The sequence below is a fragment of the Actinomadura napierensis genome (assembly GCF_039529375.1).
In the GTDB taxonomy this organism is placed as follows: Bacteria; Actinomycetota; Actinomycetes; order Streptosporangiales; family Streptosporangiaceae; genus Spirillospora; species Spirillospora napierensis.
The window spans coordinates 1-49,759 of record NZ_BAAAMR010000076.1 but is presented as its reverse complement, the minus strand read 5'-3'; the positions used below and the strand labels follow the sequence as shown (position 1 = coordinate 49,759).

Annotated in this window: 45 protein-coding genes and 1 pseudogene; 30 read left to right on the top strand and 16 right to left on the bottom strand. The window is 73.7% G+C overall.

Annotated features, from left to right (window positions below; translation table 11 throughout):
- On the bottom strand, window positions 1–1,300 hold a 1,300-nt coding region (locus ABD296_RS33805), incomplete at its 3' end, for an RtcB family protein (RefSeq protein ID WP_344276734.1).
- Between the two features lie 134 nt (window positions 1,301–1,434).
- Window positions 1,435–2,043 carry a TetR family transcriptional regulator gene (locus ABD296_RS33800; RefSeq protein ID WP_344276731.1) on the bottom strand — a complete coding sequence of 203 codons (609 nt, stop codon included), beginning with the start codon at window positions 2,041–2,043 and terminating at the stop codon, window positions 1,435–1,437.
- A 55-nt stretch (window positions 2,044–2,098) separates the two neighbouring features.
- Between ABD296_RS33800 and ABD296_RS33795 the strand changes: the two genes are divergently transcribed.
- Window positions 2,099–2,899: a class I SAM-dependent methyltransferase gene (locus ABD296_RS33795; protein ID WP_344276746.1), complete on the top strand. Its 801-nt coding sequence runs from the start codon at window positions 2,099–2,101 to the stop codon at window positions 2,897–2,899.
- Here the strand turns inward: ABD296_RS33795 and ABD296_RS33790 are convergent.
- Entirely contained in the window at window positions 2,824–4,137 is a 1,314-nt protein-coding gene (locus ABD296_RS33790; protein ID WP_344276728.1) for an ROK family transcriptional regulator, read from the bottom strand. The two genes, ABD296_RS33795 and ABD296_RS33790, sit on opposite strands and share 76 nt — an antisense overlap.
- A 119-nt stretch (window positions 4,138–4,256) precedes the next feature.
- Between ABD296_RS33790 and ABD296_RS33785 the strand changes: the two genes are divergently transcribed.
- The 5 genes from ABD296_RS33785 (at window position 4,257) to ABD296_RS33765 (ending at window position 12,449) form a co-directional block, all read left to right on the top strand.
- Window positions 4,257–5,708 (top strand): ABC transporter substrate-binding protein, encoded by a 1,452-nt coding sequence (locus ABD296_RS33785; protein ID WP_344276725.1) that lies wholly within the window; start codon window positions 4,257–4,259, stop codon window positions 5,706–5,708.
- Between the two features lie 7 nt (window positions 5,709–5,715).
- Window positions 5,716–6,753 (top strand): carbohydrate ABC transporter permease, encoded by a 1,038-nt coding sequence (locus tag ABD296_RS33780; RefSeq protein WP_344276722.1) that lies wholly within the window; start codon window positions 5,716–5,718, stop codon window positions 6,751–6,753.
- A complete protein-coding gene (locus ABD296_RS33775; protein WP_344276720.1) occupies window positions 6,746–7,645 on the top strand; it encodes a carbohydrate ABC transporter permease in 900 nt (299 codons plus the stop codon). Before ABD296_RS33780 ends, ABD296_RS33775 begins: the two co-directional genes overlap by 8 nt.
- Window positions 7,646–7,742: 97 nt before the next feature.
- Complete coding sequence (locus ABD296_RS33770) at window positions 7,743–9,116, top strand: GH1 family beta-glucosidase (protein WP_344276717.1); 1,374 nt, start codon at window positions 7,743–7,745, stop codon at window positions 9,114–9,116.
- 120 nt (window positions 9,117–9,236) lie between these two features.
- Window positions 9,237–12,449 (top strand): acetyl-CoA carboxylase family protein, encoded by a 3,213-nt coding sequence (locus ABD296_RS33765; protein WP_344276714.1) that lies wholly within the window; start codon window positions 9,237–9,239, stop codon window positions 12,447–12,449.
- On the opposite strand, the gene ABD296_RS33760 is transcribed toward ABD296_RS33765, so the two are convergent.
- The 4 genes from ABD296_RS33760 to ABD296_RS33745 all read right to left on the bottom strand — a co-directional run bounded on the left by ABD296_RS33760 (window position 12,382) and on the right by ABD296_RS33745 (window position 16,283).
- Window positions 12,382–13,230 (bottom strand): ABC transporter ATP-binding protein, encoded by an 849-nt coding sequence (locus ABD296_RS33760; RefSeq protein WP_344276711.1) that lies wholly within the window; start codon window positions 13,228–13,230, stop codon window positions 12,382–12,384. The two genes, ABD296_RS33765 and ABD296_RS33760, sit on opposite strands and share 68 nt — an antisense overlap.
- 143 nt (window positions 13,231–13,373) lie before the next feature.
- Window positions 13,374–14,183 (bottom strand): SDR family NAD(P)-dependent oxidoreductase, encoded by an 810-nt coding sequence (locus tag ABD296_RS33755; protein WP_344276708.1) that lies wholly within the window; start codon window positions 14,181–14,183, stop codon window positions 13,374–13,376.
- 99 nt (window positions 14,184–14,282) lie between these two features.
- Window positions 14,283–14,978, bottom strand: coding sequence for an alpha/beta fold hydrolase (locus ABD296_RS33750; protein ID WP_344276705.1), 696 nt, complete (start codon window positions 14,976–14,978; stop codon window positions 14,283–14,285).
- A gap of 24 nt (window positions 14,979–15,002) precedes the next feature.
- Window positions 15,003–16,283, bottom strand: a complete 1,281-nt coding sequence (locus ABD296_RS33745; protein WP_344276702.1) for an MFS transporter — start codon at window positions 16,281–16,283, stop codon at window positions 15,003–15,005.
- A 153-nt stretch (window positions 16,284–16,436) separates the two neighbouring features.
- Between ABD296_RS33745 and ABD296_RS33740 the strand changes: the two genes are divergently transcribed.
- The 3 genes from ABD296_RS33740 to ABD296_RS33730 all read left to right on the top strand — a co-directional run bounded on the left by ABD296_RS33740 (window position 16,437) and on the right by ABD296_RS33730 (window position 20,447).
- The gene (locus tag ABD296_RS33740) at window positions 16,437–17,471 is read left to right on the top strand and encodes a LacI family DNA-binding transcriptional regulator (RefSeq protein WP_344276699.1); all 1,035 of its coding nucleotides are present in this window, start codon (window positions 16,437–16,439) and stop codon (window positions 17,469–17,471) included.
- Between the two features lie 64 nt (window positions 17,472–17,535).
- Entirely contained in the window at window positions 17,536–19,539 is a 2,004-nt protein-coding gene (locus ABD296_RS33735; RefSeq protein WP_344276696.1) for a HelD family protein, read from the top strand.
- 29 nt (window positions 19,540–19,568) lie between these two features.
- Complete coding sequence (locus tag ABD296_RS33730) at window positions 19,569–20,447, top strand: DNA-3-methyladenine glycosylase family protein (RefSeq protein ID WP_344276693.1); 879 nt, start codon at window positions 19,569–19,571, stop codon at window positions 20,445–20,447.
- On the opposite strand, the gene ABD296_RS33725 is transcribed toward ABD296_RS33730, so the two are convergent.
- Entirely contained in the window at window positions 20,426–21,022 is a 597-nt protein-coding gene (locus tag ABD296_RS33725) for a TetR/AcrR family transcriptional regulator (protein WP_344276690.1), read from the bottom strand. The two genes, ABD296_RS33730 and ABD296_RS33725, sit on opposite strands and share 22 nt — an antisense overlap.
- 82 nt (window positions 21,023–21,104) lie before the next feature.
- Between ABD296_RS33725 and ABD296_RS33720 the strand changes: the two genes are divergently transcribed.
- The 4 genes from ABD296_RS33720 to ABD296_RS33705 all read left to right on the top strand — a co-directional run bounded on the left by ABD296_RS33720 (window position 21,105) and on the right by ABD296_RS33705 (window position 24,298).
- Entirely contained in the window at window positions 21,105–21,503 is a 399-nt protein-coding gene (locus ABD296_RS33720) for a nuclear transport factor 2 family protein (RefSeq protein ID WP_344276687.1), read from the top strand.
- On the top strand, window positions 21,500–21,910 hold the full coding sequence (locus ABD296_RS33715; protein ID WP_344276684.1) for a nuclear transport factor 2 family protein: 411 nt from the start codon (window positions 21,500–21,502) through the stop codon (window positions 21,908–21,910). The genes ABD296_RS33720 and ABD296_RS33715 overlap by 4 nt, the downstream gene beginning before the upstream one ends.
- 124 nt (window positions 21,911–22,034) lie before the next feature.
- A complete protein-coding gene (locus tag ABD296_RS33710; protein ID WP_344276681.1) occupies window positions 22,035–23,228 on the top strand; it encodes an acyl-CoA dehydrogenase family protein in 1,194 nt (397 codons plus the stop codon).
- Window positions 23,225–24,298, top strand: a complete 1,074-nt coding sequence (locus ABD296_RS33705) for an acyl-CoA dehydrogenase family protein (RefSeq protein WP_344276678.1) — start codon at window positions 23,225–23,227, stop codon at window positions 24,296–24,298. Before ABD296_RS33710 ends, ABD296_RS33705 begins: the two co-directional genes overlap by 4 nt.
- Before the next feature lie 56 nt (window positions 24,299–24,354).
- Here the strand turns inward: ABD296_RS33705 and ABD296_RS33700 are convergent, their stop codons facing one another.
- The 5 genes from ABD296_RS33700 to ABD296_RS33680 all read right to left on the bottom strand — a co-directional run bounded on the left by ABD296_RS33700 (window position 24,355) and on the right by ABD296_RS33680 (window position 28,538).
- Window positions 24,355–25,209 carry a 1-aminocyclopropane-1-carboxylate deaminase/D-cysteine desulfhydrase gene (locus tag ABD296_RS33700; protein ID WP_344276674.1) on the bottom strand — a complete coding sequence of 285 codons (855 nt, stop codon included), beginning with the start codon at window positions 25,207–25,209 and terminating at the stop codon, window positions 24,355–24,357.
- The gene (locus tag ABD296_RS33695) at window positions 25,206–25,850 is read right to left on the bottom strand and encodes an adenylate kinase family protein (RefSeq protein ID WP_344276671.1); all 645 of its coding nucleotides are present in this window, start codon (window positions 25,848–25,850) and stop codon (window positions 25,206–25,208) included. The genes ABD296_RS33700 and ABD296_RS33695 overlap by 4 nt, the downstream gene beginning before the upstream one ends.
- Before the next feature lie 43 nt (window positions 25,851–25,893).
- Window positions 25,894–26,448, bottom strand: coding sequence for a universal stress protein (locus ABD296_RS33690; RefSeq protein ID WP_344276668.1), 555 nt, complete (start codon window positions 26,446–26,448; stop codon window positions 25,894–25,896).
- A 76-nt stretch (window positions 26,449–26,524) separates the two neighbouring features.
- Entirely contained in the window at window positions 26,525–27,958 is a 1,434-nt protein-coding gene (locus tag ABD296_RS33685) for a B12-binding domain-containing radical SAM protein (RefSeq protein WP_344276665.1), read from the bottom strand.
- Between the two features lie 73 nt (window positions 27,959–28,031).
- On the bottom strand, window positions 28,032–28,538 hold the full coding sequence (locus tag ABD296_RS33680; RefSeq protein WP_344276662.1) for a hypothetical protein: 507 nt from the start codon (window positions 28,536–28,538) through the stop codon (window positions 28,032–28,034).
- A 793-nt stretch (window positions 28,539–29,331) separates the two neighbouring features.
- On the opposite strand from ABD296_RS33680, the gene ABD296_RS33675 reads away from it, so the two are divergent.
- The 13 genes from ABD296_RS33675 to ABD296_RS33615 all read left to right on the top strand — a co-directional run bounded on the left by ABD296_RS33675 (window position 29,332) and on the right by ABD296_RS33615 (window position 41,744).
- Window positions 29,332–30,213, top strand: coding sequence for a helix-turn-helix domain-containing protein (locus tag ABD296_RS33675; RefSeq protein WP_344276659.1), 882 nt, complete (start codon window positions 29,332–29,334; stop codon window positions 30,211–30,213).
- A 345-nt stretch (window positions 30,214–30,558) separates the two neighbouring features.
- Complete coding sequence (locus ABD296_RS33670) at window positions 30,559–30,804, top strand: DUF397 domain-containing protein (RefSeq protein ID WP_344276743.1); 246 nt, start codon at window positions 30,559–30,561, stop codon at window positions 30,802–30,804.
- A 145-nt stretch (window positions 30,805–30,949) separates the two neighbouring features.
- Window positions 30,950–31,939, top strand: coding sequence for a sigma-70 family RNA polymerase sigma factor (locus tag ABD296_RS33665; RefSeq protein WP_344276656.1), 990 nt, complete (start codon window positions 30,950–30,952; stop codon window positions 31,937–31,939).
- 145 nt (window positions 31,940–32,084) lie between these two features.
- Window positions 32,085–32,750: a protocatechuate 3,4-dioxygenase subunit beta gene (pcaH, locus tag ABD296_RS33660; protein ID WP_344276653.1), complete on the top strand. Its 666-nt coding sequence runs from the start codon at window positions 32,085–32,087 to the stop codon at window positions 32,748–32,750.
- Entirely contained in the window at window positions 32,750–33,301 is a 552-nt protein-coding gene (gene pcaG / locus ABD296_RS33655; RefSeq protein ID WP_344276650.1) for a protocatechuate 3,4-dioxygenase subunit alpha, read from the top strand. Before pcaH ends, pcaG begins: the two co-directional genes overlap by 1 nt.
- The gene (pcaB, locus tag ABD296_RS33650) at window positions 33,291–34,484 is read left to right on the top strand and encodes a 3-carboxy-cis,cis-muconate cycloisomerase (RefSeq protein ID WP_344276647.1); all 1,194 of its coding nucleotides are present in this window, start codon (window positions 33,291–33,293) and stop codon (window positions 34,482–34,484) included. Before pcaG ends, pcaB begins: the two co-directional genes overlap by 11 nt.
- Window positions 34,481–35,260, top strand: coding sequence for a 3-oxoadipate enol-lactonase (gene pcaD / locus ABD296_RS33645; protein WP_344276644.1), 780 nt, complete (start codon window positions 34,481–34,483; stop codon window positions 35,258–35,260). The genes pcaB and pcaD overlap by 4 nt, the downstream gene beginning before the upstream one ends.
- Window positions 35,257–35,646 carry a 4-carboxymuconolactone decarboxylase gene (gene pcaC / locus ABD296_RS33640; protein WP_344276641.1) on the top strand — a complete coding sequence of 130 codons (390 nt, stop codon included), beginning with the start codon at window positions 35,257–35,259 and terminating at the stop codon, window positions 35,644–35,646. Before pcaD ends, pcaC begins: the two co-directional genes overlap by 4 nt.
- 14 nt (window positions 35,647–35,660) lie before the next feature.
- Complete coding sequence (locus tag ABD296_RS33635) at window positions 35,661–36,461, top strand: IclR family transcriptional regulator (protein ID WP_344276637.1); 801 nt, start codon at window positions 35,661–35,663, stop codon at window positions 36,459–36,461.
- A gap of 65 nt (window positions 36,462–36,526) precedes the next feature.
- Window positions 36,527–37,684 (top strand): 4-hydroxybenzoate 3-monooxygenase, encoded by a 1,158-nt coding sequence (locus tag ABD296_RS33630; protein ID WP_344276634.1) that lies wholly within the window; start codon window positions 36,527–36,529, stop codon window positions 37,682–37,684.
- Between the two features lie 138 nt (window positions 37,685–37,822).
- Window positions 37,823–38,416, top strand: a complete 594-nt coding sequence (locus ABD296_RS33625; RefSeq protein WP_344276631.1) for an acyl-CoA-like ligand-binding transcription factor — start codon at window positions 37,823–37,825, stop codon at window positions 38,414–38,416.
- Between the two features lie 159 nt (window positions 38,417–38,575).
- Window positions 38,576–40,816: an MMPL family transporter gene (locus ABD296_RS33620; RefSeq protein ID WP_344276628.1), complete on the top strand. Its 2,241-nt coding sequence runs from the start codon at window positions 38,576–38,578 to the stop codon at window positions 40,814–40,816.
- Window positions 40,817–40,916: 100 nt separating this feature from the next.
- Entirely contained in the window at window positions 40,917–41,744 is an 828-nt protein-coding gene (locus ABD296_RS33615; protein WP_344276625.1) for a phosphatase PAP2 family protein, read from the top strand.
- Here ABD296_RS33615 and cphA read toward each other — a convergent pair whose 3' ends face one another.
- Window positions 41,745–44,396 (bottom strand): cyanophycin synthetase, encoded by a 2,652-nt coding sequence (cphA, locus tag ABD296_RS33610; protein WP_344276622.1) that lies wholly within the window; start codon window positions 44,394–44,396, stop codon window positions 41,745–41,747.
- Window positions 44,397–44,398: 2 nt separating this feature from the next.
- On the bottom strand, window positions 44,399–45,232 hold the full coding sequence (locus tag ABD296_RS33605; protein ID WP_344276619.1) for a cyanophycinase: 834 nt from the start codon (window positions 45,230–45,232) through the stop codon (window positions 44,399–44,401).
- A 122-nt stretch (window positions 45,233–45,354) separates the two neighbouring features.
- Here ABD296_RS33605 and ABD296_RS33600 point away from each other — a divergent pair, with 122 nt between their 5' ends.
- Window positions 45,355–46,038 carry a QsdR family transcriptional regulator gene (locus tag ABD296_RS33600; protein WP_344276616.1) on the top strand — a complete coding sequence of 228 codons (684 nt, stop codon included), beginning with the start codon at window positions 45,355–45,357 and terminating at the stop codon, window positions 46,036–46,038.
- Window positions 46,039–46,138: 100 nt separating this feature from the next.
- Window positions 46,139–47,497 carry an ABC1 kinase family protein gene (locus tag ABD296_RS33595; RefSeq protein WP_344276613.1) on the top strand — a complete coding sequence of 453 codons (1,359 nt, stop codon included), beginning with the start codon at window positions 46,139–46,141 and terminating at the stop codon, window positions 47,495–47,497.
- An 82-nt stretch (window positions 47,498–47,579) separates the two neighbouring features.
- Here ABD296_RS33595 and ABD296_RS33590 read toward each other — a convergent pair whose 3' ends face one another.
- Complete coding sequence (locus ABD296_RS33590; RefSeq protein WP_344276610.1) at window positions 47,580–48,425, bottom strand: siderophore-interacting protein; 846 nt, start codon at window positions 48,423–48,425, stop codon at window positions 47,580–47,582.
- Between the two features lie 200 nt (window positions 48,426–48,625).
- Here ABD296_RS33590 and ABD296_RS33585 point away from each other — a divergent pair, with 200 nt between their 5' ends.
- Together ABD296_RS33585 and ABD296_RS33580 are read left to right on the top strand one after the other, a co-directional pair.
- Window positions 48,626–49,066 carry a nuclear transport factor 2 family protein gene (locus ABD296_RS33585; protein ID WP_344276607.1) on the top strand — a complete coding sequence of 147 codons (441 nt, stop codon included), beginning with the start codon at window positions 48,626–48,628 and terminating at the stop codon, window positions 49,064–49,066.
- 77 nt (window positions 49,067–49,143) lie between these two features.
- Window positions 49,144–49,759: pseudogene (locus tag ABD296_RS33580) on the top strand (FUSC family protein); the annotation flags it as partial.

Here is a 49,759-nt window from a genome sequence, read left to right as displayed (position 1 = left end):
GGAACGCGTCGAGTTCCGCGTCGTTCCCGCGCGCCGACGCCCCGCGCGGGACCCGCCGCCCCGCGCCGTGGCACGCGCTGGCCAGGGTGCGCGGGTCGCCGTGGCCGCGCAGGACGAAACTCGCCGCGCCCATCGAACCGGGCACGATCACCGGCTCGCCCCACATCGCGTACGGGCCGCCCGCCATCGCCTCGTGCCCGCCCGCCGGCGTGGCGCCCTTGCGGTGCACCACCCGGTCGCCGTCCTGCCAGAACAGGTTGTGCGGCGCGTCGTACAGCAGCCGCGCATCCGCATCGCCGCACTCCGCCGCCAGCCCGGCCCGCATGGTCAGCGACAGGAAGAACCGGTTTCCGGCCGCGAAGTTGGCGGCGTTGCCGAACGCGTCCAGGTAACGGCGCCGCGCCGGCGCGGATCGCTCGTCCAGCAGGAACGGCAGGATCCCGTTGCCTGGACGGGGGAGTCCGGCGGGCCAGCCGGCGCGCAGGGCGTCCAGCGCGGTGGTGTTCGCCTGGTGGCCGAGCGACAGCGACCCGCTGTGCACCATCGTCACGACCGTGCCGGGCGCCAGCCCCCACGCGTGCGCCGCCGCCGCGTCGTGCACCTGCGCCACGTACTGCAGTTCGGCGAAGTGGTTGCCGCCGCCGATCCCGCCGATGACGCTGTCGTGGCTTGCGCCGCCCGCGCTGCCGACCCAGTCGGCGAACGCGTCGGCCGTCTCGACCGGGAACCCGGGTGCGTGCATGCGGTCGAGCGCGTCGTCGGCGTCCTCGTCCCGGACCCCCTGCCACGGCGTGCCGCCGGCCAGCAGCAGGCCGGGCAGCCCGTCGCGCAGCAGCGCCTCCCGCTGGACGGGCGTCAGCGCGATCCGCCGCCCGCCCTCGAAGAACAGATGCCGCAGCCGCCGCTCCAGCGCGTCCAGCCTCGGCCGGACCCGGTCGGCCCGCAGGGACGTCACCTCCAGCCGCATCCCGCAGTTGACGTCGTTGCCGACCGCCTGCGGCAGCAGTGCGTGCTCGGCCTCCAGAACCGTTCCGATCGGGATCCCGGCGCCCTTGTGGAAATCGGGGGTGAGCGCGACGCGGGTGACGCGCGGCTCCGGGCCGTCGTAGCCGGGCGTGGCCTCGGCGAGCCGCTGGAGCGTCCGGGCGGTCTCCAGGAGTGTGAGCACCTCCTCGACCGCCGCATGCTCGAGCGGGACGTCGCCACCCGCGCAGATCTCCACGGGGACGCCGTGCGGGTTGGGAAGGTGAAGCCAGTGGTCGTCGGTGCGGACGAGCCGCCGGTCCTGACGTGCGGACATGAGGGGATCCTTCGGGCTGCCGGAAAGCGCGGAGAACGCGCACGAGAACGAGAGCCGTTCACGCGAACGCGCGACGGCGGGGGAGCGGGGCGGAAAGGCCCGCTCGTTCCTCGGGTTCAGCAGCCGCGAGGCGGTTACGACCGTACCGCGCGGTCCCCGGCGGGGCCACCGGATTTCCCGTAGGCCCCGATATAGCTCGTCACCATCCGGGCGACGAAGTGCGCGACCTGCTCCGGCGGGCCTGACGGCAGCATGATGTGGCTCATCGTCAGCCGGACCGCCGCGTCCGCGATCTCCACGAGCGCGTCGCGGCCCACGTCCGGCCACTGGCGCAGCGCGTGCTCGGCGAGCCGCGCGCTGGCGGTGAACAGCACCGGCTCGGCCCGCGTCGTCAGCAGCGGCAGCAGGTCGTCGCCGTCGGCGCCGGTCAGCACCGCCTTCTTCAACTGGTCGTCGGCGGACATCTCCAGCGTGAACAGCACCGCCGCGACCACCGCCGAGTACAGGTCCCCGTGCTCGGACAGGACCTGGTCGATCCCGTCGAGGTAGCGCTCGTTGTCGCGGACCACCACCGCCTGCGCCAGGCCCCACTTGTCGCCGAACTCGTTGTAGACGGTCTGCCGGCTCACCCCGGCCGCGGCGGCGACATCCTGCATGCGCACCGCCCGGTAGCCGCGCTCGACCAGGAGCGCGGCGGCGGCGTCCAGCAGGCACTCGCGCACCGGACGTTCCGCACTGCTCATGAGTCGTCCTTCCGGCCGGTGGTCACCCCGTCATTATCCTTGTCCGGTGACGGAAATGGACTACCGGGCGCTCAACCGGGCTCTGTGGGATGAACGGGTCGCCATCCACGTCGCCAGCGACTTCTACGACGTCGCAGGCTTCCGCGCCGGCGGGACGGCGCTGCGCGACTTCGAGATCGCCGAGGTCGGCGACGTGGCGGGACGCCGGCTGGTACATCTGCAGTGCCACTTCGGCCTGGACACGCTGTCGTGGGCGCGGCTCGGCGCGCGGGTCGCCGGCCTCGACTTCTCCGGGCCCGCCGTGCAGGCCGCGCGGGAGATCGCGGCCGGGTGCGGTCTCGACGCCCGGTTCGTCCAGGCCGACGTGTACGACGCGGCCGCCGCGCTGGGGGAGACCTACGAGATCGTCTACACCGGCATCGGGGCGCTGGTGTGGCTGCCGGACATGGACCGCTGGGCGCGGACCGTCGCCGACCTGCTGGAGCCCGGCGGGTTCCTGTACCTGAGCGAGTTCCACCCGTTCGCCGACGTCCTGGACGACGCGGACGGCTCCACCGTCACCTACGACTACTTCGACTCCTCGCCGCAGGTATGGGACGAGCCCGGCACCTACACCGACGGCGACCAGGACACCCGCAACACCCGGTCCGTGGTGTTCCAGCACGGAATCGGGGAGGTCGTCAGCGCCCTCGCCGCCGTCGGGCTGCGCATCGACTTCCTGCACGAGCACGACCACACCTACTTCCGGCGCCACGCGTCGCTGGAACGGGACGGGAGGGTCTACCGGCTGCCGGAGGGGCGCCCGCGCGTGCCGTTGATGTACTCGCTGCGCGCGACCCGGCCCGCCAACGGCTGAGCCGGCGGCGCGGCCGGAGCGGGGGCCGGTGCGGTGGCGGGCTCGCCGCCGCTGTCCAGCAGGTGCGCGAGCGGGAGCGTCGCCGCGCCCACCGCGACGGCCTCCGGGCCGAGGTGGCACAGCTCGATCGAGGTCTGCGCGAACGGCTGCCGCAGCGCGTACCGGGCGGTCGCGGCCACGATGTCGCCGAGCATCCGGCCGCCCACCAGCAGCCCCGCCCACCCGCCGATGATGATCTTCTCGGGGCTGAACAGGTTGACCAGGTCCGCGACGCCCGCGCCGAGGTGCTCGGCGACGTCGGCGCGCAGGTCCGCCGCGGCCGGCGACGGGTCGTCCAGCAGCCCGGCGAGCCCGGCCTCCTCGTCGGCGCCGGCCGGGCCGCCCGCCGCCCGGTAGCGCTCCAGCAGCGCCGCCGCGCCCACGTACGCCTCCAGGCAGCCGCGCGAACCGCACCGGCAGGGGACGCCGCCGACCTGCGACGTCGTGTGCCCCCACTCGCCGGCGCTGCCCGCCGCGCCCCGGTAGGGCGAGCCGTCGATCATCACCGCGGAGCCGACGCCCGAGCCGATCAGCGCGACGACCGCGTTGCGGTGCCCGCGCCCGGCGCCGAACCACATCTCCGCCTGGCCGAGCGCCGTGGCGCCGTTGTCGACGAACAGCGGCAGGCCGGTGCCCGCCCGCAGCATCCGCTCCAGCGGCACCCCGTCCCAGCCGATCGTCTGGCAGTGCACGACCGCCTCGGTCCCGCCGCCGGTGACGCGGTGCTCGATGACGCCCGGGACGCCGACCCCGACGCCGATGATCGTGGCCGGGTCGACCGACGCGCCGTCGATCACGGCGGGCAGGCCGTCCAGGATGTGCCGGACCACGGCGCGCTCGTCGTGGCCGCCGTCGCCGAGCGGGAGGTCGGCCTTGGCCAGCTGGGTGAGCTCCAGGTCGAACAGCTCGACCATCACCCGCGTCTCGCCGACGTCCACGCCGATCAGGTGGCCGAAACCGGCCGCCGTCTTCAGCAGCACCCGCGGCCGGCCGCCGTCGGACTCCACGCTGCCCGCCTCCACGACGAGCCCCGCCTCGATCAGCTCGCCGACGACGTTGCTGACCGACGCGGGGCTGAGCCCGGTCTCGCGGGCCAGGTCCTGGCGGCTCAGCGGGCCGTCGAAGTAGAGCCGGCGCAGCAGCACCGAGCGGTTCGCACGGCGCAGATCGCGCACGGTCCTGCGGCGCCGGTCCGGCATCGGGCCCCCTTTCGGCGCGGCCGGTCGGCCGCGTCCCCGAAGGTTCTCAGGTCTTGACCCGGTCATTATGTCACTGCTTAGATCACGGCCTGAAATAAGGTGTGATGTAACTCGCCCGAGTGACGCACCTCACTGCTACGCGGAAGGCCGAGCCGATGCGCCACCCCACCTCACCGGCGTCCGGACACAGCGCGACATCCTCCGGCGAACCGCTCGCCGCCGCACGGTCCCGCCGTCCGGGGCGCCCGGTACGGCTGCGCGCCGGGCGCACCGCCACGGGGCTCACCGCCGGACTGACCGCCGGGCTGCTGCTGGCCGCCGCGGCGGCCTGCGGCGGCGGCACGACCTCGGGCGGCGGGAACGGGTCGCCGAAGACGCTGACCTACTGGGCCAGCAACCAGGGCGCCGACATCGCCGCCGACCAGCGGGTGCTCAAGCCCGAACTGGCCAAGTTCGAGAAGCAGACCGGCATCAAGGTCCAGCTGGAGGTCGTCCCCTGGACCGACCTGCTCAACCGGATCCTCGCCGCCACCACCTCCGGGCAGGGCCCGGACGTCCTGAACATCGGCAACACCTGGTCGGCGTCCCTGCAGGCGACCGGCGGGCTGCTGCCGTTCGACGCCAAGACGATGGCCGAGGTCGGCGGCGCCCAGCGGTTCGTGCCCGCCGCGCTCGCCAGCGCCGGCGCCAAGGGCAAGGACCCCGCGGCCGTTCCGCTGTACTCCACCGCCTACGGGCTCTACTACAACAAGAAGATGTTCGCCGACGCCAAGCTCGACCCGCCGAAGACCTGGCAGGAGATGGTCGACGACGGCCGCAAGCTCACCAGGGGCGGCGTCCACGGCATCGCGATCGAGGGCGCCAGCATCCCCGAGAACGTGCACGCCGCGTTCAACATCGGCCAGATGTACGGGGCCGACTTCTTCACCCCGGACGGCAAGCCGCAGTTCGCCACCCCCCAGGCCGTCGCCGCGATCAAGTCCTACGTCGGCCTGCTCGGCACCGACAAGGTCGCCGCGTCCGGCAACGCCGAGTACTCGGCCAACCAGTCCATCAACGACTTCGCCACGCACAAGGCCGCGATGCTCATGTGGCAGACGACCACCAGCGGCTTCACCAACCTCGGGATGAAGGCCGGCGAATGGGGCGTGGTGCCGATCCCGGCGCCGTCCCCGGCCCCGCCCGGCGGGCGGCCGGTCACCTCGATGGTCGGCGGCATCAACCTCGCGGTCTTCAAGAACACCGACAACCACGACGGCGCGCTGAAGTTCGTCGAGTTCATGACCGGCGACGACGAGCAGAAGATCCTCAACAAGGCGTACGGGTCGCTGCCGCCGGTCACCGCCGCGCAGGGCGACCCGGCCTTCGACACCCCCGACACCCGGGTGTTCAAGGACATCCTCGCCTCGCACGCCGCGCCGCTGCCGCAGGTCCCGGCCGAGAGCCAGTTCGAGACCGCCGTCGGGACCGCGATGAAGGAGCTGTTCGCCGACGCGGCGGCGGGCCGCCCGGTCACCGACGAGAAGATCAAGGCCAAGCTCGAGGCGGCCCAGCAGCAGATGGCCAAGTGACCGGCGCATGACCTCCGCCAACGTCTCGTCCGGCACGGCCCGCGAGGGCCGTGCCGTGGGGGGCCGGCACGGGCGCCCCGGCGGCCCGGGCGGGGAGCGGCCGGCGGGCCGCCCCCGCCGGCCGCGCGGCCGGTTCCGGCTCCCGCCCCGCCTGCTGCCCTACCTGCTGCTCGCCCCCGCCGCGGTCGCCGAGCTGATCGTGCACGTCGTGCCGATCGCGGTCGGCGTCTGGATGAGCTTCCGCGAGCTCACGCTCTTCTACATCCGCGACTGGGCGAAGGCGCCCGGCAAGGGCCTCGGCAACTACCGGGTCGCCGTCGACTTCGACGCCGCCATCGGAAAGGACCTGCTGACCTCGTTCCTGGTCACGGTCGGCGTCACGGTGCTGGCCGTCGGGCTGTCGTGGCTGCTCGGGACGGCCGCCGCGATCCTCATGCAGGAGCGGTTCCGCGGACGCGGGCTGCTGCGCGCCGCCTTCCTCGTCCCGTACGCGCTGCCGGTCTACGCGGCCGTGATGACGTGGGGATTCCTGTTCCAGCGCGACACCGGCATGGTGAACCACGTGCTGGCCGACCAGCTGCACCTCACCGGCGGCGACCGCCCGTTCTGGCTGATCGGTGACAACAGCTTCTGGGCGCTGGTCACCGTCATCGTGTGGCGGTCGTGGCCGTTCGCGTTCCTGGTGCTGATGGCCGGGCTGCAGAACGTCCCGCGCGACCTGTACGAGGCGTCCGCGCTGGACGGCGCGGGGATCTGGCGGCAGATCCGGCACATCACGCTGCCCGCGCTGCGCCCCATCAACCAGGTGCTCGTCCTCGTGCTGTTCCTGTGGACGTTCAACGACTTCAACACGCCGTTCGTGCTGTTCGGGAAGGCGCCGTCCGCCGGCGGCGACCTGATCTCGCTGCACATCTACCGGGCGTCGTTCCTCACCTGGAACTTCGGCACCGGATCGGCGATGTCGGTCCTGCTCCTGCTGTTCCTGCTGGTGGTCACGGCGGTGTACCTGATCGCCACGTCGCGACGGAGGTCCGCCCGTGCATGACACCGCGACCACCGCCCCTGCGAAGAGGCACGCCAAGAGGCGCCGTGCGCCGACCGACCCGCCGGCCTCGTTCCGCTGGACGCGCCGGATCGTGCTGACGCTGCTGGCGGTGTTCACGCTCGTCCCGGTCTACGCGATGATCAGCTCGTCGCTGAAGCCGCTGAAGGACGTGCGGGGCGCCTTCCACTGGATCCCCACCGAGCCGACCTTCCGTCCCTATGTCGACATGTGGTCGACGGTGCCGCTGGCCCGCTACTTCACCAACAGCCTCATCGTCGCCGGCGGCGCCACCGCGGCCTCGGTCGTCATCGCGATCGGCGCCGCGTACGCGGTGAGCCGGTACCGGTTCGCCGGCCGCCGGGTGTTCACCGTGACGGTGCTGTCCACGCAGATGTTCCCGGGGATCCTGTTCCTGCTCCCGCTGTTCCTGATCTTCGTCAACGTCGGGAACGCCACCGGGCTCGCGCTGTACGGCAGCCGGGGCGCGCTGATCCTCACCTACCTGACGTTCTCGCTGCCGTTCTCGATCTGGATGCTGGTCGGCTACTTCGAGTCGATCCCGCGCGAGCTGGACGAGGCGGCGCGGGTGGACGGCTGCGGCCCGGTCGGCGCGCTGCTGCGCGTGATCGTCCCGGCGTCGCTGCCCGGCATCGTCGCGGTCACCGTCTACGCGTTCATGACCGCGTGGGGCGAGGTGCTGTTCGCCTCGGTGATGACCAACGACCAGACCCGGACGCTGTCGATCGGCCTGCAGGGCTACTCGACGCAGCACGAGGTCTACTGGAACCAGGTGATGGCCGCCTCCCTCGTGGTGAGCATTCCGGTCGTCGCCGGGTTCCTGCTGCTGCAGCGCTTCCTGGTGACCGGCCTGACCGCCGGCGCCGTCAAGTGACCGTCCCGCCCGCCACGCCCCGCCTCACCACCGCGCCCCGCCTCACCACGGCGCCACGTTTCACCACCGCGCTTCACTTCACCATCGAGGGAGACCTGTGCCCATCGACGACCTGACCGCGTTCGGCCCCGACTTCGCGTGGGGCGCGGCGACCTCCGCCTACCAGGTCGAGGGCGCCGCCCGCGAGGACGGCCGCGCGCCGTCCATCTGGGACGAGTTCTGCCGCGTCCCGGGCGCGGTCGCCGCCGGCGACACCGGCGACGTCGCCTGCGACCACTACCACCGCTGGCGCGAGGACGTCGCGCTGATGTCGGCGCTCGGGCTCGGCGCCTACCGGTTCTCGATCGCCTGGCCGCGCGTCCTGCCGGACGGGGACGGCACGGTTAACCCGGCCGGCCTCGCCTTCTACGACCGGCTCGTGGACGGCCTGCTGGAGGCCGGGATCGACCCGCATCCGACGCTGTACCACTGGGACCTCCCGCAGGCGCTGCAGGACCGCGGCGGCTGGCCGTCCCGCGACACCGCCGAGCGGTTCGCCGAGTACGCCTCGGTGGTCGCCGGTGCGCTCGGCGACCGGGTGACGTCGTGGGCGACGCTGAACGAGCCGGTCTGCGCAGCGTGGCTCGGGCACCTGCGGGGCGTGATGGCCCCCGGGGTCGCCGACGTCCGGCAGGCCGTGCCCGCCTCCTACCACCTGATGCTCGCGCACGGCCTCGGCGTCCAGGCGATCCGCGCCGCGGCGCCCGGCGCGCGCGTCGGCGTCGTCAACCTGCTCACCGACTGCGAACCCGGCAGCGACCGGGACGAGGACGTGGCGGCGGCGCGCCGCGAGGACGGCCACCACAACCGCTGGTGGCTCGACCCGATCCACGGGCGCGGCCTGCCCGCCGACATGATCGAGGTGTACGGGGTCGAGCCGCCGGTGCGGCCCGGCGACCTGGAGACGATCGCGGCGCCGCTGGACTGGCTCGGCGTGAACTACTACCGCCGCTCGGTCAACGTCGCCGACCCCGGCGGCCCCCCGCCGCACGCGCGGCAGATCACCCCGGCCGGGACGCCGCGCACCGGGATGGACTGGGAGATCCACCCGGACCGGCTGGAGGAGATCCTCGTCCGGGTCACCGAGGAGTACGCGCCGCGCAGCGTGATGGTCACCGAGAACGGCTCGGCGTACACCGACACCGTGACCGACGAGGGCGCTGTCCACGACCCCGAGCGCGCCGCGTACCTGGAGGGGCACCTGGCGGCGTGCGCGGCGGCGATCCGGCGGGGCGTCCCGCTGGAGGGCTACTTCGCCTGGTCGCTGCTGGACAACTTCGAATGGGCGTACGGGTACGCGCAGCGCTTCGGGCTCGTCCACGTCGACTTCGGAACCCAGAAGCGGACCGTCAAGGACAGCGGGCACCGCTACGCCGAGATCATCCGCGCGCACCGCGGGCTGTCCGCCGGGGCGGTCGCGAGCGGCCGCTGACCGTCCGGGCCGGGGTCCTTCGCCGCATGGGGGCCCCGGCCCGGGCCGCCCGTCCCGCCCGCCTACAGTGAGGCTCCACCGGGCCCGCGACGGGCGGGCGCGAGGGTGAGGAGGAGCCGGGTGGGCGGGATCCTTGTGGCCAACCGTGGTGAGATCGCGCTGCGGATCGTCCGGGCGGCGGCGGAGCTGGGACTGCGGACGGCCGCCGTGCACACCCGCGACGACGCCGGCTCCCCGCACACCCGCCGCGCCGACGACGTCCGGGCACTGCCCGGCGAGGGCGTCGCCGGCTACCTCGACGCGGACGCGCTGATCGCCGCCGCCAAGGACGCGGGCGCCACCGCCGTGCACCCCGGCTACGGCTTCCTGAGCGAGAACGCCGCGTTCGCCGCGCGGTGCGCCGCCGCCGGGCTGACGTTCGTCGGCCCGCGCCCGGAACTGCTGGAACTGTTCGGCGACAAGACCCGCTCCCGCGCCCTGGCCCGCGAGGCCGGCGTCCCGGTGACGCCCGGCACGCCCGGGCCGGTGACGCTCGCCGAGGCGGAGGCGTTCGCGCGCGAGCACGGCCCGGTGATGCTGAAGGCGCTCGCGGGCGGCGGCGGACGCGGCATGCGCGTCGTCGGCGACCCCGGCGAGATGGCGGAGGCGTACGAGCGGTGCCGCTCCGAGGCGCTCGCCTCGTTCGGCAACGGCGACCTCTATGCCGAGAAGCACGTGCCGCGCGCCCGCCACATCGAGGTGCAGATCGCCGGCGACGGTTCCGGCGCCGTCACCCACCTGTGGGAACGCGACTGCAGCGTGCAGCGGCGGCACCAGAAGCTCATCGAGATCGCCCCGGCGCCGGCGCTGCCGCAGGGCGTGCGGGACGCGCTGCTGGACGCGGCGGTCCGCATGGCCGCGCGGGTCCGCTACGCGAGCCTCGGCACGTTCGAGTTCCTCGTCTCCGGTGACGAGTTCTGGTTCCTGGAGGCCAACCCGCGCCTCCAGGTCGAGCACACCGTCACCGAGGAGATCACCGGCGTCGACCTGGTGAAGGCCCAGATCCGCCTCGCGCTTGGGGAGGACCTGGCGGGCGTCGGGCTTTCCGGGCCGCCGCCCGCGTCCGGCTGCGCCGTCCAGGTCCGCGTCAACACCGAGACGATCGGCGCGGACGGCTCCCCGCATCCGCACGCCGGGACGCTCACCGCGTTCGCGCCGCCCACCGGGCCCGGCGTCCGCGTCGACACCTACGGGCAAATGGGCTATCGCACCAGCCCCCGCTACGACCCGCTGCTGGCGAAGGTCATCGCCCGCGCCGAGGACCTCGCGTCGGCCGCCGCCCGCGCGCACGGCGCGCTCGGCGAGTTCGAGATCGCGGGCGTCGCGACGAGCATCCCGCTGCTGCAAAGCATCCTGCGGCACCCCGACTTCACCGCCGGCGGCGTCCCGACCTCCTTCGTCGCCGACCACCTGCCCGAACTGCTGCGCGGCGAGCACCACCGCTTCTACACGCCGTCGACCGACGAGACGGCCGCGCCCGAGCAGGCCGTGCCCGACGCGCCGCCCGGCACGGTCGCCGTGGCAGCGCCCATGCAGGGGACGGTGGTGAGCGTCGAGGCCGCCGAAGGTGACCTCGTCCGCGCGGGGGCGCCGGTGCTGATCCTCGAGGCGATGAAGATGGAGCACGTCGTGCGGGCGGGGGAGGCGGGCGTCGTCCGCGCGGTCGCCGCCGCGCCCGGCGACACCGTGACCGAGGGCGCGCCGCTGCTCTTCCTCGAACCCGCCGAGGTGGACGGCGACCACGCCGACGACGAGGCCGAGGCCGACCTGGACGAGATCCGCGCCGACCTCGCCGAGACCGTCCGGCGCCACGAGATCGGGCTGGACGCGGCCCGTCCCGAGGCGGTCGCCAAGCGGCACGCGCGCGGCCATCGCACCGCCCGCGAGAACATCGAGGACCTCTGTGACCCCGGCACGTTCGTGGAGTACGGCGCGCTCGCCATCGCCGCGCAGCGGCAGCGCCGCTCCCTGGACGACCTGATCGAGCGCACGCCCGCCGACGGCATGGTCTGCGGCCTCGGCGACGTCAACGGCGGCCAGGCCGTCGTGATGTCCTACGACTACATGGTGCTGGCCGGGACGCAGGGCCACCAGAACCACCGCAAGACCGACCGGATGCTCGACATCGCGCACCGCCGCCGCCTGCCGGTCGTCCTGTTCGCCGAAGGCGGCGGCGGACGGCCCGGCGACACCGACACCTCGATGGTGTCCGGCCTCGACGTCACCACCTTCCACGCCATGGGCCGGCTGAGCGGCGCCGTCCCGTCCGTCGGGATTGCGTCCGGGCGCTGCTTCGCGGGGAACGCGGCCCTGCTCGGCTGCTGCGACGTCATCATCGCGACCCGGGACGCCAACATCGGGATGGGCGGCCCGGCGATGATCGAGGGCGGCGGGCTCGGCGTGTTCGCCCCCGAGGAGATCGGCCCCATCGCCGACCAGGAGCCGAACGGCGTCGTCGACATCGCGGTCGAGGACGAGGCGGAGGCCGTCGACGCCGCGCGCCGCTACCTGTCCTACTTCCAGGGCCCGGCGGACGACTGGTCCTGCGACGACCAGCGGATCCTGCGGCACGTGATCCCGGAGAACCGGCTGCGCGCCTACGACGTCCGCCGGGTCATCGGGCACCTGGTCGACACCGGATCGGTGCTGGAGCTGCGCCGCGCCTTCGGTGTCGGGGTCATCACCGCGCTGGTGCGGATCGAGGGTCGCCCGATGGGCCTGATCGCCAACAACCCGGCGCACCTCGGCGGCGCCATCGACCGCGACGCCGCCGACAAGGCCGCCCGTTTCCTGCAGCTGTGCGACGCGCACGGCCTGCCCGTCGTGTCGCTGTGCGACACCCCCGGGTTCATGGTCGGCCCGGATGCCGAGCGGACCGCGACCGTCCGGCACTTCAGCAGGCTGTTCGTCATCGGCGCGAACCTGCGCGTCCCGCTCGTCACCGTGGTGCTCCGCAAGGGCTACGGGCTCGGCGCGCAGGCGATGGCGGGCGGCGGGTTCAAGGCGCCGCTCGCGACCGTCGCGTGGCCGACCGGCGAGATCGGCGGCATGGGCCTGGAGGGCGCCGTCCGGCTCGGCTTCCGCAAGGAGCTGGCCGCGGCCGAGGACCCGAAGGCGCTGTTCGAGACGATGGTCGCCGCCGCCTATGAGCACGGCAAGGCGCTCAACGCCGCCACCGTCTTCGAGCTGGACGACGTCATCGACCCGGCCGGCACCCGCCGCCTCGTCACGACGGCGTTCGCGTCCGCACCGCCCGTCGGGGACCGGCCGCGGCGCTGGGTCGACACGTGGTGACCGGGCCCGGCTCGCCGAGGTAGGCGGCCCGGACGCGCGGGTCGGCGCGGACCTCGGCGGGCGGGCCGGCAGCGATCACCCGTCCGCCGTGCAGCACGTGCAGGACGTCGCACACCCCGAGCACCGGCTCCAGATCGTGCCCGGCGACGAGGACCGCGACGCCCTCGGCGGCGAGGTCGCGCAGCAGCACCTCCAGCGCCCGCGCCCTGCGGTCCGGCAGGCCCGCCCACGGCTCGTCCAGCAGCAGGACGGCGGGCTCGGCGGCCAGCGCCCTCGCCAGGCCCGCCAGCCGCGCGACGCCGGGCGGCACCTCCCGCGCCGGACGGTCGGCGAACTCGGCGATGCCGTCCCGGGCCAGCAGCTCGCCGACGCGGGCGCCCGCGTCCCGTTGGGCCTCCCGGCGCCGCGTCCACCGGTCCCGCACCGTGCGCCCGCCGTGGTCGCGCTCGGCCGCGTGCCTGCGCGCCGCGTCCCGGACGCTCTCGCCGACCGTCCGCGACCGGCAGCGCTCCGGCTCCTGGAACGTGCGGGCGATGCCCCGCCGGGCCCGTTCCCGCGCGGCGCTGCCGGTCAGGTCGGCGTCGTCCAGATGGACGGTGCCCGCCGCGGGCCGGCGCAGTCCGGTGATCACGTCGCACAGCGTCGTCTTGCCCGCGCCGTCCGGTCCGATCAGCCCGGTGACCGTGCCGGGCGGCACCGTCAGCGCGGCGCCGCGGACGGCGGTCACGCCGCGGATCCGCACCGTGACGTCCGCGACCCGCAGTCCCTGAGCGGTCGACATCGGCGCCTCCCGGCCGGTCCGGAGCCCGGCGGCCCGCACCGGCGGCCCTCGTGTGATGTGGATCACTAGTGGATCATCACCCTACTGAGCCGTGCGCGCGGAAGGCAACGGGCGGAGTGGAGGACGCGGAGGGGTGACGCCCGTCAGGAGGTCCCGGTGTCGACGGCCCGGAGCCGGTCGCGCGTCCACTCCTTGACGCCCGCGATGAACCCCTCGACGTCGGCGGCCTTGCCGGACGCCATCTCGGCGAACCAGTCCGGCACGTACCGCTCGAACCGCCCGTTCCCGATGAGCTCCAGCACCGCCGCCGCGACCTCCTGCGGCGGAAGCGCGTCGGACAGGTCGCTGAGCGGGGGCTCGTTGCCCGGCAGGGAGAACAGGTCCGTGTCGACCAGCGCCGGCTGGACGATGTGCGCCCGCACGCCCGTCCCGTCCAGATCGACGGCCATGCTCTCCCAGAACGCGGTCAGCGCCGCCTTGGACGCGCCGTACGCGGCCTCGTGCGGCGGGCCGAGCCGCGCCGCCACCGAGCCGACCGCGACCACGTGCCCGTGCCCGCGCGCGATCATCCCGGGCAGCAGCGCGAGCGTCAGCCGCACCGGCGACAGGTAGTTCAGCCGCATCACGTCGTCGTTCTCATTGGGCGGCATGTCCTGGACGCGGCGCCGCTTCGGCATCGCCGCGTTGTTGACCAGGACGTCCACGCCGCCGAACTCCGCCTCCACGGCCGCCGCGAGGCTGGCGATCCCGTCCAGGTCCGCCAGGTCGGCGACCCACATCGCCGAATTGGGGGAGTGCTCGCGGCACCGCGCGAGCGTCTTCTCCAGAAGCTCCTCGCGCCGCGCCACCAGCCCGACCCGCGCGCCCGCGGCGGCGAGCGCCTCCGCGACGACCGCGCCGATGCCGGACGACGCGCCCGTGACCAACGCCGACTTTCCCGTCAGACTCACCATGCCGCCAACGTCACACACGCCCGCGCCGCGCGGCAAGGCGCACCGCCGCCACGGCGGCGATGGGGGCGCGGCGCGGGCGCGTGTTCGGTCGGCGGCGCCTTAGATCCAGCCCTCCAGCGATGCCATGAAGCCGTCGAGGTCGTCGCGGTGCACGCAGTGCCCGGTGCCCTCGACCTGGGCCACCGTGAAGCCCTTGGCGCGCAGGTCGGCGGCGAGGTCGTCCGGCACCAGCCGCCGGTCGCCGGCGCCCTGCACCAGCGACGGCACCACCGGACGCTCCGGGATCATGTCGACGGCCTCGCCCAGCCACCCGGCCGCCCGGACGTCCCATCGCGCGTAGCCGTCGAGTTCGGCGGCGATGTCCTCGTCCGCCCATTTGGGGGCCATCTTCCGCACCTGTTCCGCCGTCGCCACCTTGGTGAACGCCGCGAACTCCGCCAGCTGCGCCGGGCGCGCGTCACCGCCGATCCTCCAGGCCGGGTCGCTGTAGACGGCCCGGCCAGGGCGAAGCTCCGCCGCGACGAGGGAGAGCGACAGCGCGCCGAGGGAGTGGCCGATGGCGACGTCCGCGCCGGCGGGCAGCGAGTCCACCAGGTCGGCGGCGAACAGTTCGGGGGTGTACTCCGCGGTGTGCGGGCTCTCGCCGTGGCCGCGCAGGTCCGGCATGAGGACCCGGTAGCCGCGCGCGGCGAGCAGCGGCGCGACCCGGCACCAGGTGCCGGCCGAGGCCATGATGCCGTGGATCAGCACGGCCGTCCTGTCGCCGCCGCCGGTCTCGTGGACCTTCAGTTTCACGGGGGGTCTCCTCCCAGGTGGGGTTCAGCGGACGCTCTTGACCGGCAGGACCGAGAGCGCCGCCGCGACGGCGAGCACTGCCGCGACGATGTAGAGGGCGGGGTAACCGCCGGGCGTACTGATGATCGCGGACGCGACGAACGGCGCGATGATCTGGGGTCCGGCGTTGGCGATGTTGAGCACGCCCATGTCGCGGGCGGCGTCCTCGCCGCGCGGCAGCACGAGCGTGACCATCGCGGTGTCGACGGCCATGTACACGCCGAAGAACAGGCCGTCGACCGCCATGAAGACGACCATGGTCGTCCAGTGCGGGGAGAGCAGGGGCATCAGCAGCGCCGCCGCCATCCCGGCGCTGGCGACGAAGACGAACGCCTTGCGCCGGTCCAGCCGGTCCGACAGCGGCCCGCCGACGACCGTGGTCACCACCGAGGTCACCGCGCCGATGAGGGTCAGCAGGGCGACGCCGTCCGCGCCCTTCATCCCGTGCGGCAGCCCGATGTGGTCCTCGAGCATGTACAGCAGGTAACCGGTGACGCAGAAGTAGGACAGGATCATCAGCGCGCGCCCGGCGAACACCCACATGAAGTCGCGCACGCGCAGCGCGGACAGGAACGAGGCGAGGTCCTGCCGCAGCGAGGAGGCCCGCCGCGCGGCGCGCGCGGGCAGTTCGTCCGGGCGGGGGTCGTGGGTCAGCGTCACCAGCAGGACCGCCGCCGCGACCAGCAGGAGGCCCAGCGTCGTGTACCCCCACGCGATCGCGTGCGTGAACCGCCCGGCCACGACGATGCCGACGAGCAGGCCGAGGGTGGTGCCCGCGCCCGCCATCGCCGACGCGGTGCCGCGCCGCTCGGCCGGCACGCGGTCGGGGACGATCGCGGTGAGTGCCGCCTGGTAGACGTTGCCCATCCCCTGGAGCAGGCACCAGCCGACCACCAGCAGCGCGATCGTGGTCATGTTCCCGAGCACGACCGCGAACACCAGCGCGAGCAGCGCGCCGCCGAGCAGGAACGGGTTCCGGCGGCCGAAGCGGGAGCGGCTGCGGTCCGACAGGGCGCCGCCGATCGGGTTGAGCAGCGTCGCGAACGCCGCCCCGACGCCGGTGACGAGGCCGAGGAGCGCGACCTTGTGCGCCTTGTCGATGTGCTCGACCTGGGTCGGCAGCAGGATGCTCGCCACGCCGCCGTAGAGGGAGAACAGCACGAGGTTGCCGGTCAGCAGCAGCGGCATCAGCCCCCGCCGGGCCTGCGCGGTGCCGGCCCGCGCGCCGGCCGGCGGCGCGGGGGCCGCGCCGGTCCCGGCGCTCACCGGATGGTCCCGTTCACTGCCGCTGCGCGGCGGTCGGTGGGGCTCATGGGGGGCTCCTCGGGGATCGGTGACGCGAGTCACTTATACGTATAAATTCTGTATAGCACTCCTCTCCGGGCGACGGTCAAGTGCGGGATGCGCGAGACTGCGGGCATGGCGACCGACACCGGCGACCCGGCCCCCTCGGGACGCCCGGCCACCAGCGTGGACGTCGCCCGCCTGGCCGGGGTCTCGCAGGCGACGGTGTCGTACGTGCTGAACGACGCCCCGGGCGTCACGATCAGCGAGGCGACCCGGGCGCGGGTACGCGCCGCCGCCGAGGAGCTCGGGTACGCGCCGGACGCCTCGGCGCGCACGCTGCGCACCGGCCGCAGCGACATCGTGCTGATGCCGCTGCCCGCCACCCCGATGGGCGCGCTGGTCCTGAGCCTGCTGAATGAGCTCGTCGAGCGGCTGCGCGAGCACCGGCTCACGCTCGCCCTCTACGGGGACGCGCGGTCGCGCGGCGTCGCCGCCGCCCGCGACTGGATGCGCTGGCGGCCGGCCGCCGTGCTGGTGGAGACCGACCGGCTCACCGCCGCGTCCGTGCGCCGGCTGCACGACGGCGGATGCGCCACGGTCATCGGGTTCGGCCCGGCGCCCTCACCCCTCGTCCCGACCATGGTCATCGACGATGGCGCCATCGGCGCGTGCGCCGCCGGCCACCTGCTCGGCCGGGGCCGCCGGGATCTCGCGGCGATCGTGCCCGCCGAACCGGGGCTGGACGCCTACGGCGCGCGCCGCCTCGCGGGCGTGACGGCGGCGGCGGAACGGGCGGGCGCGGTCGCACGGCGCGTGGACCTGCCCTTCGACGAGGACGCCGCCGCCTGGCTCGCCGCGGACTGGGCGACCGGAACCGGACGCCCGGACGGCGTCTTCGCCTACAACGACGAGTACGCGATGCTGCTGGTGCGCGCCCTGCAGGACGCCGGTCTCGACGTGCCCCGCGACGTCGCGGTCGTCGGCGCCGACGACCTGCCGCTCGGCCGGTTCCTGCGGCCCCGGCTCAGTACCGTCCGGGTCGCGGGCGACGTCACGGCCGCGGGCCTCGCCGGGCGGCTGGCCCGCATGGTGGCCGAGCGGGACCGCGACCCCGCCGTCACCGTCTCGCTCACCCGCGTCGAAATGGTGCCGCGCGAGTCGTCCTGAGGCCGGTAAGGTGGTGGGTTTCGCCGCCCCGCATCCACCACCTCACCGCAGGAGGTCCGCAGGCATGCCCGCCGAGCCGTCGACCCTCGCCGCCGAGCGCGCCCACCTGGCCGAGTCCCGCGCCGCGCTGCGCCGGATGCGCGAGCACGCGGAATCGCTGTCCGCGGACGTCGCGGCGGACTGGGTGTCCAAGCAGTTCCTGGAGTCGCTGCTCGACCAGCGGGTCGCCGCGCTCGCCGACCACCCCGGCACCCCGCTGTTCTTCGGGCGGATGGACCGCGACGGCGAGGGCGGCCCCGACCTGCCCGCCGTCATGTACGTGGGGCGGCGGCACGTCCACGACGGCGACGAGGGCCGTCCGCTGGTACTGGACTGGCGCGCCCCGGTGTCGCGGGCGTTCTACCAGGCGGGCCCGGCCGACCCGATGGGCTGGCGGCTGCGGCGCCGCTTCGGCTTCCAGGGCGGCGAGCTGACCGCCTTCGAAGACGAGCCGCTGGACGCCGGCGCGGAGCTCGGCCCGTCCCGCATCCTGACCGAGGAGATCGAGCGGCCCCGCACCGGCCCGATGCGCGACATCGTCGCCACCATCCAGCCGGACCAGGACGTGATCGTCCGCGCCGACCTGCCGCGCACCGTCTGCGTGCAGGGCGCCCCCGGCACCGGGAAGACCGCGGTCGGCCTGCACCGCGCCGCCTACCTGCTGTTCACCCACCGCGAGCGGCTCTCGCGGTCGGGCGTGCTGATCGTCGGGCCTAACCGCGCGTTCCTCGCCTACATCTCGGCGGTGCTGCCCGCGCTCGGCGAGGTGCGCGTCGAGCAGGCCACCATCGACGACCTGCTCGGCGAGCCGCTGGGGGAGGAGCCGGCGGCGGTGTCGGCCGCCAAGGGCGAGGCGCGGATGGCGGACGTGCTGCGCAGGGCGCTGTGGCTGCACGTCAGCAAGCCGGAGGAGGGCCTCGTGGTCACGCGCGGCGTCGCCCGGTACCGGCTCGCCGACTACGAGGTGCGGGAGATCGCCGCCGCGCTGCGCGGCACCACCCGCTACGGCAGCGGCCGCGCCGCGTTCGCGCAGCGGCTCGCCCACCAGATCCTCGTCCGGATGGAGCAGCGCGGCGAGGCCCCCGACGACCGCGTCCAGGACCAGGTGGCGCGCAGCAAGCCGGTCAAGCAGCTGCTCGACCGAGTCTGGCCGAAGGTCACGCCTGAACAGGTCCTCTACCGTCTGCTGGCGGACGCCGAATTCCTGCGCGCCGCCGCCAAGGGCGTCCTCGACGAGGACGAGCAGGCCGCGCTGCTGTGGGCCAAGCCCGCCCGCTCGCACCGCTCGGTGAAGTGGACCGCCGCCGACCGCGCGCTGCTGGACGAGCTGAACGACCTCATGGAGCGCACCGCCTCGCTCGGCCACCTGGTCGTGGACGAGGCGCAGGACCTGTCCGCGATGCAGCTGCGCGCGCTCGGCCGCCGCTGCGGGACGGGCTCGGCGACGGTCCTCGGCGACCTCGCCCAGGGCACGACGGCCTGGTCAGCGCGTTCCTGGAAGGAGGTCCTGACCCATCTCGGGCAGGACGGGGAGGTCACCGAGCTGACCCTCGGCTTCCGCGTCCCCGGGACCGTGCTCGACTACGCCGCCCGGCTCCTGCCGCACGTCGCGCCGGAACTGGAGAGGCCGCGATCGCTGCGGGCCGGCGCCGGCGCGCTGGACGTGCGGCGCGTGGCCGACGTCGTGGCGGCGGCGGTCGAGGCCGCGCGCGACGCGCTCGCCCGGCCCGGCTCGGTCGGTCTGATCGTGCCGGACGCGCAGGCCGCCGCGCACGCCGCGGCGCTGGACGGGGCGGGGCTCGACGCCGCGCTGCTCGGCCCGGAGTCCGACGGCACCGCGCGGCTGCTGGTCATCCCGGCGACGCTGGCGAAGGGACTGGAGTACGACCACGTGATCGTGGCCGAGCCCGCCGCGATCGCCGCCGCGGAGGCGCGCGGCCTGGCCCGGCTGTACGTGGTGCTGACCCGCGCGGTGACCTCACTGACCGTCCTGCACCGCGACGACCTGCCCGCCGAGCTGGCGTCCTGACCGACCCTGATCTTCTGCAGGAGGCCCGTATGTTCACCGAGACCGTCGACCTGCCCGCCGCCCCGCCGTTCGACCTGGGCGCCGCGCTGCGCTTCATGGGCGTATTCGGGCCGACCGCCGGTGAGCAGTCGGTCGACGGCGGGACGCTGACCAAGGCGCTACGTGCGGCCGGCCGCACGGTCGCCGCGCGGGTCGTCCAGGCGGGGGACGGTGTGCGCGCGACCCTCCACGCCGCCGAGCCGCTCACCGAGGACGTCGTCCGCGCCGCCGCCGACCGGATCTCCTTCCACCTCAGCCTGGACGACGACCTCACCGGCTTCTACGCCATCGGGCGGAAGGATCCCGGCTTCGCGCCCGTCCTCGAGCGCCTGCACGGCTACCACCAGGTGAAGTTCCCCACGCCGCTGGAGAACCTCGTGTGGGCGATCCTGTCGCAGCGCGCGCCCAGGGCCGTCGCGGCGCACGGCAAGCACGCGCTAAGGGACGAATTCGGCGACGGCATCACCGTGGACGGCGCCGAGTACGCGGCGTTCCCCGACATCGAGCAGCTCGCCACCCTGCCCGAGGGGCGGATCGCCGAGCTGGTCGGCAACCAGCGCAAGGGCCGCTACCTGCACGGCGCCCTGCACGCCTGGCTTGAGACGGACGAGGACTTCCTGCGCACCGGCCCGTTCGGCGAGGTGAAGGACTTCCTGCTGTCCCTGCCCGGGGTGGGCCCGTGGTCGGCGAACTTCATCCTCATCCGCGGCCTCGGCCGGATGGACGAGATGCCGCTGGAGAAGGAGCTGCGGGCCGCCGCGTCCCGTGCCTACGGAAGGCCGCTGACCGACGCGCAATTGGAGCGGATCGCCGACGGCTACGGCCCGTGGCAGGGCTACTGGGCGCACTACCTGCGCGCCGCCGCCTGATCCGCCGTGCCGCCCTGCGGCCGTAGGCCGTCGAAGGCGATCCTCAGGACGTCGTCGCTGCCGCCGGCCCGTCCGGCGGCGTAGGAGATCCCGGCCAGCAGCGCGGTGACCTCGGACGGGCCGATGTCGGCGCGGACGGCCCCGGCCCGCTGCGCGCGCTCCAGCAGGGTGCCGATCGCGGCCTTCACGTCCGGTCCCGTGCGCCCGGTGGCCTCGCGGGCGTCGACGCCCGCCTCGGCCAGCGCGTCGGTGACGGCCTGCTTCGTCGCCGCCTGCGCGACCACGCGGGCGAAGAAGCCGAAGAACGCCTCGCCGGGGTCGGCGGCCGACGCCAGGTCCCGGGCCTGCGCGGCCAGCCGCTCCAGCAGCGCGACGAGCACCGCCTCCAGCAGCGACTCCTTGGTGGGGAAGTGCCGGAAGACCGTGCCGATCCCGACACCGGCGCGGCGCGCGACCTCCTCGGTGGAGGCGGAGGTGCCCTGCGCGGCGAACACGTCCTCGGCCGCGGCCAGGACCTTCGCGCGGTTGCGCAGGGCGTCGGCGCGCAGCGGCTTCCCGGACGAGGTCGTCGTCATCGCGGCCTCCCGTTGACAAGTGGAGTGCAGACTCCATATTTTCGGATGCGGAGCGGAAACTCCGATTGTACGGGAGAGAGCCATGTCCGAGTTCGCCACCCCCCGCACCGTGTTCCAGCGGCTCATCGAGGGGGTCACCGCGCGGAGGCCCGAGGGCCTGCCGCAGCTTTACGCCGAGGACGCGGTGGTCGTGCACCCGTTCGCCCACCCCGCGTCCCGGCTGGAGGGCAGGGAAGCGCTGCGCGAGCACTTCGCGCGGCTGGAGACCCTCCCGGTGGAGATGAAGGCGCGCAACGTGGTCGTCCACGAGACCGCCGACCCCGAGGTCATCGTGGCCGAGTTCGAGTACGCGGGCCGCAACACCGAGACCGGCCGCGACTTCGTCGTGCCGAACGTCTTCGTCATGCGGATCCGGGACGGCCGCATCGTCGAGTCCCGCGACTACGCCCACCACCGGGCGTTCGAGGAGGCGATGGCGTGACCCCGCCCACGCCGCGCGCGGTGTTCGAGCAGCTGAGCGCCGGCATCTCCGCGGGCCGCTGGCACGAGCTCGCGGACCTGTACGCCGAGGACGCGGTGGTCGAGCAGCCGTTCGCCCTCCCGCCCGCGCCGCCGCGCCTGGAGGGCCGCGTGACGATCGCCGAGCACTTCCGCCGGGCCGCCGCGGGACCGCTCCATCTGCGCACCCGCGACGTCGTGGTGCACGAGACGGACGATCCCGAGGTCATCGTGGCCGAGTTCGACTACGACGGCCGCGTCGCCGCCACCGGGCACGTCTTCCGCGTCTCCAACGTCCAGGTGCTTCGCGTCCGCGACGGGCGGATCGTCGAGTCGCGCGACTACCACGACCATCGGGGCCTCGCCCGCGCGATGAACACCGCCCTCTAGGGCCGGGCGCGGTTGACCGACCGCCGCGCGGGTTCCTAGGGTGGACACGGCATACCGACCGGTTGGTATGTTCGTTCCGGTGGCCCGCCCGGCCACCCCTGCACCCCGCGCGGAGGTCCGCCCTGTGAGCACTGCACCGCCCGACGCCGACGAGCTGAGCAGGCGGGTCGGCGAGTTCCTTGCCGCCCACGACCCGTCCGCCACCGAGCCGCTGGAGTTCCTGCGCGCCCGGTTCGACGCCGGTCTCGCCTGGGTCCACTATCCCGAGGGGCTGGGCGGCCTCGGCGCCCCCCGCTCCCTGCAGCCCGCCGTCGACCGGCAGTTCGCCAAGGCCGGCGCGCCGACCAACCACCCCGAGCGCAACGGCATCGGGCTCGGCATGGCCGCGCCCACGATCCTGGCGTTCGGCACCGAGGAGCAGAAGCGCCGCTTCCTGCGCCCGCTGTGGACCGGCGAGGACCTGTGGTGCCAGCTGTTCAGCGAGCCCGGCGCCGGCTCCGACCTCGCCGCGCTCGCCACCCGCGCCGTCCGCGACGGCGACCGGTGGATCGTCAACGGCCAGAAGGTCTGGACGTCCATGGCGCACGAGGCGCGCTGGGCGATCCTCGTCACCCGCACCGACCCGGACGTGCCCAAGCACCGTGGCATGACCTACTTCGTCTGCGACATGACCGCGCCGGGCGTCGAGGTCCGGCCGCTGCGGCAGATCACCGGCGAGGCCGAGTTCAACGAGGTCTTCCTCACCGACGTCGCGATCCCCGACGAGCACCGGCTCGGCGAGGTCGGCCAGGGCTGGCAGGTCTCCACGACCACGCTGATGAACGAGCGGGTCGCGATCGGCGGCGCCGCCGCGCCCCGCGAGAGCGGGATGGTCGGCGTCGTCGCGTCCCTGTGGCGGGACCGGCCCGAGCTGCGCACGCCCGGCCTGCACGACGCCGTGGTGCGCGCCTGGGTGGAGACCGAGGCGGCCCGGCTCACCGGCGAGCGGCTGCGCCAGCAGCTCACCGCCGGGCAGCCCGGCCCGGAGGGGTCCGGCGCCAAGCTCGCCTTCGCCAAGCTCAACCAGGAGGTCTCCGGCCTGGAGCTGGAGCTGCTCGGCGACGAGGGCCTGCGCTACGACGACTGGACGATGCGCCGGCCCACCGAGGTGGACTTCACCCGCCGCTCGCCCGGCTACCGCTACCTGCGCGCCAAGGGCAACTCCATCGAAGGCGGCACGTCGGAGATCCTGCGCAACATCATCGCCGAGCGCGTCCTCGGCCTGCCCGGCGAGATCCGCGTCGACAAGGACGTGGCGTGGAAGGACCTGCTCAAGTGAGTGACCTCCTCTACACCGAGATCGAGAACGACCTGCGCGCCGGCGTCCGCGAACTGCTGGACGACAAGGCGCCCTGGACCGCGGTCCTCGAGGGCACCGAGAAGGACGAGCCCTACGACGCGGCGCTGTGGCGGGCCGTCGCCGTCCAGCTCGGCTGCGCGGGGCTGCCCGTCTCCGAGGACCTCGGCGGTGCCGGCGCCACCTGGCGCGAGACCGCCGTCGTCATGGAGGAGCTGGGCCGCGCCGTGGCGCCCGTCCCGTTCCTGACCAGCTCGGTCGTCGCGACAGCCGCGCTGCTGGCGGCGGGGGAGGGGGACCTGCTCGGCGCCCTGGCGTCCGGCGAGAAGATCGCCGTGCTGGCCGTGCCGTTCGCGACGCCGCCCGGCGACGTCGCCACGACCGTCCGGGTCATTGACGGCGCGCTCACCGGTGAGGTCGCCGGTGTCGCCGACGGACTGGCGGCCGACGTGCTGCTCGTCCCCACCGCCGACGGCCTGTACGCCGTGGACGCGGCGGACGCCGCCCGCACCGCCGTCACCTCGCTGGACATGACCCGGCGCCTGGCCGACATCGCCTTCAAGGCCGCGCCCGCGCGGCGCGTCGCCGAAGGGGCCGACGCGGTCCGGGCCGGGCTGCTGACCGGTGCGGCGATGCTGGCGTCCGAGCAGCTCGGGCTCGCCCAGCGCTGCCTGGACGACACCGTCGCCTACGTCAAGACCAGGTACCAGTTCGGCCGTCCGGTCGGCTCCTACCAGGGCCTCAAGCACCGGCTCGCCGACCTGTGGACGTCGATCACGCAGGCCCGCGCGGTCGCCCGGTACGCCGCGTCGTGTGCGGCCTCCGGAGACGCGGACCTGCCGGTCGCCGTCGCGGTCGCGCAGGCGCACTGCTCCACGATCGCGCTGAAGGCCGCCGAAGAGTGCGTGCAGATGCACGGCGGCATCGGCTTCACCTGGGAGAACTCCTCGCACCTGTTCCTCAAGCGCGCCAAGGCCGACGCGATCGCGCTCGGCACGGCCGACCGCCACCGCGCGTCCCTGGCGACCCTGGTCGATCTCCCCCCGGCCTGAGCCGCCCGTTCGCACGGCGTCCACGACCGTCCCGGCGGGTCCCTCCGCCGGGGCGGTCAGCCGGTGATCACGGCTAGGACCCGGGCGCCCTCCGGAAACGCCCCGCGCCCGGCCAGCGTGTAGACGCCGAACATCATCTTCGCCGTGTAGATCCGGTCCAGGACGAGGCCGTGCCGCTCGGCGAAGTCGCCGATGAAGCCGTCCAGGTCCGGGGACGTGCGGGCATAGCCGCCGAAATGGAAGCCGTCCTCGACGCTCCACGACCCGCGCCGCTCCCCGTACGTCTCGCGCTGGAGCCGCTCCACCTCGGCGTCCATGAACCCGCCCTTGAGCACGGAGAACCCGAGGGCCCGCGCGCGCGGCGGCAGCCCGGCGGCCAGGCCCGCCAGCGTCCCGCCCGTCCCGCACGGACAGCAGACGACGTCGAACCCCGCCGCCTCGGCGCCCAGTTCGGCGCACCCCCGGACGGCCAGGGCGTTGCTGCCGCCCTCCGGCAGCAGGTAGAAGTCGCCCCACCGCTCCCGCAGCGCGGCGATGACGTCCGGTTCGTGCTTGCGGCGGTACGTCGTCCGGTCCAGGTATGCCAGCTGCATGCCTTTGCGCTCGGCGTAGGCCAGCGACTCATTAAGCGGCAGATGCTCTTCGCCGCGCACCACCCCGATAGTGGCGAACCCGAAGAGGTCCCCGGCCGCGGCCGTCGCCCGCAGATGATTGGAGTACGCGCCGCCGAACGTGAGCAGCGTCCCGTGCTCGCGGGCGGGCCCGATGTTGTGCCGCAGCTTGCGCCACTTGTTGCCCGGAAGATCTGGATGGACGAGGTCGTCCCGTTTGAGGAACAGGCGCAGGCCGTGCCGCGCGATACGGTCGTCGTCCAACTCCACGACCGGCGAGGGCGCGGCCCCGGGCGTCATTTGGGCGCGGGCAGGCCGAGTTCGTCCCGCAGCGTCCGCTGCACGGCCTCGATCCCGGGCCGGGCGTCGACCGTCACCACATACTCCTTACGGCCGAACAGCTCCAGGATCGGGGCGGTCTTCTCCCGGTAGAGCCGGAGCCGTTCCGCCACCGCCTCCTCGGTGTCGTCCTCGCGCGCGACCAGTTCGCCGCCGCACACGTCGCAGCGCCCCTCCTCGGTGGGCCGGTCCGCGATCAGGTTGTAGTCCATCCCGCACTGCGAGCACAGCCGGCGCGCCAGCACCCGCCGCCGCACCTCCGAGTCCGGCATGTCGAGGTGGATCACGCCGTCGATGTCGTAGCTCTCCAGGAAGAACTCGGCCTGCCGGCGGCTGCGCGGGAACCCGTCGATGATGAACCCGTAGTTCCAGTCGTGCTGGTCGAGCCGTTCGCGGACGACGCCCTCCACCAGGTCGTCGCCGACCAGATCGCCCGCGGCCATGGCGCGCCGGACCTGCGCGCCGAGCTTGGTGTGGTTCTGCACATGCCAGCGGAAGATGTCGCCGACGCCGATGTGCACCAGGTCGAGGTCGCGCGCGAGCAGGAGCGACTGCGTCCCCTTCCCGCTGCCCTGGGGCCCGAGGATCACGTACTTGCGCATGCCCGCAGCCTACGCAGCGCGGCCCGTGCGGCCGCCCCGCGGGTCAGCGCGCGAGCCGCAGCGCACGGCCCAGCCACCGGAACCGCGAGCGGTCGGGCACGTGCTCGGGCTCGTCGCGGACCGTCATGCAGTCCGGCAGCGCCCCGAACGACGGCGGGCGCACGCACACCAGCGTCGCCCGCGCCCGGCGCGCGCAGTGCAGCCGCACCGACGGCCGCAGCAGCCGCGAGAACAGGCCGCGCGTGCCGTTGCCGACGACGAGGATGTCGTCCTCGCCCGCCAGCCGGACCAGCGTCGCGCCCGGCTCCCCGACCAGGGCCAGCGCCGTCATCTCCACGCCCTCGGGAGGCCCGCCGCAGACCTCGTCCAGCAACCGGGCGACCAGCTCGGCGCCCGACCCGCGCAGCGCGTCGGTGATGCCGCAGCCGAGCTGGCCCGCCGCCGAGACGTGCGGCGGCAGCGGAGCCGAGTGGGCGACCAGCAGCGGCAGCCGGCGCAGCCGCGCCTCACCGATCGCCCAGGAGAGTGCGCACCGTGCCCCCGCGGAGTCGTCGACCCCCACGACGACGCGCGGGCCGCCCTCCGGTCTCGCGATCACGGTCCCTCCTGAAGGCAACGGACTGATGTGCACTCTAGGGTGCAGGCATACCCGTTCCGACGGAAGTGTTTCCGCTTCAGGAAAGTGGAGTTTCCGCAATCGCCGGCGGCCGGTCACCGGCGGGCCACTCGCCGCGGCCCCCGGCCGGCCGGGTTCCGAACCCGGCGAGGACCGACTCCAGCAGCGGCAGGGCCGCCCCCGCCCGCTTCGCGCGGATCACCAGGTCCCAGGCGGGTTCGAATTTCTTCCAGCCGCCCGCGTACGCGGCGTGCCGCGCCTTGCCCCGGAGGGTGGGCTTGGACGCGGCGCCCCGCATGATGTTGCTCCAGCGGTAGAAGTCGCGGTAGGCGCGCCAGTAGCCGTCCTCCAGCTGCGTCGCGGTCATCCGGACGGGCTTGAAGACGACGGTTCGCGTGTCATAGCGGTCCCAGTCGCGGTGCAGGATCCGTCCGGCCTTCTCCATCCGGTCGTACAGCCGCGTCCCGGGATACGGCGTCATGATGTGGAATGTCGCGGTCTCGATGCCCTGGCCGACCGCCCACTCCACCGTCCGCTCGAACACGCTCGGGTCGTCCTGGTCCATGCCGAAGACGAAGCTGCCGTTCACCATCACGCCGTGGTCGTGCAGGCGCCTGATCACCTGCCCGTAGTCCCGGTCGATGTTCTGCCACTTGCGCTGCTCCTTGAGGTTGCCGGCGTTGACGGTCTCGAACCCGACGAACAGGCTGCGCAGTCCCGACGCGACGGCCTTCTCCAGCAGGCCCGGGCGCAGCACCGACTGGACCGTCCCGGCCGCCTGCCACAGCCGCCCCATGCCGCGCATCCCGTCGAACAGCGCCCCGGCGAAGCGGGCGTTGCCGAACAGGTGGTCGTCGAGGAAGTAGAGGTGCCGGCCCGGCAGCCGGTCGATCTCCGCCAGGGCCGCGTCCACCGTCTGCGTGTAGAACGACTTGCCGCCCTCGAAGAACGCCTCCTTGTAGCAGAAGTCGCAGACGTGCGGGCAGCCGCGCGAGACGACGATCGAGTTCGGCACGAGGTACCGGCGCCGGTCGATCAGGTCCCGGCGGATCGGCGGCAGCGCGGCGAGCGTCCGCTCGGACGAGTCGTAGCGCGGGGCGGGCCGTCCCGCCCGCAGGTCGGCGAGGAAGCGCGGCCAGGTGTCCTCGCCGGGCCCGCAGAAGACCGTGTCGGCGTGCGCCGCGGCCTCGTCCGGCAGCGACGTCACGTGCAGCCCGCCGAGGCACACGTGCGCGCCGCGGGCGCGGTAGTGGTCGGCCAGCTCGTACGCGCGGCGGGCCGAGGTGATGTACACCTGGATGACCACCAGGTCCGGCTCGTCGGACAGGTCCACCCGCTGGACGTGCTCGTCGGTCAGCGTCACCTCGTCGTCCGGATCGAGGTATCCCGCCAGCGTGGCGAGCCCGAGCGGCGGGAACAGCGAGTACTTGATCGGCCGGAACAACGGCGACGTCGCCTCGGTCAGTGCGGGCAGGATCATCTTCACGCGCATGCCCCCACGCTCCCGCCCAGAAGAGCACGTCCTGTGCCGCCGGTGTGGAGATCTCGTGGAGGCCCGCCGGAGGCTAGGCCACCGGGGCCCCGCTCTGCGACAGCCAGAGCCACCCGACCGCCTTGGTCTCCTTGCACGCCACCTGGACGGCCCGGTACCGCTCCTGCTCGATGTACGGGCCGCTGCAGGCCACGTCCTCGAACAACCGCTCGCCGGCGAGCAGGCCGAGGTCGGAACCGGCCAGGTCGATGGCCTCCTTGAACGCGGGCGCCTCCAGAAGCCGGAAGAGCTCGATCACCACGCGGCCGGACACGCCGTACTCGTCCCACCGGACGGAGCCGGCGGTCACCGCGATCCGCATCCGCAACCTGGCGAGCTCGCTCCGGTACAGGTTCCACTTGCGGAGCAGCGCGCCGAGATGATGCGCGAGCGGATCAAGGAGCAGGTACCCCGGAATCTCCGGCGGCAGGACCACGAGGATCCCGTCACCGCGATCCTCGGCGTGACAGGCCTGCCAGGGAATGCACGTCATGGCGAGAGCCCTCTGGAGGGTCGCGTACATCGCGCGACGCAACTCCAACTGGACCACCTCGTCCCTGCGCAACGCGCTGAACGCGACGACATCCACCGCGAGGAGGCAGGTGTGGAGCCGGGCGCTCGCCGGATGCGGCGGCGTGTGCGTCCGGTGGTCGATGAAATGCGCCCGTGTGGCGAAAGCGTCCCGTGACGCTGGAATCCGGTCACGCGCAAGACGTATCCTCATAGAGGATCGAGGCCTTTCTGGGAATGGCTGGCACGGTCTCCCCGCGGGGCTCCTGTGGCAGCAGGGGCCCCGCGGTCTCCGAAGACGCGGGCCGGTTCGCGCCGTACCCCGTCTCCGCATAGTGAATTCGCGGTCGTTCACCATTATGCGGGCATCCGCTGAGGGGCTTGTGCGGTAGGCCGATTGCCTGGCGCAAGTTTGCCCGGCGCAGATCGCAAGAAAGTTTTTATCCACCTGCCGCGACGATAAGTGGCGAACTGGTGCCACGCGCAGTGCCGGAGGGCACCCGGGTGCGTGGCGGTGTGGAACCAGGCGCAGTGACCTCCACCGGGTCCCGGCCGGTGATCGCCCGGCGGCGCGATGGTGCCGGTGAGGCTCGAGTGCGCCGAGAACCCGGTGATCCGTGCGTCCGGCCGCGCGGCGGGCGGACGGCGAGGTCCCGAATCGCAGAACGCCTTTGTCCGGCTGCATTCTGCAACCTGGTGCAATCGGGGCTGGCAAACTGCTACATCGCTGATTTAATGGAGGCACCCAGAGGACGGCGAACAGTGAGGTTCCGGTCTGCAGGGAGAGTCAAATAGGATCTTTGCCGGGCTAGTAAGGGGCTGGCATGGGCATGCCCTTCAAACCTGGGCCAGCGGTCCAGCGTGCGATCCTGACCAGCGAACTGCAGCGGCTCCGACAGGAGAACGGAGCCACACAGGAGCACGTGGCGGGCGCGCTCGACTGGTCGACCTCGAAGCTGATCCGCATCGAGGGCGGGACGGTCGGGGTCTCCACCACCGATCTGCACGCCCTGTTGCGCTACTACGGAATCAGGGACGGCGACCCGCAGATCGAGAAGCTGACCGAAATCGCGCGAGACGCCCGCCAGCGTGGCTGGTGGGCGCTCTACAAGCACGAACTCGACCCCGAGTACCTCAAGTACGTCGGGTACGAGATGGGCGCGTCCACCATCCAGAGCTTCCAGCCACTCCTGGTCCCCGGGCTCCTGCAGACCGAGGAGTACGCCAACGCGGTCACCATCGAGCTCGTTTCCACGCAGAGCCAATGCGACATCGTCGTCGAGGTGCGGATGCAACGGCAGGAGGAGGTGTTCGGCCGGTCGGAGTCGCCGCAGGTGTCGATGGTGATGGACGAGGCCGTGCTGCGTCGGAGGGTCGGTGGCCAGGTCGATCCCGGCATCATGCCGCGTCAGTTGCGGCACATCCTCGAGATGTTGGAAAAGCCGCACGTGTCCGTGGAGGTGATCCCGTTCACCAAGGGCGCGCACTTCGGCCTGAGCGGGGAGTTCACGATTCTGAGGTTCGCCGATCCGCGGGTCAGCGACGTGCTCTACCTGGAGAAGACGGGGCTCGACGACGTGACCCTCGTGGCGCGCGATCCGCGCGTCACGGACTATCGGGCGGCGTATGAGAACCTGCGGCAGTTGGCGATGCCGCCTGAGGAGACCGTCCCGTTCATCACGGAGATCATAGACAGCATGACCTGACGGGTGCGGCGGCCGAGCCGCCGGAAGGCCGGGAGGCTCTCGGCCTGAAGGCGGAGACCCTTGGCTTCGTCTTCTCGGTGAAGCGGAGTGCTCGCACTCCTCGGATCTCTCTGATGCGCGTGGCGAGCATTGTGTTCCCTCTGGGGTGATGTGTCCCTTTTTGTGGAGGGTAAGAAAAGAGGCCCTGGGAACAAGGGCGCGGATCGGCGTGCCTGTGCTTGTCGTTACTGATACAAAGCCTTTGCCGCTGCCGCTGCCGGGTGGCGGCGATCACGGGTAGGCAATGCGCGACGGCGTTTGCCGAGTATGGACCCTTGCGGGGTCGGATGGGAGGTTCTGGTGGGGATGGCCCAGCGGTCCGGCTTCGCTTTCGGCGGTGCCGTGTTCTCCCACGCGTACGCGGCGGCGGGAGCGCCGCGCTGGCGGAAGGCGTCCGCGAGCGGGGACACCGGGTGTGTCGAGGTCGCTGGGGCGGTGGGGAACTCGGTGCTGGTGCGGGATTCCATGGACGTGCCGGGCGGGCCGGTCATTGCGATGACGCGGGCGGCTTTCGCGGGGTTGCTGGCGGATCTGCGCGGGCGCGCGGGCTGACGCGGGGGCTCTGCGGGCGGGTGAATCCGCAGGTCGGGGCGTAGGATCGTGGGATCGCATGTGTTCTGTCGGTGGGGTCGCCTACGGTCGGGGTGTACGGCGGCCGTGTGAGCGCCGCCACAGTGATGCCGCCCCAGCGAAGGTGATGACCACCATGGCGAACAGCACCACCGAAGAGACGGACCGGGACTTTCAGCAGCTGGCCGACCCGTACCGGCGGGAGCTGCTGGCGCACTGCTACCGGATGCTGGGGTCGATCCACGACGCCGAGGACCTCGTGCAGGAGACGTACCTGCGGGCGTGGCGGTCCTACGGCAACTTCGAGGGGCGCTCGTCCCTGCGGACCTGGCTCTACCGGATCGCGACGAACGTCTGCCTGACCGCGATCGACCAGCGCGGCCACCGGCCGATGCCGTCCGGGCTGGGCGCGCCCAGCGACGAGCCGGAGCGGCCCGTGGTCGCCTCGCCGGAGGTGCCGTGGCTCGAGCCCGCCCCGGACGCGGTGCTGGGCGCGGACGCCACCGACCCCGCCACCATCGTCGCGGCGCGGGAGAGCACCCGGCTGGCCTTCGTCGCCGCGCTGCAGCACCTGCCCGCCAAACAGCGGGTCGTGCTGATCCTGCGGGACGTGCTGAAGTGGAAGGCCTCCGAGGCCGCCGAGCTCCTCGGCACCTCGACCGCGGCGGTCAACAGCGCGCTCCAGCGCGCCCGGGTGCAGCTGGAGGAGGCCGCGCCGCTGCGCGACGAGCTGGTCGAGCCGACCGACCCGGCGCAGCGCGAGCTGCTCGAACGGTACGCGCGGGCGTTCGACGCCGCCGACGTGGAGGCGCTGCTGGACCTGTTCCGCAAGGACGCGGTCTGGGAGATGCCGCCGTTCCCGCAGTGGTTCGTCGGCGCCGAGGCCATCGTGCGGCTCATCAGGGCGCAGTGCGGCCCCGAGCCCGGCGAGCTGCGGATGGTGCCCGCCGCCGCGAACGGGCAGCCGGCGTTCGGGATGTACCGGCGGGACGCGGACGGCGTGCACCGGCCGTTCCAGCTCCAGGTGCTCAGCATCACCGGCGACGGGGTGGCGCAGGTGTCGGCGTTCTTCGACACGACGCTGTTCCCGGTGTTCGGGCTGCCCGACACCGCCTGACAGCCGCTCCGGTTTTCCGCTCAACGGAAACCCGGGCGCGCGGCTCCCCGTGACGGCTGCCAGGGTGGAGGCAGTGCGGACGGGGTGCCGCCGGCGGCGCCGTTCCCACCCCGCCGGCGGAGCGCGTCAAGGAAGGAACGAGCGGATGACCCACCCTCCGTACCTGTATCCGGGCTACAAGAGCACCGTGCTCCGCGCCCCGGCGCAGGACCTGATCATGCCGAAGCTCGGCCCGGACAGCGTGGAGCTGAGCGCGCCGGTCTTCGGCCACCAGGAGCTCGGCCGGCTGGACAACGACCTGACGGTGCAGCACTCGGGTGAGCCGCTCGGCCAGCGGATCATCGTGACCGGCCGGGTGTTGGACGGGGCGGGCCGCCCGGTGCGCGGTGCGCTGGTGGAGATCTGGCAGGCGAACTCCGCGGGCCGCTACGACCACCTGGGCGACATCCACCCGGCGCCGCTGGACCCGAACTTCACCGGCGCGGGCCGCTGCCTGACCGACGACGAGGGCCGCTACCGGTTCGTCACGATCAAGCCGGGCGCCTACCCGTGGGGCAACCACCACAACGCGTGGCGCCCCGCGCACATCCACTTCTCGGTGTTCGGCACCGCCTTCACCCAGCGGCTCGTCACGCAGATGTACTTCCCGGACGACCCGCTGTTCGCCTTCGACCCGATCTTCCAGTCGATCCCCGAGCAGAAGGACCGCGACAAGCTGATCTCGCGGTTCGACATGGATCTCACCAAGCCGGAGTGGGCATTGGGGTTCCAGTGGGACATCGTGCTCGGCGACACCCCGATGGAGGCCTGATGACGACGTCAGCGAAGACCACGCCGTCGCAGACCGTCGGCCCGTTCTTCGGGTACGCGCTGCCGTACGAGGCCGGGCCACGGGTCGTGCCGGGCTGGCGGCCGGACGCGATCACCGTCCGGGGGCGGGTGCTCGACGGCGCGGGCGAGCCGGTGCCGGACGCGCTGCTGGAGATCTTCCAGGCCGACGAGAACGGCGAGATCCCGCGGCGCCCCGGCGGCATGGTCCGGGAGGGGCATGACTTCTCCGGGTTCGGGCGGTGCGGCACCAACCCGGCGGGCGGGTTCTGGTTCACCACGGTGAAGCCGGGCGCGGTCGGGACGGGCGCCCCCTACATCGCGCTGCTGGTGTTCGCGCGGGGCCTGCTGAAGCCGGTGGCGACCCGGATCTACTTCCCGGAGGACGAGGCCGCGCACGCCGCCGACCCGCTGCTGGCGGAGGTCCCGGCGGACCGCCGCGGGACGCTGGTCGCCGAGCGGGAGGGCGACCGGACCTACCGGTTCGACGTGCGGCTGCAGGGCGAGGGGGAGACGGTCTTCCTTGCCTTCTGAGACGCCGGACGGGCCGTCCCCCGACGCGGGGCTGCTGTCGCCGGTGCGCGCCGGGACGGAGGCCGAGGCCGTCACGGGCGATGCCGCGTACCTGGCGGCGATGCTCGACGCCGAGGCGGCGCTCGCCCGCGCGCAGGCACGCCTGGAGATCATCCCGGCCGCGGCGGCGGAGGCGATCACCGCCGCCGCCAAGGCCGCCACGGCCGGCGGTATCGACGTGGCCGACGTGGCGCGGCGCGCCCGCGGGTCCGGCAACCCGGTCGTGCCGCTGGTCGCCGACCTCCGCCGCCTCGCCGGCGCCTCCGGCGAGCACGTCCACAAGGGCGCCACCAGCCAGGACATCGCCGACACCGGCGCGATGCTCGTCGCGGCCCGGACGCGGCGAGGCCTGCTGGCCCAGCTGGACCGGACGCTGGACGCGCTGGCCGGGACCGCCGCGCGGTACCGCGACACCCCGATGGCGGCCCGCACCCTCGGCCGGCAGGCGCTGCCCACCACGTTCGGCGCGAAGGCGGCGAACTGGCTGCTCGGCTGCCTGGAGGCCCGCGAGCGGCTGGCCGCGGTCGCGCTGCCCGTCCAGCTCGGCGGCGCGGCCGGGACGCTGAACGCCTACGGCGACCGGGCGCTGGACCTGGTGGCCGCGTTCGCCGAGGAGACCGGCCTGGACGTCCCGGTCCTGCCTTGGCACACCCGCCGAACCCCGGTCGCCGACTTGGCCTCGGCCTTGGCGGTGACCGCCGGCGCCCTCGGCAAGATCGCCACCGACGTGTGGCTGCTCGCGCAGAGCGAGGTGGACGAGGTCGCCGAGGCCGCCGGCCCCGGCCGGGGCGGCTCGTCGGCCATGCCGCACAAGCGCAACCCGGCGCTGTCGGCCCTGGTCCGCTCGGCGGCGCTGCAGGTCCCGGCGTACGCGCAGGTCGTGCTGGCCGCGCAGGCCGCGCCGCTGGAGCGTCCGGCGGGGGAGTGGCACGCCGAGTGGCAGCCGCTGCGCGAGTGCCTGCGGCTGGCCGGCGGCGCCGCCGAGGCCGCCGCCGAACTGGTCTGCGGCCTGGAGGTGTCGGCGGAGCGGATGCGCGAGAACCTCGCCGGCCTGCTGGACGTCCTCGGCGACGACCCCGGCACCGGCGCCGCCGCCGTGCTGACCGACCGCGCCCTCGACGCCTACCGGAGGAGCCGCGCGTGACCCCCCGCCCCCGCATCCCGCAGCACCGCCTCGACGGGCCGCCGGACGCGCCCGTCGTCGTCCTCGGCCCGTCCCTCGGCACCTCGATGGACCTGTGGCTGCCGCAGCTTCCGGCGCTGACCCGCACGTGGCGCGTGCTGCGCTACGACCTGCCCGGGCACGGCGGCGCGCCGCCGCCGGACGGCCCGTTCACCGTCGAGGACCTCGCCGACGGGGTCGCGGAGCTGCTCGACCGCCTCGAAATCGGCGAGGCCGCGTACGCCGGGGTGTCGCTCGGCGGCGCTGTCGGCACCGCCCTCGCCCTCCGCGCCCCCGAGCGCGTCGCGAGCCTCGTCCTGTGCTGCACCTCGCCCCGCTTCGGCGACCCGGGGCCCTGGCGGGAACGCGCGGCGCTCGTCCGCCGCGAAGGCGTGGGCCCGGTCGCCGACACGGCCGCCGACCGCTGGTTCACTCCCGGGTTCACCGGCGCGGAGCCGTACGTGGCGATGCTCCGCGCGACCGATCCCGAGGGTTATGCGGGCTGCTGCGATGCGCTCGCCGCCTTCGACGCCACCGCGCGGCTCGGCGGCGTCTCCGCCCCCACCCTGGTGATCGCCGGGGCGCAGGACGGCCCCACCCCGCCGCACGGCCACGCCGACCGGCTCGCCGCCGGCATCCCCGGCGCCGGGCTGACCGTGGTCGACGGCGCCGGGCACCTCGCGAACGCCGAGCGGCCGGAGCCGGTCACCGAGGCGATCATCGGCCACTTCGACCGCACCTGGAAGGGACGTCAATGAGCTCGCGCGGCACCGACGAGGAACGGCACGCCCAGGGGATGCGGACGCGCCGGGAGGTGCTCGGCGACGCCCACGTCGACCGCGCGGAGTCCCGCAAGAACGCCTTCACCGAGGACTTCCAGGACCTGATCACCCGGTACGCGTGGGGCGAGATCTGGTCCCGTCCCGGCCTGGACCGCAGGACCCGCAGCTGCATCACGCTGACGGCAATGGTCGCCGGCGGCCACCTGGACGAGCTGGCGATGCACGTGCGCGCCGCGCTCCGCAACGGGCTGACCCCGGAGGAGATCAAGGAGGTCCTGCTGCAGACCGCGATCTATTGTGGAGTGCCCGCCGCGAACTCGGCGTTCGCCGTCGCCCAGCGGGTACTGGCCGAACAGGAGTGACCGGCGGGAGGGCCATGGCGGAGCGCGCGCGCCCGGTGAGCGTGGCGGGCAAGGTGATGGCCATCCTGAACGCCTTCGCCCAGGGCGACGTGCGCCTGAACCTCAGCGAGATCTGCCGCCGCGCCGGGCTGCCGCTCGCCACCGGCCACCGGCTGGTCGGGGAGTTGGTCGGCGGCGGCTTCCTGGAGCGGGTGCCGGACGGGACGTACCGCATCGGCACCCGGCTGTGGCGGATCGGCAGCCAGGCCCCGGCCGTCACCGGGCTGCGGGAGCTGGCGCTGCCGCACATGGAGGACCTGTACGAGGCGACGCACGACAACGTGCAGCTCGCCGTGCTGCGCGAGGACCGTGTCCTGGTCGTCGAGCGGCTGCGGGGGACGCGCTCGGTGCCGGTCGTGACGCAGGTCGGCGCGACGCTGCCGCTGCACACCACGGGCGTCGGGAAGGTGCTGCTGGCGTTCGCGCCGCCGGAGTACCGGGAGCAGGTCCTCGCCGCCGGGCTGGCGCGGCACGCGGCCCGCACGATCACCGACACCGGCGAGATGCGGCGCTGCCTGGAGCAGGTCCGCCGCTCGGGGTACGCGCTGACCCGCGACGAGATGACGCTCGGCGCCTCGTCGGTCGGCGCCCCCGTCCGCGACGGGACGGGCGAGGTGGTGGCGGCGCTGTCGCTGGTCGCCCGCACCCGCAGCGCCGACCTGCGGCGGCTGCTGCCGCCGCTGACGACGGCGGCGCGGGCGCTGTCGCGCGACGTCGCCCAGCACTGGCGCGGACGCCCCGAGACGTTTTCCGCCGAGCGGAAGGCCGGCGCCTGAACCTGCGGGTACGCGCGCCAGCATCGCAGGGGGGATCCCCCGAGAACGGATGACGAGGAGGCTCGATGCGTACCCAGGTCGCGATCATCGGCGGTGGCCCGGCCGGGCTGCTGCTGTCGCATCTGCTGCACCTGCAGGGGATCGATTCGGTGGTCCTGGAGAGCCGCGACCGCGGCTACGTGGAGCGGCGGCAGCGCGCCGGGATGCTCGAGCAGGGCACCACGGACGTGCTCCGCGAGAGCGGCGCGGGGGAGCGGCTCGACCGCGAGGGCCTCGTCCACCACGGCCTGGAACTGCGGTTCGGCGGCGCGGGGCACCGGATCCCGCTGACCGACCTGTCGGGCCGGACGGTGACGGTCTACGCGCAGACGGAGATCGTCAAGGACCTGGTCGCCAAGCGCCTGGAGGACGGCGGCGACGTGCGGTTCGAGACCGAGGTGGTCGGACTGGACGCGTCGGCGCCCAGCGTCACGTTCCGGGACAGCGGCGGGACGCACACCCTGGAGTGCGACTACATCGCGGGCTGCGACGGATTCCACGGCGTCAGCCGTCCAGCGGTGCCGGGGCTGCGGACGTTCTCCCGCGAGTACCCGTTCGCCTGGCTCGGCATCCTCGCCGACGTGCCGCCGTCCACCGAGGAGCTGATCTACGCCAACCACGACCGCGGGTTCGCGCTGCACAGCCTGCGGTCCCCGGAGGTCAGCCGGCTCTACCTGCAGGTGTCCCCGGACGAGGACATCGCGGACTGGTCCGACGCGCGGATCTGGGACGAGCTCGCGGTCCGGTTCGCCACCGACGACGGGTGGAAGCTGCACGAGGGCCCGATCACCGACAAGTCGATCACGCCGATGCGCAGCTTCGTGGCCGAGCCGATGCGGCACGACCGGCTGTTCCTCGCCGGCGACGCGGCCCACATCGTCCCGCCGACCGGGGCCAAGGGCCTGAACCTGGCGGTGTCGGACGTGATCGTGCTGGCCAGGGCCCTGAGCGAGCGGTACGCGACGGGCTCGGACACCCTGCTGGACGCGTATTCTTCGACGTGCCTGCGGCGGGTGTGGCGGGCCGAGCACTTCTCGTACTGGATGACCACGCTGCTGCACGTGGATCCGGCCGCCGACGACTTCGCGCTGCGGCTCCAGCGCTCCCACCTGGACTACGTGGCCTCGTCCGAGGCCGCCAAGACGTCGCTGGCCGAGAACTACACCGGCCTCCCGATCGGTTAGACCGCCTGCGGACGGGTGCGTGCGCCGGTGAACGGCGCACGGCCCGGATGTGTTCCCCCGGCCGATGAGATGCACATCACGCAAGCTGGCAGTGCCTGAAATTTTGCCGGACATGCAAGTTCGGTTTACCGTGGGGGCATGACCGAGACGAGCCTGCGCGAGCGCAAGAAGGTCGCGACGCGCCAGGCGCTCAGCCGCGCCGCCGCCCTCCTCGCCGTCGAACGCGGCGTCGAGGGCGTCACGATCGAGGCGATCGCCGACGCGGCCGGGGTCTCTCCGCGCACGTTCCACAACTACTTCCCTGGCAAGGAAGAGGCGATCGTCGCGCCGTTCACCGACGGCGCGCAGGCCGTGATCGACGCCCTCCGCGCCCGCCCGGCGGGCGAGCCGATCTGGGACGCGCTGCGCGAGGTCGTCCGGGAGGCCCTCCTGCCGACCGACACGCGGGACGAGACCATCGCGCTGCTGCGCGTGGTCAAGCAGAACCCCGCGCTCGTCGGCAAGCAGCTGTGCGGCCTCGGCGAGATGCAGCGGCAGATCGCCGAGGTCGTCGCCGCGCGCACCGGCACCCACGCCGGCCGCGACCTGTACCCGCACCTGCTGGCCGGGGCGGCGGGCGTCGCCATGCGCACCGCCCTCGACCTGTGGGTGGACGGGCGGACCGGGGCCGACCTCCCCGAACTGATCGACTCGGCGTTCGCCCAGCTGCGCGCCGGGCTGCCCGGCCCCTAGCCGGGCGCTCCCGACCCCCGCGCCGGGACGCCGCCAGGCGGCGCGGGGGCCCCGACACGGCGGCCACCACCCCCCACCACCCCTTGACCGAAGTGACAGCCTGACGGCCGGCCGCCGTGGGGCCATGTCCGCACGCCCCGTTACCGATGGGACGCTCTCTTGGCCACCTTCCTCTACCGGCTCGGCCGGTTCTCCTTCCGGCGGCGCCGGCTGGTCGCACTGCTCTGGGTGGGGCTGCTCGTGCTCTTCGGCGTCGGCGCCGCCACCCTGAAGGGGCCGACCTCCAACGACTTCTCGATCCCCGGGACCGAGTCGCAGCAGGCGATCGACCTGCTCAAGGACCGGATGCCGCAGGCGTCGGCGGACGGCGCGACCGCACGGGTCGTGTTCGCCGCGCCCGACGGCAGGACCGTGACCGACCCCGCCGGCAAGGCGGGCGTCGAGAAGGTCGTCGCCAAGCTGAAGGCGGCGCCGCAGGTCGCCTCCGTCGTCGACCCGTACCAGGCCAAGGCCGTCTCGCAGGACGCCCGGATCGCGTACACGCAGGTCACCTACAAGGTGTCGGCGATCGACATCACCGACGCGGCGCGCGACGCGCTGACCGCCGCCGCCCAGCCCGGCCGCGACGCCGGGCTCCAGGTGGAGATGGGCGGCAACGCCACCGAGGCGATGCCCGAGCAGAGCGCCACCGAGGTGATCGGCGTCGCGATCGCCGCGGTCGTTCTGATCATCACGTTCGGGTCGCTGATCGCCGCCGGGCTCCCGCTGCTGAACGCCATCCTCGGCGTCGGCATCGCGATGGCCGGGATCACCGCGGCGACCGGGCTGTTCGAGATGAGCTCGATGACCTCGACGCTCGCGCTGATGCTCGGGCTCGCCGTCGCGATCGACTACGCGCTGTTCATCGTCTCCCGGTACCGGCACGAGTTGCAGGAGGGACGCACCGGCGAGGAGGCCGCGGGACGCGCCGTCGGGACCGCCGGATCGGCGGTGGTGTTCGCCGGCCTGACCGTCGTCATCGCGCTGGCGGGCCTCGCCGTGGTGGACATCCCGATGCTCACCGAGATGGGGCTCGCCGCCGCGTTCGCCGTGGTCGTCGCCGTCCTCATCGCGCTCAGCCTGCTGCCCGCGCTGCTCGGCTTCGCCGGCCGCAAGGTGCTCGGCGGCTGGATCCCGTTCCTGCGCGGCGGCGCCTCCCGGCGCGGCCGGCCGGGCTTCGGCGAGCGGTGGGCCCGGTTCATCGTCCGCCGCCCGCTGCCGGTGCTGCTGCTCGCCATCGTCGGCATGGGCGTGATCGCCCTGCCGGCGCTGCACCTGCGGCTGGGCATGCCCGGCGACGAGGTCGCCTCGCCCGCCACCACCCAGCGCAAGGCCTACGACCTGCTCGACAAGGGCTTCGGCCCCGGCTTCAACGGCCCGCTCATGGTCGTCGTGGACGGCGGCGAGGCGCAGGCGGCCGGGCAGCGGTTCGCCGGCGAGATCAAGGCGCTGCCGGACGTCGCCGCCGTGTCGCAGCCGCAGGCGAACCCGGCGGGGGACACCGCGGTGCTGACCGTCGTCCCGAAGAGCGGCCCGAGCACGGCGCAGACCGAGGACCTGGTCTCGGCGATCCGCGACAAGGGCGGCGCGCTCAAGGCGGAGACCGGCGCGAGCGCCATGGTCACCGGGCAGACCGCGATGGCGATCGACGTGTCGGCCAAGCTCAGCGGGGCCCTCGCGCCCTACCTCGGGCTCGTCGTCGGCCTCGCGTTCATCCTGCTGATGCTGGTGTTCCGGTCGCTGCTGGTCCCGCTGAAGGCCACCCTCGGCTTCCTGCTCACCGTCGCGGCCACCTTCGGCGCCGTCGTCGCGGTGTTCCAGTGGGGCTGGCTGTCGGGGCTGTTCGGCGTCGACACGACGGGCCCGATCATGAGCATGATGCCGATCTTCATGATCGGCGTGGTGTTCGGGCTGGCCATGGACTACCAGGTCTTCCTGGTCACCCGGATGCGCGAGGAGCACGTGCACGGCGCCGCCCCCGGCGAGGCCGTGGTCACCGGGTTCCGGCACGGCGCCCGCGTCGTCACCGCCGCCGCGGTGATCATGATCGCGGTGTTCGCCGGGTTCCTGTCCTCCTCCGAGTCGATGATCAAGATGATGGGCTTCGCGCTGGCGGCCGGCGTCGCCTTCGACGCCTTCGTGGTCCGGATGACGATCGTCCCGGCCGTCATGGCCCTGCTCGGCCGCGCCGCCTGGTGGCTGCCGGGATGGCTCGCGCGCGTCCTGCCCAATGTGGACGTCGAAGGTGAGAAGCTTCGGCATCTGCTCCGTGACGGACAGGGCGACGGCCGCGGCGACGGCGCCGGCGGCGCGCCGCGCCCCGGCGAGGGCGAGCGCGAGCTCGACCCGGCCGTGACCTGATCCAGGGCCCGGGCCGTCCTCCGCGCGGGGACGGCCCGCGCCGTCCCCGCAGCCGCCCGCTCACCCGAGCGCGGCGGACCCGCCCGCCAAAGGACAGCACATGAGCCTCCTCGAACAGCCGTCCCGGCCGGTCTCGTCGTTCGCGCGGCTGCGCAGACCGGGGCGGCCGGAGGGCGGGAGGCCGGGCGGGCGGCCCGGCGCCGTCCGGGAGCTCGTGCTGATCGCGGTGCTGTTCACGGTCTACAAGCTCGGGCGGCTGCTGGCCAACGACCGGGTGGGCGAGGCGTTCGGCAACGCGCACCGGATCTGGGACATCGAGCGGGCCCTCGACCTGCCGAGCGAGGTGCACGTCCAGCACGAACTGCTGCACAGCCAGTTCCTGGTGCACGTGGCCAACTGCTACTACGCCTACGTCCACTTCCCGGCGATGGCGCTGTTCCTGCTCTGGATCTACCTGCGCAGGCCCAGGCATTACCGGTGGATCCGCCGGGTCCTGGTCGCGCTGACGGCCGGGGCCCTCGCGCTGCACCTGCTCGTCCCGCTGGCGCCGCCGCGGATGCTCCCCGCGACGGGCCTGATCGACACCGCCACGCGCTTCGGCCCCTCGGTGTACGGGTCGCCGCAGCAGGACACGATGGCCAACCAGTACGCGGCGATGCCGTCGCTGCACATCGGCTGGGCCGCGATCATCGCGATCGGGCTCGTCCTCACCTGCCGGACGCGGTGGCGGTGGCTGTGGCTGCTGCACCCCGTCCTCACCATCGCCGTCGTCGTCAGCACTGCCAACCACTACTGGATGGACGGGATCGTCGTGCTGGCGCTGCTGGCCGTCGCCGTACTGCTGCTGCGGCCCCCCGTGCCCGCCCGGACCGCCGGCGGCCCCCCGGCCGCCCCCGGCGGGACCCGCGCGGAACCGGGCGCGCCCTAGTCAGGGCGCCGCCGGCTCGGCGCCGAGCGTGTCGAGCAGCTCCACGACCGGCTGCAGCTTCTCGTACAGCAGCAGCACCGGCTCGCCCGGCCCGGCCATGTCCAGCGCCGAGGTCAGCGCCCCCTTCAGGTCGCCCGCCGGATGGTGCAGGACGCCCGGCCGGCCCTCCCGCAGCCCCTGGACGATCAGCCGGGTCATCTCGCCCGAGCGGCGGCCGCGCAGGTCCTCGTCCTCGTAGACGACGACGCGGCCGAACGCCCCGGCCAGCGACCGGGCGGTCTCGGCGACGAGCTCGTCGGACCGGTCGCCGGGCAGCGTCACGGCGGCGACGCCGCCCTCGCCCCAGCGCGCCCGCACGAACGCGCCGACCGCGGTGATCGCCGCCGGGTTGTGCGCGTAGTCGACCAGCACCGGGTTGTCGCCGACCCGGTACACGCAGCCGCGCCCCGGGTTGCGGGTGTGCGGCTCGAAGGTGCGCAGCGCCTCGGCGGCGCCGTCGACGGAGACGCCGAGCGCGCGGGCCGCGGCCAGCGCCGCCAGCGCGTTCGCGACGACGTGCCCGGCGCGGCCGCCGTACGCGCCCGCGATCTCCTCCACCGGCAGCACCCGCGTGCGGTGTCCGCCGCGCGCCTCGGTCAGCCAGCCGTGCTCGACGCAGTACCCGGTGCCGCCGTCGCGCAGGTGCCGGGCCAGCACCGGCGCGTCCGCCGACATCGCGAAGTAGCACAGCCGCGGGTCGCGGCGCCGCACGGCGAGGCGGTCGGCCAGCCCGGCCGCCGGCGCGTCCTCGGCGTTGAGGACCAGGTGGCCGCCGCGATGGATCTCCTCGGCGACGAGCGCCTTGATGTCGACCAGGTCGTCCACCGACTCGGTGCCGTCCATGCCGAGGTGGTCGCGGGTGATGTTGGTGACGACCGCGACGTCGGCGCGGTCGTAGCCGAGGCCGCGCCGGACGATCCCGCCGCGCGCCGTCTCCAGCACCGCCGCCTCCACCGACCGGTCGCCCAGCACGATCTCCGCCGAGCGCGGGCCGGACGCGTCCGACCGGTGGACCAGCCGGCCGCCTATGTACACGCCCTCGGTGCTGGTCATGCCGGTGCGGACGCCGCTCAGCTCCAGCATGTGCGCGATCATCCGGACCGCGGTGGTCTTGCCGTTGGTGCCGGTCACCGACACGACCGGCACCCGCGACGGCGTCCCCGGCGGGTACATCAGGTCGATGATGTCGCCCGCCACGTCCCGGCCCTCGCCCTCGTGCGGGGCGAGGTGCATCCGCAGCCCCGGCGCGGCGTTGACCTCCAGGATCCCGGCGGCGCCGCGCTCGGCGGGCAGCGGCGCGCCGATGTCGGGCAGCCGCAGGTCGATGCCGCACACGTCCATCCCGACGGTTCCGGCGGCGCGCACGCACATCGCGGCGACCTCGGGGTGCACGTCGCCGGTCACGTCCCGGCTGGTGCCGCCGGTGGACAGGTTCGCGTTGCGGCGCAGCCACACCGTCTCGCCGTCCGCGGGCACCGCGTCCGGGCCGTGCCCGTGCCGGGCCAGCAGTGCCAGCTCGGTCGCGCCGAGCGCCAGCCGGGTCAGCGGCCGGTCGTGGCCCTCGCCGCGCGCCGGGTCGGCGTTGACCCGTTCCACCAGCTCCGCGATCGTGGACGTCCCGTCGCCGGTGATCCGCGCGGCGGTCAGCTCGGCCGCCGCCACCACCCGCCCGCCGACCACCAGCACCCGGTAGTCCCGCCCCGGGATGTAGGACTCGACGAGGACGCCGCCGGACCGGCCCTCCCCGCCCGCCGCCGACGCGAACGCCGCCACCACCTCCGGCGGCTCGGACAGCTCGATGTGCACGCCCTCGCCCTGGTGCCCCGACAGCGGCTTGACCACCACCGGCGCGCCGATCTCCCGCAGCGCCGCCAGCGCCTCGGCGGGCGAGGCCGCCACCCGGCCCTCCGGCACCGGGACGCCCGCGTCCGCCAGCACCCGGTGCGCCAGCCGCTTGTCCGCCGCGATCTCCATCCCGATCGCGGACGTGCCGTCGGTCATCGCCGCCCACACCATCCGGCGGTGCCGCCCGTACCCGACCCGCAGCAGGTTCAGGCCGCCGACGCGGCGGACCGGCACGTCGCGCGCGCGGGCCGCGCGGGCCAGCGCGGCCGTGCTCACCCCGAGCCGGCCCGCCTCGTACTCGGCGGCGATCGGGGCCAGGTCCGGCGCCGGATCGGGGACCGACCCGGCGAGCGCCGCGGTCACCGTCCGCACCGCCAGCTCGATCAGCTTCTCCACCACGGCCGTGCCGGACGGCTCGTCGCGCGGGCACTCCAGGATCACCTCGTAGTCGCCGGGGCCGCCCGCGCGGACCGTCCGGCCGAAGTACACCTCCCGGCCGATCAGCCCGGACAGCTCCAGCGTCACGTGCTCGGTGACGTGGCCGAAATAGGTGCCGCGGGTCATCGCGTCCAGCAGCCCGCCCGGCCGGCCCGCCGAGCAGTGGTGCGCGCGCAGCCCCGGCAGCGCCGCCACCAGCCGCTCGGCGAAGCCGGGATGGTCGGTGGTCTCGTGGCCGGTCAGGCCCTGCAGGTCGAGCCGCGCGACGGCGACGGGACGGTTCAGATAGACGTTCGGGCCGCCGATGCGGCGCACATGGTCGAGCCGCACGGCTAGTCCTCCCCGGGCCCGCGCATCGTGCCGATCGCCGGCAGCCGGTCGTTCATCTGGAAAGAGCACCCGGCGGGCAGCAGGTGCAGGGAGACGTCGAGCATCGCCATCGGCTCGTCGTCGGAGGCCGCGTAGGCGACCGTCGCCTGGCCCGCGTCGACGACGGTCACGACCCCGGTGCCGACCACCGTGAACTGGCCGTCGCCCACCACGATCGCGGTGTCCTCGTCTATCCCCACACCGAGCAGCCGGGTGTCGAGCGCGATGCCGCTGAGCAGCCTCGGCAGCCGCCCCCGCTCGTTGAAATGCATGTCGATCAGCACGTTGTCCAGCAGCGCGAGGCCCGGCCCGACCTTCACGCTGGACGCGGCGACCTCGTGGCCGTGGCCGCCCAGGATCATCCAATGGCCCATCGCGGTCGCTCCGGCGCTCGTCCCGGCGATCACGAGGCCCTCCTGCTGCAGCCGGCGCTTGAGCAGCTCGTTGGTCCGCGACCCGACCAGCGTCCGGATCCGCGACTGGTCGCCGCCGCTGAACAGCACGCCGGTCGCCGAGTCCAGCGCGCACAGCGTCGCGGCGCCGTCGGCGGCGGCGCGGCCGAGCAGCCGCAGCTCCCGCACCGACGGCACGCCGAGCCGCCCGAACACCGCGGTGTACTCCTCGGCGACCTCCTCGGGAACCTCGGTCGCGGTCGTCACCACCACGATTCGCGCGTCCTCGGCGCCGGCCAGCTCGACGAACGTCTCCAGGGGCCCGGACCCGCAGGTCCGGTTCTCCGCCCCGCCAATGATCAGCAGCCGGCCCTTGCGTCCGGCGTCCCCGCTTCTGTCCCTCACACCTACCGACTACCCTTGATCACTCCAGGTAGTCTTGCGGTCGCGCGACGTGGTCAGCCCGAGACTCGCGGCCCGTTCCGGCGCCCGCTGGAGCATCCCGGCGGCTGTGTCATGCTGGGCGGATGAGCGGCAGCTCTGTCCCCCCGAACGGCCGTCCCGCCCCGGCGCCCGCGCGGCGCCCGGCCGGACCCGCCGCCGCGCTCGCCGCGGCGTCCGCGCACTACCTGCGGGGCGAGCCGATCGACATGTCCGCGCTCGCCGCCGAGCTGGGCGTCGGGCGCGCCACCCTCTACCGCTGGGTCGGCAGCCGCGAGCAGCTGCTCGGCACCGTGCTGGCGGAGATGACCGAGCGCACCTACCGGGTCGCCGCGCGCGGGGTGCGCGGCACCGGGCCGGAGCGGATCCTCACGGTGCTGGAGCGCTTCATGCGGGCCGTGGTGGACGCCGCGCCGCTCCAGGCGTTCACCGAGCGCGAGCCCCGGCTGTTCATCCGGCTCGCCACGATGCCGGGCACCATCGAGGACCGCGCGACCGAGCTGCTGACCCGGGAGCTGCAGCGGGAGACCGACCGCGGCGCGCTGGCGGTGCCGCTGCCGACCCGGACGCTCGCCCAGGCCGTCGTCCGCATCGCCGACTCGTTCATGTACGCGCACTACCTCGGCGGGAACCGGCCGGAGATCGAGCAGGCGCTCGAGGTCGTCGAGCTGCTGCTGCGGCCCTGCCGGCACGACCCCTGCCGGCACGACGCGCCCGCCGGCCCGGGCCGCCGCCCGCGCGACGGTGAGGGAATCTCCGAGCCCGTCTGAGCGCTGATGTTTTTAGCGGGAATGACTATTTCGTGGCATTAGTCCGCCATGAGAGGCTGGAGATCATTGGACGCGCTGTCGAAAGAGGGACGGTCGGGCCGTGAGTGACATACCCCGCCGCGCGGTGACGCGGACCGCGAAGCTGGCCGCGCTGCCGCTCGGCTTCGCCGGGCGCACCGCCCTCGGGTTCGGCAAGCGCACCATCGGCCGGCCCGCCGAGGCCGTCGCGCTCGAGGTGCAGCGCCGGACCGCCGAGCAGCTGTTCTCGGTGCTCGGCGAGCTCAAGGGCGGCGCGATGAAGGTCGGGCAGCTGCTGTCGATCTTCGAGGCCGGGCTGCCGGAGGAGGTCGCCGGACCGTTCCGCGCGAGCCTCACCCGCCTCCAGGAGGCCGCCCCGCCGATGCCCGCCGCGACCACGCACAAGGTCCTCGCCGAAGGGCTCGGCGCGGACTGGCGGGACCGGTTCGCCGAGTTCGACGACCGGCCGGCCGCCGCCGCGTCCATCGGCCAGGTGCACAAGGCCGTCTGGCACGACGGGCGGGCCGTCGCGGTCAAGGTCCAGTACCCGGGCGCCGCCCAGGCCCTGATGAGCGACTTCAACCAGATCTCCCGGCTCAGCCGCGTCATCACGCCGCTGTTCCCCGGCATCGAGGTCAAGCCGGTGGTCGCCGACCTCAAGCGCCGGCTGCAGAAGGAGCTCGACTACGTCGACGAGGCCCGCGCCCAGACCGCCTTCCACGACGCCTACGCCGGCGACCCCGACTTCGTCGTCCCGGCGGTCGTCGCGCAGTCGGGGAACGTCCTGGTCACCGAGTGGCTGGAGGGCACCCCGCTCGCCAGGGTGATCGCCGAGGGGAGCCAGGAGGAGCGCGACCGCGCCGGGCTGCTGCTGTTCCGCTTCCTGCTGTCCGGCCCGACCCGCTGCGAGATGATCCACATCGACCCGCACCCGGGCAACTTCCGGCTGCTGGCCGACGGCCGCCTCGGCGTCATGGACTTCGGCGGCGCCGCCCACGTCCCGGACGAGCTGCAGTGGTCGATCGGGCGGCTGCTGCGCATCGGCACGCTCGGCGACCCGGACGAGATCGTCGACGCGCTGTGGGAGGAGGGGTTCCTCGCGCCGGACGCGGAGGTCGACCCCGAGGAGGTGGCCGCGCTCGTCACCCCGCACGCCGCCCCGTTCGCCGTCGGCCGGTTCCGCTACACCCGCGAATGGATGCGCGAGCAGACGTCGCGGGGCCTCGGCCTCGCCGCCGACATGCGGCCGGGCGCGCTCGCCCGCCAGTTCCGGCTGCCGCCGCAGTACCTCGCGGTCAGCCGCGCCCTCGCCGGCGGCGGCGGCGTGCTCTGCCAGCTGGAGGCGGAGGGCGACTACCGCGCCGAGGCCGAACGCTGGCTCCCCGGCTTCGCCGACGGCGACGGCCCCGACCTCGGCGACGAGACCGCCGTCACCGCCTGACCCGCGATCCCGCGGGACGAACGCCACCCCGAACGCAGCAAGGGCGCCCCCTACGGCGAACGCAGCGAGCGGAGGTCGCCGGTCAGGAGAGGGCCTTGGCCTCTTCCTCCTCGACCTCGCGGTTCCAGTCGCGCTTGCTGGACTGCCAGCCGTCCTCGTCGCGGCCGCGGCGCCAGTAGCCGGAGATCGACAGCTGCTCCAGCGGCAGGCCGCGGTCGACCCGCAGGTGGCGGCGGAGCGTCTTGACGAAGCCCGCCTCGCCGTGCACGAACGCGTGCACCTCGCCGTCGGGGAAGTCGAGCTTCTGGACGGCCTCGGCCAGCAGGTCGCCGACCTGCCGGCCGTCGCGGTGCAGCCAGACGATCTCGGTGCCGGCCGGAGCGCGCAGGTCCTGCTCCTCCTCGGGCCCGGCCACCTCGATGAACACCCGGGCGGGGGCGCCGTCGGGGATCCGCTCGAGGGAGGCGGCGATCGCGGGCAGCGCGCTCTCGTCGCCGACCAGCAGGTGCCAGCCCGCCTCGGCGCGGGGCGCGTAGGCGCCGCCGGGGCCGTCGAAGAAGATCTCCTCACCCGGCTGGACGTTCGCCGCCCACGGCCCGGCGATGCCCTTGTCGCCGTGGTGGACGAAGTCGATGGTCAGCTCCACGGCCTCGGGGTCCCAGGCCCGGACGGTGTAGGTCCGGACGCTCGGCCACTGGTCGCGCGGCAGCTCGGCGCGGACCGTCTCCATGTCGAACGGCTCGGGGTACGCCACGTCCGGGAGCGGGAACAGCAGCTTCACGTAGTGGTCGGTGAACGCGCCGGCGCCGAACCCGCGGAGGCTCTCGCCGCCGAGCACCACGCGGATCATGTGCGGGGTGAGGCGCTCGGTGCGCAGCACCGTCCCCCGGTTGAGCTTGCGCCCCTTGCGTACCGGTTCCGTGGCCATGCGGACCTCCGCTGAGTCGATCAGTGCTAATTAGGCAACCCTAACCTCTGACGCGTCAGGATTGTTCCGCCGGACCCTTTCCGGGGCCTGCGGGACGGGTCTCGGGGGCCAACGGCGGGACGCCCGCCGGGGTACGGTCTGCGGGGCGGCTCCCTCTGCGCACGGGACGGGTGAGGCGGTTGGCGGTCAGCAGGCAGACGATGACGGACGAGCAGCGCAAGTCGGTCGCGCTGGAGTACCTCAAGGGATTCGACAACGGCGGCGTGACCTCGGACGGCTCCCCGCTGCTGGACCTGTTCGCCGACGACGCGCAGGTCCACTTCCCGAAGTGGGGGCTGGCGACCGGCAAGGACGCGATCGGGCGGATGTTCGGCGACGTCGGCGCGACGATCAGGTCCATCGAGCACCACTACGCCACGTTCAACTGGGTCTTCTCCGGCGGGGACACGCTGGTGGTCGAGGGGACCAGCCACGGCGAGCACCGGGACGGGCCCTGGCGGGCGGGCGTGCCCGAGTGGGGCGCGGGCCGGTGGTGCGACGTCTTCGAGATCCGCGACTGGAAGATCCAGCGGGTCTTCATCTACCTGGACCCGGACTACGCGAGCGGCGACACGGCCCGTTATCCCTGGCTGAAGGGCTAGGGGGCCGGGCGGGGACGTGGCGGGGGCCACACGCCCGCCATATATTTCACGAGTAAATTACTTGTTAAGCTTTAGGAGTGAGCGAGAAGAGCATCGGCGCGGCGGCCGTCCGGATCCGGCCGCTTCCGCTGCGCGGCGTCCTGACCGTCGGGAGGGCCGCCGACATCTGGCACAAGGCGGCCCTGAGCGCGCCCGTCGCGTTCGGCATCCCCGCGCTGGTCCTGCTGGCGCTCGGCCGTCTCGACCTCGCGCTCTACACCTCCGCCGGGTCGCTGTGCGCGATCTACTCGCACGGCGAGCCCTACGCCTCCCGCGCCCGCTTCATGGCGTGGGTGGTGCTCGGCATGCTCGCGAGCGTGGGGATCGCGCTGGTCACGGCGGCGACGACCGACTCCACCGCGATCCGCGTCGCGGTCGGCGCGCTGCTCGCCGCCGCGCACAAGACGCTCTGCGACGCGGCGCGCACCGGCCCGCCCGGCGGCCTCATCCTCACCTTCATCGCGGCGAGCTGCCTGTTCGTCCCGCACCAGCGGCTCGCCGACGTCCCGTTCCACCTGGCCCTCGTCCTGGCCGGCGGCGCGGTCGCCTGGCTGGTGGCCATGGCGCCCGGCCTCGTCCGCCCGGACGGCCCGGAGCGGACGGCGGTGGCCCGCGCCCTGGAGGCCGCGGCCCGGCTCGCCGCCGCCGGGCCCG

Excerpts from the sequence above, each read along its gene's own strand:
- ABD296_RS33730 (WP_344276693.1), top strand. The coding sequence starts at position 19,569 with ATGTTCACCGAGACCGTCGACCTGCCCGCCGCCCCGCCGTTCGACCTG.
- ABD296_RS33635 (WP_344276637.1), top strand. The coding sequence starts at position 35,661 with ATGGCGGAGCGCGCGCGCCCGGTGAGCGTGGCGGGCAAGGTGATGGCC.
- ABD296_RS33735 (WP_344276696.1), top strand. The coding sequence starts at position 17,536 with ATGCCCGCCGAGCCGTCGACCCTCGCCGCCGAGCGCGCCCACCTGGCC.
- pcaH (WP_344276653.1), top strand. The coding sequence starts at position 32,085 with ATGACCCACCCTCCGTACCTGTATCCGGGCTACAAGAGCACCGTGCTC.
- ABD296_RS33630 (WP_344276634.1), top strand. The coding sequence starts at position 36,527 with ATGCGTACCCAGGTCGCGATCATCGGCGGTGGCCCGGCCGGGCTGCTG.
- ABD296_RS33675 (WP_344276659.1), top strand. The coding sequence starts at position 29,332 with ATGGGCATGCCCTTCAAACCTGGGCCAGCGGTCCAGCGTGCGATCCTG.
- ABD296_RS33760 (WP_344276711.1), bottom strand. The coding sequence starts at position 13,230 with ATGTCGACCGCTCAGGGACTGCGGGTCGCGGACGTCACGGTGCGGATC.
- ABD296_RS33755 (WP_344276708.1), bottom strand. The coding sequence starts at position 14,183 with ATGGTGAGTCTGACGGGAAAGTCGGCGTTGGTCACGGGCGCGTCGTCC.
- ABD296_RS33600 (WP_344276616.1), top strand. The coding sequence starts at position 45,355 with ATGAGCGGCAGCTCTGTCCCCCCGAACGGCCGTCCCGCCCCGGCGCCC.
- ABD296_RS33700 (WP_344276674.1), bottom strand. The coding sequence starts at position 25,209 with ATGACGCCCGGGGCCGCGCCCTCGCCGGTCGTGGAGTTGGACGACGAC.
- ABD296_RS33740 (WP_344276699.1), top strand. The coding sequence starts at position 16,437 with ATGGCGACCGACACCGGCGACCCGGCCCCCTCGGGACGCCCGGCCACC.
- ABD296_RS33790 (WP_344276728.1), bottom strand. The coding sequence starts at position 4,137 with ATGCCGGACCGGCGCCGCAGGACCGTGCGCGATCTGCGCCGTGCGAAC.
- pcaG (WP_344276650.1), top strand. The coding sequence starts at position 32,750 with ATGACGACGTCAGCGAAGACCACGCCGTCGCAGACCGTCGGCCCGTTC.
- ABD296_RS33615 (WP_344276625.1), top strand. The coding sequence starts at position 40,917 with ATGAGCCTCCTCGAACAGCCGTCCCGGCCGGTCTCGTCGTTCGCGCGG.
- ABD296_RS33590 (WP_344276610.1), bottom strand. The coding sequence starts at position 48,425 with ATGGCCACGGAACCGGTACGCAAGGGGCGCAAGCTCAACCGGGGGACG.
- ABD296_RS33695 (WP_344276671.1), bottom strand. The coding sequence starts at position 25,850 with ATGCGCAAGTACGTGATCCTCGGGCCCCAGGGCAGCGGGAAGGGGACG.
- ABD296_RS33585 (WP_344276607.1), top strand. The coding sequence starts at position 48,626 with ATGACGGACGAGCAGCGCAAGTCGGTCGCGCTGGAGTACCTCAAGGGA.
- ABD296_RS33780 (WP_344276722.1), top strand. The coding sequence starts at position 5,716 with ATGACCTCCGCCAACGTCTCGTCCGGCACGGCCCGCGAGGGCCGTGCC.
- ABD296_RS33725 (WP_344276690.1), bottom strand. The coding sequence starts at position 21,022 with ATGACGACGACCTCGTCCGGGAAGCCGCTGCGCGCCGACGCCCTGCGC.
- ABD296_RS33795 (WP_344276746.1), top strand. The coding sequence starts at position 2,099 with ATGGACTACCGGGCGCTCAACCGGGCTCTGTGGGATGAACGGGTCGCC.
- ABD296_RS33665 (WP_344276656.1), top strand. The coding sequence starts at position 30,950 with ATGACCACCATGGCGAACAGCACCACCGAAGAGACGGACCGGGACTTT.
- ABD296_RS33670 (WP_344276743.1), top strand. The coding sequence starts at position 30,559 with ATGGCCCAGCGGTCCGGCTTCGCTTTCGGCGGTGCCGTGTTCTCCCAC.
- ABD296_RS33625 (WP_344276631.1), top strand. The coding sequence starts at position 37,823 with ATGACCGAGACGAGCCTGCGCGAGCGCAAGAAGGTCGCGACGCGCCAG.
- ABD296_RS33720 (WP_344276687.1), top strand. The coding sequence starts at position 21,105 with ATGTCCGAGTTCGCCACCCCCCGCACCGTGTTCCAGCGGCTCATCGAG.
- pcaC (WP_344276641.1), top strand. The coding sequence starts at position 35,257 with ATGAGCTCGCGCGGCACCGACGAGGAACGGCACGCCCAGGGGATGCGG.
- ABD296_RS33800 (WP_344276731.1), bottom strand. The coding sequence starts at position 2,043 with ATGAGCAGTGCGGAACGTCCGGTGCGCGAGTGCCTGCTGGACGCCGCC.
- ABD296_RS33685 (WP_344276665.1), bottom strand. The coding sequence starts at position 27,958 with ATGCGCGTGAAGATGATCCTGCCCGCACTGACCGAGGCGACGTCGCCG.